Here is a 55,512-nt window from a genome sequence, read left to right as displayed (position 1 = left end):
AGCGCCCTGCAGCTGGTCGCGCGCCAGGCCAAGGTGCCGCTGAACGGCTCGACCGTCACGGCGGAGGTCAGCGTGCTCAAGCAGGAGGTCGGCTTCGGCCTCGGCGTCGCGCTGAACGTCTCCCTGCCGGGCCTCGAGCAGGCTCAGGCCGACCATCTGGTCGAGCAGGCCCACCAGGTGTGCCCGTACTCCAACGCGACCCGCGGCAACATCGAGGTCGCGCTGTCGGCCACCGTCTGACCCCCGCTTCCGCTTCCGAACGAGTCCGAGGAAAGGATCACCAGAGATGAGCAAGTCTCCGATCAAGAGCCCGCTTTCCGAGGCCGACAAGGAGATCACCGGTAACGCCCTGCAGGCGACGCTGGTCGACCTGGTCGACCTGTCCCTCATCGCGAAGCAGGCCCACTGGAACGTCGTCGGCGCCAACTTCCGCAGCGCGCACCTGCAGCTCGACGAGCTGGTCAACACCGCGCGCCAGTACGTCGACGAGGTCGCCGAGCGCGCCAACGCGATCGGTGTCTCGCCGAACGGCAAGGCCAAGACCGTCGTGGAGAGCTCGGGCGCGCCCGAGTACCCCGACAACTGGCAGTCCGTGGAGGCCACGGTCGCGGCGATCGTCGACATCCTCGCGAAGCTGATCGAGCGGCTGCGCGCCCGCATCGACGAGACCGACAAGAGCGACCTCGTCACGCAGGACCTGCTGATCGAGATCACCCGCGCGCTGGAAGAGGCGCACTGGATGTGGCAGGCCCAGCAGGCTTGATTTTCCGCGCGAAAGGGGTCGTTCCGGACGGGACGGCCCCTTTCGCGTTGCGGGGCTCAGTACGTTCGGTGGCATGGTCTTGCATCAGGGGAAAACCGACCGCGACCGCACGGCCGGGACCAACCCGCTCTACGCCGGGGCGAACCCGGCCCTGGCGGCCGGCTTCGTCATGCCGCACGACAGGCTGCGCGACGACTCGCTGCCGCCGGACACCGCGCTGCAGCTGGTGCGCGACGAGCTGATGCTCGACGGCAACGCGCGGCTCAACCTCGCCACGTTCGTCACGACGTGGATGGAGCCGCAGGCGCGCGAGCTGATGGCCGAGTGCGTCGACAAGAACATGATCGACAAGGACGAGTACCCGCAGACGGCCGAGCTGGAGCGCCGCTGCGTCAACATCCTCGCCAACCTGTGGCACGCACCCGATCCCACGGACATCATGGGCTGCTCGACGACCGGCTCGTCGGAGGCCTGCATGCTCGCCGGGATGGCGCTGAAGCGGCGTTGGTCGAAGCTCGGGCGCACCGGGAAGCCGAACCTGGTGATGGGCGTGAACGTCCAGGTGTGCTGGGAGAAGTTCTGCGAGTACTGGGAAGTCGAGCCGCGGCTGGTGCCGATGGAGGGCGACCGGTACCACCTGAGCGCCGAGGAAGCCGTCGCCCGCTGCGACGAGAACACGATCGGCGTGGTGGCGATCCTCGGCTCGACGTTCGACGGCAGCTACGAGCCGGTCGCCGAGATCACCGCGGCCTTGGACGCCTTGGCGTCGCGGACTGGCTGGGATATCCCCGTGCACGTCGACGGCGCTTCGGGCGCGATGATCGCGCCGTTCCTCGACCCGGACCTGGAGTGGGACTTCCGGCTGCCGCGGGTGGCGTCGATCAACACCTCGGGCCACAAGTACGGGCTCGTGTACCCGGGCGTCGGCTGGGTGGTGTGGCGCGACCAGGCCGCGTTGCCGTCGGAGCTGGTGTTCAACGTGAACTACCTCGGCGGCGACATGCCGACGTTCGCGCTGAACTTCTCCCGCCCGGGCGCCGAGGTCGCGGCGCAGTACTACACGTTCGTGCGGCTCGGCCGGGACGGCTTCCGGGCGGTGCAGCAGGCTTCGCGCGACGTCGCTCTCCACTTGTCCGCCGGAATCGCCGAGCTCGGGCCCTTCGAGCTGCTGACCCGCGGGGACCAGCTGCCGGTGTTCGCGTTCACGACCCGCGCGGACGCGGGGTTCGACGTCTTCGACGTGTCACGCCGGCTGCGCGAGCGCGGCTGGCTGGTGCCGGCGTACACGTTCCCGGAGAACCGGACGGACCTGGCGGTGCTGCGGATCGTCGTCCGCAACGGCTTCACGCACGACCTGGCGGACCTGCTGCTCGCGGACCTGGCCCGGGCGCTGCCCGAGCTGGAGAAGGAGGGCGGCCGCCCGAAGGATCCCGCGAAGGCGACCGCCTTCCACCACTAGTGCCAGGACTTGGCGCGCGCGTACTGGTCGGGCCAGGGCACGTCGGCGTGAAGGACGTTCGCCGCCCGGAGCGGCCAGTGCGGGTCGCGCAGGAGGGCACGGGCCAGGAACACGGCGTCGGCCTGGTCGTTGCCGATGATCTCCTCGGCCTGGTGCGGGTCGGTGATCATGCCGACCGCACCGGTCGGCAGGCCGGCTTCGGCGCGGATCCGCTCGGCGAAGGGCACCTGGTAGCCGGGGCCGACGGGGATGTCCGGGTTCGGGGTGTTGCCGCCGGTCGAGGTGTCGATCAGGTCGATCCCGCGCTCGGCCAGGAGCTTCGCGAGCCGGACGGAGTCGTCGAGGGTCCAGCCGCCATCGGTCCAGTCGGTGGCGCTGAGGCGGGCGAAGAGGGGGACGTTCGTCGCCGCCCGCACGGCGTCGGCGATTTCCAGCGCGAGCCGGGTGCGGCCCTCGAAGTCGCCGCCGTACCGGTCGACGCGGGTGTTCGACAGCGGCGACAGGAACTGGTGGACGAGGTAGCCGTGCGCGAAGTGCAGTTCGAGCACGTCGAAGCCGGCGGTCACGGCTTTCCGGGCCGCTTCCGCGAACGCTTCCGGCAGGGCTGCCACCTCGTCCGTGGTGAGCTCGCGCGGAGTGGCGTACTGGCCGAACGCGGTCGCGGACGGGCCGACGCTCTCCCACCCGCCTTCCGCGGGCGGGACGCTGCCGGCGCCTTCCCACGGCCGGCGCGCCGAGCCCTTGCGGCCGGCGTGACCGAGCTGCATGCCGATCGCCGTGCCCTGGCCGTGCACGAAGTCCACGATCCGCCGCCAGGCGTCGGCCTGGGTCCCGGTCCAGATGCCGGTGTCCTGGGGACTGATCCGGCCCTCGGGGGTGACGGCGGTGGCTTCGGTCATGACGAGCCCGGCGCCACCGGTGGCGAACTGACCGAGGTGCACGAGGTGCCAGTCACCGGGGACGCCGTCGGTGGCGGAGTACTGGCACATCGGCGACACCCAGGCGCGGTTCGGCAGGGTCAGGCCGCGGACGGTGATCGGGCTGAAGAGTCGGCTCACGTGATGGATCAACGACACGTGCCGGTGGTCTCTTCCCGTCGCCGTTCCCGGGTACCGGCGGGTAACGTCGACCACATGGGTGTCGCTGCTGACGAACGCCAGGCCTTGAGCTCCCTCCTCACCGAACTCGGGCCCGACGCGCCCACCTTGTGCGAAGGGTGGACCACGCGGGACCTCGCCGCGCACCTCGTCGTGCGCGAGCACCGGCCCGACGCCGCTCCCGGGATCGTCGTGCCCGCGCTCGCCGGGTACACGCAGAAGGTCCAGGACCGCTACGCCGCCAAACCCTGGGACACCCTCGTCGCGCAGGTCCGGCGGGGTCCGGCGAAGTTCTGGCCCACCGCCATCGGCCCGCTCGACGAGCTGACCAACACCGCCGAGTTCCTCGTCCACCACGAGGATGTCCGGCGCGCCCAGCCCGGCTGGGAGCCCCGGCCCGCCGACGCCACCCGGGACGCCGCCGCCTGGAAGTCCGCGAAGCAGGCCGCCAAGCTCAACCTCCGCAAGGCCCCCGTCGGCGTCACGCTGCGCACGAGGGACGGCCGCGAGGCCGCGGTCAAGACCGGGCCGGACCCGGTCACCGTCGTCGGCGAGCCCGTCGACCTGCTGCTGTTCGTGTTCGGCCGCGACGCCGTCGCGCTCGACTTCGAAGGCGACGCGGCCGCCGTCACGAAGCTTCAGTCGGTGAACCGGGGGCTCTAGGCTGCGCGTCATGCCGATGATCAGCGTTGCCATGTTCCCCGGTCGCACCCCCGCCCAGAAGAGCGCCTTGGTCCGGGAGCTGACCGACGCCTTCATCCGCACCTGCGGCGGCAAGCCCGAGGGGGTCCAGGTGACCCTCGTCGAGATCGGCGCCGACCACTGGGCCACCGGCGGGGTCCTGCACTCCGACCGCTGACCCCGCCGGGAGACCGTGCGGCCTCCCGGCGGGTGCGTCAGCGCAGGCCGAGCGCCCGCAGTGCGAAGTGGACCTCGATCGACGTCTGCTTGATCGTCTCCGCGATCACCAGCGAGCCGTGGCCGGCGTCGTAGCGGTAGAACTCGTGGTGCAGGTCGCGGCCGGCGAGCCGGTCGAGGTAGTTCTCGATCTGGCGGATCGGGCAGCGCGGGTCGTTGTCGCCGGCCAGCACGAGCACCGGCGCCTTGACGGCGTCGACGTACGTGATCGGCGAGCACTCCCGGTACACCGCCGGCACGTCCTCCGGCGATCCGCCGAACAGCGCGCGGTCGAACGAGCGCAGCTGCTCCATCTCGTCCTCGTACGCGGCGACGTAATCCGCCACCGGCACCCCGGCGACGCCCGCAGCCCACCGCGTCGGCTGTGTGCCGAGCGCCAGCAGCGACAGGTAGCCGCCCCACGAAGCGCCGTTCACCACGCACTTGGCCGGGTCGCTGAGTCCAGTTTGGACGGCCCAGTCGTGCACCGAGGCGACGTCCTCCAGCTCGGTCAGCCCGGGCCGGCCCTCGATCGCGTCGCGCCAGGCCGAGCCGTAGCCGGTCGAACCGCGGTAGTTGACCTCGACGACGGCGAACCCGGCGTCGAGCCAAGTCGCGCGATAAGCCGAGAAGCGGTCTTCGTCGGCCGCGTGCGGGCCGCCGTGCAGCGAGAACACCGTCGGCAGCGGCCCCTCCGGCGCGTCCGGCGGCCGCGACACCAGCGCGTGGATCCGCCCGCCGACGCCTTCGACGAACGCGTCGGTCACCGGCTCCGACCCCGGCGCGCGCTCGCCCGGCGGCTCGAGCAGCACCGAGTCGGCGCCGTCGGCGGTGCGCGCCCGGACCGCGGCCGGCTCGGCGGCGCTGGACCACGAGTACTCGACCGTCCCGTCCGGACGGACGCCCGCGCCGCCGATGCGCCCGGCCGGCGTGTCCACAGAGGACAGTTCGGCCGAGTCGAGGTCGTAGCGGTACAACGAGCTCCGGCCTTCGTGGAAGTGGACGACGAGCAGAGCGCGCGCGTCCGGGTACCAGCCGGCGACGACTTCGCCGGGCAGGTCGAGCTCGATCTCGGTCTCGGTGTCCGCGCGGACGTCCCAGACGAGCAGCTCCTCGCGGCCCCGGCGTTCGTGCAGCACCAGCAGGCGCTGGTCGCCGGGCAGCGGCGAGAACTCGAGGGCGGTCAGGCCCTTGCCCTCGCCGTCCCACTTCTCCGCGACGGTCCCGAACCCGTCGGTGGCGAGCACCCGCAGGGCCGGGTGGCGCGAGTCGCCGTGCTCGGAGTGGGAGATCGCGATCAGGCTCTCGTCGCGGGAGAGCGACGCGATGCCGGCGTCGTCCGCGTGGCTGTAGAAGCGGTGCGTCTCGCCGCCGATCCGGGCGAACAGCTCGCTGCCGTCGTCGGTCGAGACGCCGACCGCGACGAGCTTCGCGCCGATCTCGAGGCCGGCGGGGTAGCCGTCGTGGACGTCCGGCACGGCCTTCTCGGGTTCGCTGCCCTCGGTCGCGGCGAAGGGCTCGCGCACCCACGAGCCGAACTCGTCGCCGTCGGTGTCGTCGAACCACCAGATCCATTCGCCGTCCGGGGACGGCGTCGCGTGCAGGGTGCCGTTCGGCCGGTCGGTGACGCGGCGGTGCTCGCCGGTCGCGCGGTTCCAGGCGTAGACCTCCCAGACGCCGCTGGCGTTCGAGACGTAGACGTTGGCGTCCGGGGCGTCGCGGGCCCAGTCGGGAGTGGAGATCCGCGGGGCGTGGAAGCGGGCGCGCCAGCGGTTCTCGGCTTCGGCGTCGTCGAACAGCCGGTCCGGGACCACCGCGGGCGGATATTGGTTCGCTGACTGCGTGCTCACCCCTCGATCCTGCCACCTTCTGGCCGTACTGTGTGCGGGGTGCTGGAGGGTTACGCGCCGGGCTACGGGCGAGACGCGGTTTCGATGATGTCCGCGCGCACGGCGGCGGAGCGCGCGACGTTCGCCCAGCCGCTGTTCGGACCCGGGATGTGGGTGGTCGACCTCGGCTGCGGCCCGGGTTCGATCACGCTCGGCCTCGCCGCGGAGTCCCGGGTGGCGGGCGTAGACCTCGACGCGGGGCAGATCGCGATGGCCCGCGACCTCGCGCGCCGGTCCGGTCGGTCCACAGTGGACTTCCTGGTGGCGTCGGCCTACGACCTGCCGTTCGCGTCCGGCAGCGTGGACGTGGCGTTTTCCCACGCATTGTTCGAGCACCTGTCCCGGCCGCTGGACGCGTTGGCGGAGCTGCGCCGGGTGCTGAAGCCGGGCGGCCGGCTCGCTTTGTCCACATCGGACTGGAGTAAGGCTCGCTTGCGCCCGAAGACGGCGAACGTCGACGCGGCGCTGAGAGGGCACTACTTGCTGCGCCGCCAGGCGGGCGGCAACCCGTTCGCCGGCCGGGTGATCGCCGACCAGTGCGTCACGGCGGGGTTCACCGAGGTGGTGTCGAGAGCGCGCTACCGCTCGGACATGAGCTACCGCGACTTGGCGAAGTACGTGGAGTCGCGGCTGGAAGAGGCGCTCAAGGAGGAGGGCCGCGACCGCGACCAGCTGGCGAGCGCGGCCCGTTCGGCCTGGACGTGGGCCCGCGGCGGTGACGGCGATTTCAGCCAGTGCTGGGTCGAGGTGACGGCGACCCGCTGAAACCAGAAGAGCCGGTGTCCGAAGACACCGGCTCTTACTCGTCGGGGTGGCGGGATTTGAACCCACGACCTCCTCGACCCGAACGAGGCACGCTACCAAGCTGCGCCACACCCCGAGGTACTGCTTAACGGGTCGTGGAGAAGTCTAGCGGACGCTGTCGCGGGCTTTTCGGGGGGCCAGCTTTCGCGACTTCGGCGACCCGGACCCGCGCGGGACCAGCGTCAACAGGCTCGCCTCCGGCGGGCACGCGAACCTGGCCGGCGCCCACGGAGACGTCCCCAAGCCGGCCGAAACGTGCAGCCACATGTGCGCTCCCCACCGCGAGGCGCCCCGCGCGCGGCTGCGATCCAGCTCACAGTTCGTGACCAGGGCGCCGTACCCCGGGAGCCGGAGCTGGCCGCCGTGCGTGTGGCCGGCCAGGACCAGGTCGTAACCGTCCGTGGCGAACGTGTCGAGGACCCGCGGCTCCGGCGAGTGCGTCACGCCGATGCGGACCGCCGCGCCGCTGTCGGCCGGGCCCGCGATGTCGGTGTAGCGGTCGCGCCGCAGGTGGGGGTCGTCGACGCCGGCCGCGAACACCGCCTGGCCGCCGACGTCGATCGTGCGGCGGACGTGCGTCAGGTCGGTCCAGCCGTGCTCGACGAACGCCGCGCGCAGGTCGCGCCACGGCAGCTGGACGCCGTGGATGCGCTTCTTCTTGCCCTGCGGCATCAGGTACCGGGCCGGGTTCTTGGGCTTCGGCGCGTAGTAGTCGTTGCTGCCGAAGACGAACAGCCCTGGCCGGTCGAGCAGCGGCCCCAGCGCGCGCAGCACGGACGGGACCGCCGTCCGGTGCGAGAGGTTGTCGCCGGTGTTGACGACGAGGTCCGGGTCGAGTTCGTCGAGCGCGGCGACCCAGCGCTGCTTGCTGCGGTGGCCCGGCAGCATGTGCAGGTCCGAGACGTGCAGGATCGTGAACGGCCGTGACCCGGGCGCCAGCACCGGCAGCTCGGCGGTGCGCAGGGTCCAGTGGCGCCGTTCGATGCCGACGGCGTAACCGAGGGTCGCGACGCCGAGCGCCACCGTCCCCGCGGCGAGGCGCTTCGCGGTGGCCCCCGACGTGCTTGTGTTACTGAGCGTGCTCACGAAGTCCAGGATACGTGCTCAACAGTTGGATGACTTCGCCGCCGTTACGGGGAACCTGCCACTTAGCATTTGCGTCGGCCCGGAGACGGGAATCAGGCCGGGGGGCTTGGGGAGAACGATGGAGCAGTTCGGGCCGTACCGGATCGAAGGCCTGCTGGGCCGCGGCGGCATGGGCGAAGTACACCGCGCCTACGACACGGCGCACGACCGCGTCGTCGCGCTGAAGCTGTTGTCCGATCCCTTCGTCGCCGACGAAGCCTTCCGCGCGCGCTTCCGCCGCGAGTCGCAGATCGTCGCGCGGCTGCGGGAACCGCACGTGATCCCGATCCACGCCTACGGCGAGATCGACGGCCGCCTGTACCTCGACATGCGGCTCGTCGAAGGCCGTGACCTGAAGGAAGTGCTCCAGGACGGGCCGCTGGACCCGGCTCGCGCCGCGGGGATCGTCGAGCAGGTCGCGGGCGCGCTCGACGCCGCCCACGAGGACGGCCTGGTGCACCGGGACGTCAAGCCGTCGAACGTTCTCGTGACGAGCGCGGACTTCGTGTACCTCGTGGACTTCGGCATCGCGCGGTCGATGACCGCCGAGGGGACGTCGATCACCGGTACCGGCAACGTGATCGGCACGCTCGACTACATGGCGCCCGAACGCTTCGGCGACGCGCCGATCACCGGGCTCGTCGACGTCTACGCGCTCGCGTGCGTGTTCTTCGAGTGCCTCACCGGGCGGCGCCCCTTCCCGGCTGAGGGCGCGGCCGCGCAGATGGGCGCGCACCTGAACGCGCCGCCGCCGGCGCCGTCGCGGGAGCGGCCGGGCTTGCCGCCGGCGCTGGACGCGGTGGTGGCGCGCGGGATGGCGAAGAACCCGGCCGACCGGTACCCGACGGCGAAGGCGTTCGCCGAGGCCGTCCGGACGGCCCTCGCCGCGCCGGCGCCGCCGATGCCGACGTGGCAGCACACGACCCCGGCCCCGGCCAACCCGCTCACCCCGCCGCGGCCGATGCCGATGCCGACGGCGCCCTACGGGGGTCCGCCGACCGGGACGTACGCGGGCCCGCCGACCGGGCCGCGAAGCGTCCCGATCCCCGTTCAGCCGCAGCCGGCCCGGCCGGCGAAGTCCCAGCGGAACCGGTGGATCGCGCTGTGCGCCGCGCTGGCGGGAGTCGTCGTGGTGGCACTGGTGATCACGTACGTGGTGACCAAGGGCCAGACGGCGCAGACCGGCGGTCCGGGCCCGACACCGCCGGTGACCGTCACGAGCTCCGCGCCGCCGACGCCACGCGACACGACGCCGGAGACGCCACCGTCCACTTCGGACTCGAAACCGGCGCCAGACGGCAAGCTGTTCGCCGCGCTTCCCGCGGTCTACAAGCAATACACGTGCGTGCCCGCGCCGCCGCCGCCCGGCGCGGCCGCGGCGGCCGAGTGCACGGACTCGAACGTCGGCGACGTCAAGATCGGCAACGTGGTGTTCCGGCAGCCGACCGGGGCGCGGTTCCTGCGCTTCGCGGACGCGGCGGCGATGGACGCGTTCTTCCAGGACATCGTGAAGACCCAGGGGCTCACCCGAAACGACGCACAGGGCGCGTGCCGGCCGGACAAGTACCCGAAGATCTGGGGGACGTACTACCGCGCGGAGGTCCGCAACCCGATCCCGGGCGAGTACCTGACGTGCTTCCTCGGCGACCCGGCCCAGCTGGTCTGGACGGAGAAGAAGGACCTGGTGGCGGGCATCCTGCTGTCCACCAAGGTGACGACGAACGACGAGCTGGACCAGCTCTACCAGTGGTGGAACACCGAGGTCCTGTCGGACATGCCGCAGAACTGAAGAAGGGCCCGCGGTTCCCCACGGGCCCTTCCTGCCGGGCTAGCGGGCGCCGCCGCCCATGTACTGCGGATCCGGTTGCGGCAACGGCAACACCGGCTGGCTCGCGTCCATGATGTTCTTCATCGCGCCGAACCACGTCCGGGCCGGGGCCTTGCCACCGAAGATGTTGCCGGTGGGGCAGACCCGGACCGTGCCGGGTGCGTTGCCGTCGCAGATACCGCCCTGGCCGCCGCCGAACTTGAACGTCATCGCCGCGCCCGCGAGCTGCGGGGTGCCGCCGACGAACGTCGCCGAGACGTTGCCCTGCGTCGTGCCCGTCTTGCCGATCATCGGCCGGTTCCAGCCGACCGCCGCCGCGGCGCCTGCCGACGTGCCGCCCGGCTGGTCGTCCTTGCTCATGCCGACCGCGAGGGTGTTCGCCAGGCCTTCGGGCACCGCCTGCTCGCACGGCGCTTCCTTGATCGGCACCGGCTGGCCGTTGCGGTCGGTCACCGCGGCGATCGGCGTCGGCGGGCACCAGACGCCACCGGACAGGATGGTCGCGGCGACGTTGCCCAGCTCCAGGCCGCTCAGCGGGCTGAAGCCGAGGGTGAACGCGCCGAAGCCCGGCCAGCTCCCCTTCGGGCCGTAGTACTCGGCCTGGGTCAGGCGCTTCTCGTCCTTGTCCGACTTCGGGTCGACCGTGCCGCCGCCGACGTTGCTCGCCATCGTGTCGCGCATGCCGAGCCGCTTGGCCATGTCGATGCCGGGCGCGGTGCTGCCGAGCCGGTCTTCGAGCTCGACGAACGCGGTGTTCGGCGACGTCGCGAGCGCCGTCTGCAGGGTCGCGCCCTGGGCGATGCGGCTGTAGTCACCGGCGTTGCCCACGCAGTACCAGCGCGACCGCAGCGGCGGTCCCGTCGGCGGGCAGTTGTTGCCACCACCGCTGAACACGTGGGACACGTAGGTGTCGGGCACCTGGACCGGCGAGAAGATCCCCGCCACGCCCTTTTCCATGGCCGCGGCCGACGTGAAGATCTTGTACGTCGACCCCGCGCCGCCGGTGTTGTAGACGCCGGTGGGCAGCGCGTACGTCGTCTGCCCGGCGTCCTGGTCCTGGCCGTAGTCGCGGTTCGCGGCCAGCGCGACCACCTCGTGCCGGTCCTTGCCCGGTCTGACCAGCGACAGCGTGTTCGCCACGTACTTCTGGGTCTTGTTGACCTGCGTCTCCGCCGAGACCTTCGCCTCGTGGTTGGCGCGCTCGTCCAGCGTGCTCTTGATCGTGTAGCCGCCGGTGTAGAGCTGGTCCTTCGTCATCCCGCCGGCCTTGAGGAGGTAGTCCTCGACGTACTGGCAGAAGAACCCGGACTCCGGGCCGGCGCCGATGCAGTTGGCCGGGGGCTTCGCCGGGCTGTCCGGCACGACGCCCAGCGGCTCGCCCTTGAAGCGGTCGGCGTCGGCCTTGGCCAGCTTCTTGTTCTCCACCATCCGGTCGAGCACCAGGTTGCGGCGCGCGGTCGCCTTGTCCGCGTGCTTCCACGGGTCGTTGTTGATCGGGTTGTTCACCAGCCCGGCCAGCAGCGCGGCCTGCGGCACGGTGAGCTTCTCCGGCGTGGTGTTGAAGTACGCGTGCGCGGCGGCGCCGATCCCGTAGATCTGGCGCGAGAACTCGACGATGTTCAGGTACCCGGCGAGGATCTGCTGCTTGGTCAGCTTCGTCTCGAGCTGGATCGCGATCCGCGCTTCCTTCAGCTTGCGGGCGATCGACTGCTCCTGTGCCTTCTTCTGGCCGACCTGGTCGTTCCGGTAGACGACGTTGATCAGGTAGTTCTTCACGTACTGCTGGGTCAGCGTCGAGGCGCCCTGGGTGTCGGCGCCGGTGCTGTTGCTGACGGCCGCGCGCAGCGTGCCCTGCCAGTCGACGCCGTGGTGCTCGTAGAACCGCTTGTCCTCGACCGAGACCAGCGCCCACTTCATGGCTTCGTTGATCTGGTTCTCGTTGATCGGCAGCCGGTACTGGTCGTACAGGGTCGCGATCGGCTTCCCGGTGCTGTCGGTGACCGTCGTCACCAGGGGCGGCGGGATGTCCGCGAGGTCGGAGGAGGTCTTCTCCACCGTCTCGCTGGCCTGGTTGGACATGACACCGGCGGCCCCCACGACCGGGAAGAGCATGCCGGCGACGAGCACCCCCGCGAGCAGACAGAGGCCGATGAGCTTGAACAAACCATCCGCTTTTCGCACGAGGGCCAGGCTACCCGGGGCGCGTGGGGCGCCGGTGACGCCGTGTCTCCGAGGGTGTGAATTCAGTGACAAAACCGACCCCCTTCGGTGACATCTGGTAACGGAAGGCATCCTGGGTCTCGACGGGGGGAACCGAGGGCCCCTACAGTCCGTCAACGTCTCACGAAGAAAAGCCGACGGATGGATCAACGCGGGTGGGAGCTCGCCTGGTCCGATCGGCGGCACCGGCACCGGGGAGGTGCCCGGGAACCGACGTGAGCAGAGGGAGACACGCTCGCGGGGGCAAGGGAGCGCAGTGCCTTTCCCCGCTGGTGCGTCGATCACCAGGGTAGGGAGCTGGGGGTATGGAAACCAACCAGTCGAGCTGGCGAATCAACGCGTCCTGCCGGGACGCCGACCCGGACGGCCTGTTCGTCCGGGGCGCGGAGCAGAACCGGGCCAAGGCGGTCTGCATGGGCTGCCCGGTCCGGACGGAATGCCTCGCCGAAGCACTCGACGGCCGGATCAACTTCGGCGTGTGGGGAGGCATGACCGAACGGGAGCGGCGGGCGTTGCTGCGCCGCCGCCCCGACGTGGTGAGCTGGGCGGACCTGCTCGAAGCGGCCAAGCGGGACGCGGAGGAGCGGGTGGAGGTCGGCTGAGCGGTCGCGGGCGGCGCGGCCCTGCCGGCGCGCCGCCCGTGTCACTCAGCCGGCGAGCTTCACGCCGATGTCGCGCAGGCCGTCGAGGTCGTGGACGTCACCGGCGAGCGCGGGCACCCGGGCCAGCGCCACCTCGGGGTGCGCCCGGGTGAACCGCGCCAGCAGCCGCTCCTCGCGGGCCGCCAGGCCGACGCGGTCCGCGTGCAGCCGCAGCACCGCCTCGGCCAACGGCGCGTTCTGCAGCGTCTCGGCCGCGGCCAGCGCCTCCGCGCCCGACAGCGAAGCCAGCACCGGGTGCGTCCGGTTCGCGATCAGCCCCGCCAGCGGCATCGACTCCGACGACAGCCGCTCCACGAAGTAGGACGCCTCGCGCAGCGCGTCCGGCTCCGGCGCGGCCACCACCAGGAACGACGTCCCGGACGAGCGCAGCAGCTCCGCCGTCTTGCGGGCGCGCTCGCGGAAGCCGCCGAACATGCTGTCGAACGCCTGCATGAACGCCGACGCGTCGGTCAGCAGCTGGCCGCCGATGATCGTCGACACGGCCTTGGCGAACATCGAGAACCCGGCGTTGACGACCTTGCGCAGGCCCCAGCCGCCGGCCTTCGCCGGGCCGGTCAGCAGCCGGATCATCCGGCCGTCCAAAGCGGACGACAGCCGCGTCGGCGCGTCCAGGAAGTCCAATGCGGACCGGCTCGGCGGGGTGTCGACGATGATCAGGTCCCAGTCGCCCGTCGCCGCCAGCTGGCCCAGCTTCTCCATCGCCATGTACTCCTGCGTGCCGGAGAACGACGTGGAAATGGTCTGGTAGAAGGGGTTCTTCAGCAGCTGCTCGGCGCGTTCCGGGCCGGCGTGCACGCGCACCATGTCGTCGAACGTGCGGCGCATGTCGAGCATCATCGCCCACAGCTCGCCCTTGGGCTCGAACCCCTCGACCTGCACCTGCTTCGGGTGGTTGCCGAGTTCGCGCAGCCCGAGGGCCTGGGCGAGCCGCCGCGCGGGGTCGATGGTCAGCACCACGGTCTGCCGCCCGCGCTCGGCCGCACGCAGGGCCAGCGCCGCCGCGGTCGTCGTCTTGCCGACGCCGCCGGAGCCGCAGCAGACGATCACGCGGCTCTCTGGGTCGTCGAGCAGCGCGTCGATGTCGATGGTGGTCACAACCGCACCCCCTGGTCGGTCAGGGCCTCGGCCAGGTCGTAGAGGGCCGCGACGTCGACGCCGTCGGTCAGGTCCGGCAGTTCCAGGGTCGGCAGGTCGGCCTCGGCGAGCTGCTCGCGCGCCCGCTGTTCGGCGGCGACCCGCACGGCGTGCTCGACCGTCTCGTCGACCAGCGCGTCCAGGGTCTCCTGCGGCAGCTTCAGCCCGGCCGACGCGAGCCCGTCGCGGACGCGGGAGGCGTCGACGCGGCCGTCCGCGGCGGCGGTCACCGACCGGGCGGGCAGCCGCGGCGGCCGGACCCGGTTGACCAGCACGGCGCCCGGGCGCAGGTCGGCGCCGTCCAGCTCGGCGACGGCCTCGACGGTCTCGCGGACCGGCATCTCCTCCAGCAACGTGGCCAGGTGGACCACCGTCTCGCCGGAGTGCAGCAGCCGCACGACGCCCTCGGCCTGGCCGCGGATCGGGCCGGTCTTCGCCAGATCCGTGAGGGCCTTGGTGACGTCGAGGAACTTGACGACCCGGCCGGTCGGCGGCGAGTCGACGACGACGGCGTCGTAGGTGTGCCGCCCGTCGGACTCGGTGCGGCCGACGCACTCCTTGATCTTCCCGGTGAGCAGGACATCGCGGAGCCCGGGAGCGAGCGTGGTCGCGAACTCGATCGCGCCCATCCGCCGCAGCGTCCGGCCGGCGAAGCCCAGGTTGTAGAACATTTCGAAGTACTCGAGCAGCGCGGCTTCGACGTCGATGTGCAGCGCGCGCAGCTCGCCCCCGCCGGGGACGGCGGCGATGCGCTGCTCGGCGTACGGCAGCGGCTCGGTGTCGAAGAGCTGGGCAATGCCCTGGCGGCCTTCGACCTCGATGAGCAGCACGCGCCGGCCTTCGCGGGCGAGCGCGAGGCCGAGCGCGGCGGCCAGCGTCGTCTTGCCGGTCCCGCCCTTGCCGGTGACGAAGTGCAGCCGGGCGCGGGCAAGCTCGTCGGTCCAGCCGGCATGGGGAGTGGTCACTTCTTCACCCTAAATCAGCTCTCAGCTGGCCAGCAGCATGACGCTGACCGCAGCGGCGACCGCCGCGACCAGCACCCAGGCGACGAGCCCGGGCAGCACGGTGAGGGTGAGCACACCCACGACGAGCAGCAGCGTGAAGGTGATCACGCCGCCGAGCGCGACCTGGCCGGAGCTCTGCGTCCGGTCGCGCACCTTGGCCATCACGACGAGCACCAGGGGCAGCCCGGCCGCCGCGAGCAGCGCCGTCGCGATCACGCGCCACGTTTCCACGTGCCCACGCTAGCGACGTGAGATGGGCCACACCCCGGCGCGTCGCGCGCCGTTTTCCGGCGGCGGCACCCGGCGGTCTTGCCCGCTTGGCTACGCTCCCGGTTCATGAGCGCCACCAAGTGGGAGTACGCGACCGTCCCCCTCCTGATCCACGCGACGAAGCAGATCCTCGACCAGTGGGGCGAGGACGGCTGGGAGCTGGTCACCGTGCTGCCGAACCCGAGCGGCGAGCAGCACGTCGCGTACCTCAAGCGTCCGAAGGGCTGACCCGCGTGAGCTGGAGCGAACGGCTGAAGGAGCTCGGCATCGAGCTGCCCGGCGTGGCCGCCCCGCTGGCCGCCTACGTGCCCGCCGTCCAGAGCGGCAACCACGTCTACACCTCCGGCCAGCTGCCCTTCGTCGACGGCGTCCTCGCCGCGACCGGCAAGGTCGGCGCGGAGATCAGCCCCGAAGAGGCGAAGGGCCACGCCCGCACATCGGCGCTCAACGCGCTCGCGGCCGTGCACGCGCTGGTGGGCATTGACAACGTCACCCGGATCGTCAAGGTTGTCGGCTTCGTGGCTTCCGCGGAGGGCTTCACCGGCCAGCCGGCGGTCGTCAACGGCGCGTCCGAGCTGCTCGGCGAGGTCTTCGGCGACGCGGGCATCCACGCCCGCTCGGCCGTCGGCGTCGCGGAGCTGCCCATCGGGTCGCCGGTGGAGGTCGAACTGATCGTGGAGGTGCAGTGATGGACCCGGACATCGAGCAGTCCACCCACGAGCTGCTGCTCCGGCTGGCCGGGCGGCTGCCCGACCAGCTGCTGTGGCGGTTCCGCGACTGGCTCGGCGAGGGTGCCATGGGCACCCTCGCCCGGACCCTGCCGAGGTCTTTGCTTAAGCACAGGATTGACCTCGACCAAACGGAGTACCGCCTGCTCGTGGCGGGTCTGATCCCGCACGGCGCCGACTGGCACCAGGTCAGTTCGACGCTGGGGGTAGACGACGTTGCCGAGAACCGGTACACATTCACGGCGAGTGCGCCCGAATGGGTTAACTCGGTCGACTCCGTGTCCGTGTTGATCCACGCAACGTTGCGAGGTCGCCCGGACGTGGGGGAAGTGCGGCAGAGCTGGCGACACGTCGGTGTGGTCGGGCAGGGCACGGCCAAGCGCGTCCTGCTGATCACCGCGCTCACCGGTCTGCCGAGGTTGACCGGCGAACTGCAGCGGGTGCTGCGCGTGCTGGGCGACGAAGAGCCCAGCGTCGAGGTCATCCCGCCGCGCTTCGACCTGCCGGAGTACCACCGGGCCGCGCTGGCCGATTCGGAGCTGGTCTGCGTGGGCGCCGCTGCGGGGAACCGGCTAGTAGCCGCATAACGCTCGCCCGCCAGCGAGCTGGGAGGGAGCAAGGCAATGGTGGAGGTCCACGACGGCCCGCCCATGGACGGGTTTTCGGTGCCCCTGCGCCTGCACAACCTGTTGCTGGCCCTGGCGGGCCGGATCGACGACAGCGCGCTCACCGAGGCGCGTGAGCTGATCGCCCGGGCCCACATCGACGAGGCGGTCGAGCTGACCACCGGCACGCTCATCGCGGGCCGGATCCCGGTCAGCTCCGCCGAGCAGCGCGAGCTCGCGCTCGTCCTCGAGATGAGCCGGTCGGACGCGACGCTGGCGAACGACCTGCTGGTCGACGAGGCCGAGCCGGTCAACACGCACCGGTTCAGCGGCGAGAACTCCCCGGAGTTCGGCATCGCCGAGGCGCTCGACCGGACGCTGCAGGTCCTGCCGGACGTCCGGTCGGTGCACGCGGTGTGGCGCAACACCCCGGCCGGCAGCGTGCCGGGCGCGCTGCCGCAGCGGGTGGTGCTCGTCGAGCTGGGGCCGGAGGGCAACCCGCCCGCGGTCGCGTTCCGCGTCGACACGGCGCTCCGCCGCGCCGGGATCCACTCCGTCGTCGAGGTCAGCGGTCCGGGTGTCGCGCACTCCGAGTACCACCAGGCCGCTTCGGCGGCCGCGTCGCCGGCGTGGGTGACCGGGAACACGACGTCGTCGGCATCGGCGTACCGGCCGTCCGAGCCGGTCAAGCCGGCGGCCACGGTGAAGGCCGAGCCGGTCGCGGAATCGTCGGGCAGCAGGCACAGCATCCGGTCGAGCACGGCCACGACGACCCCGCCGGAGCCGGTGGCACCGGTGGTGCCGATCGTGTCGCCGCCGCCCGCCCCGGAGCCGCCCCGCCAGTCGCGGGCCGAGCGGTCTTCCGACCGGTCCGAGACGCGGGCGGAGCGCACCGCCGACCTGACGCCGGCCGAGGTCGCGCAGCTGCGGCAGGCGCTGGCCGAGGACCCGGAGAAGGGCCGCGAGATCGCGGCGGGCAAGCCGTCGATGCACGAGGTCGTCGAGCTGCCCGCGCTGGACCTGGACGACCCGAGCCTGAGCGAGCGCGACCGGGCGCTGCTGCGTGAGCTGCACGCCGAGCTGGCCGAGCGCGAGCGGGCCGAGGCGGCGAAGATGCGGCTCAACGGCGCTTCCCGCTCCGGCGGCGACCAGCGCGGCTGGACCGCCCCGTAGTTTGCGGTGCAAAGCCGCACTTTCCCTAGGAAAGTGCGGCTTTCGCTGTGTCTGGGATGCCACAACTGCGCGACGGAACGCGGGGGTCCGGAGGTATGTTCCGGTGGTGGAGCAGCCAACGGAGTTTGTCTTCGACCTCCCCGTCGGTACCGGGGTAGCCACCCGCGCCAACGCCGACGGGCCGCCCGTCGTCCCCAAGGACGCGGCCACCGTGATCCTGGTCCGGGACGGCGCCGACGGCGTCGAGATCTTCCTGCAGCACCGGGTCAAGGGCATGCCGTTCGCGGGCGGGATGACCGTCTTCCCCGGCGGCGGGGTCGACAAGCGCGACGCCGACGCGTCGGTGGCGTGGGCCGGCCCGGAGCCGTCGTGGTGGGCCTCGCGGTTCGGCTGCGACGACGCGCTCGCGCGGGCGCTGACCTGCGCGGCGGTGCGCGAGACGTTCGAGGAGTCCGGGGTGCTGCTCGCGGGCAGCGCGGACGCCGTCCTCACCGACGTCGCGCCGTACGCGGCCGCCCGCCAGGCCCTGGAGACGCGTGAGGTGTCGCTGGCCGGATTCCTCGCCGACGCGAGCCTGACGTTGCGAGCCGATCTGCTGCGCCCGTGGGCGCACTGGATCACGCCGGAGCAGGAGCCGCGCCGCTACGACACCCGGTTCTACGTCGCGAAGCTGCCCGAAGGCCAGGAGGCCGACGGGGCGACGTCGGAGGCGTCGAGCTCCGGCTGGCAGCGTCCCGAAGAGGCCATCGCCGACGCGCGCGAAGGCCGCCGGATGCTGATGCCGCCGACCTGGCTGACGCTGAGCGAGCTGGCGAAGTTCGCGACCGCCGACGACATCCTGAACGAGCGGCGCGAGATCGTCCGGATCGCGCCGACGCTCGTCCGCGAGAACGACCACGTCCGCGTCGTACTGGAGAAGCGATGAGTGCCCCCGCGTACGGCGTGCTGCGCCAGGTGTCCGAGACGGCGTCGGTGCTGCTGGAGAACAACCCGTCGTCGATGACGCTCGAAGGCACCAACAGCTGGGTGCTGCGGGCGACGCCGGACTCGCCGGCCGTGGTCGTCGACCCGGGCTACCGCGACCTCGAGCACCTCGAACTGCTGGCCGCCGTCGGCGACGTCGAGTTGGTGCTGCTCACGCACTTCCACCCCGACCACGCCGAGGGCGCGCCGTGGTTCGCCGAGCGCGTCGGCGCGCCGGTCCGGGCGTTCGACCCTTCACTGTGCATCGGCGCTTCGTCCTTTGTGGACGGTGAGGTGATCTCGGCCGGCGGTCTCTCCCTCCGGGTCCTGCACACGCCGGGGCACACCGACGACTCGGTGTCGCTGGTGCTCGACGGCCAGGTGCTGACCGGCGACACCATCCTCGGCCGCGGCACGACGGTGCTGCACGACCTCGGTGACTACCTGCGCTCGCTGCGGAAGCTGATCGAGCTGCCGGCGGGCACGCTCGGGCTGCCCGGGCACGGTCCAGAGCTGCCCGATCTCCCCGCGACCGCGCGCGAGTACCTTGCCCATCGGGAACAGCGGCTGGACCAGGTGCGTTCGGCTCTGAAGACGCTGGGTGCGGACGCCACCCCGCGCCAGGTCGTCGAGGTCGTGTACGCCGACGTCGACCGGGCGCTGTGGGCGCCGGCCGAACTGAGCGTGCAGGCGCAGCTGGACTACTTGCGGTCGGAGGAGCAGGGATGAGCAACGTCGAGGTCGAGTTCTACTGGCGGCCGGGGTGCGGGTTCTGCGCCGCGCTGGACCGGCCGATGTCGCGCAGCGGCTTCAACATCCGCAAGATCAACATCTGGGAGGACCCGGCCGGCGCCGCGCGCGTGCGCGAGGTCGCGAACGGCAACGAGACGGTGCCGACCGTGATCGTCGGGTCGACCGCGATGGTCAACCCGTCCTTCGCCGAGGTGGAGGCCGCGGTCAAGGCAGCTTCGGCGGGCTGAGCGTGCCGGGCCGCGCTCCGTGGAGGAAGGCGGCCCACACCTCGCGCAGCCCGGTTGCGTTCTCCAGGCCCTTCGGGGCGCCTTCGAGCATCGGCGCGTCCCAGACGTCGTGGGTGCCGAAGAGGAACGGGATGTCGATGCAGTGGCAGGCTCCGAACCGGTTGCCCGGGGCCTGCCAGTCGAAGCGGTAGGTGAAGGCGCCGAGCTTCTTCGCCAGCCGGTCGCTGGTGAAGAAGCGGTTCCCTTCGTCGATCACTTCTTGTGGCGCATCGGGGACGAAGGCGCGGAGTTCTTCGCGGGTCCAGCTGATCAGCGCCGGGCCTTCGGGTGCCGCTTCGATGAGGTCGTCCGCGACGAGGTCGCCGTCGGCGACGAGCTGGAACGGCGGCTCTAACGAGCCGGGCTTGCCGGGGACGGAGAGCTGGGCGGCGATCAGCCGCTCGACCGGGGCCGTGCGGATGTCGTCTTTCAGGGCTTCGGCGAACCTTCCGGCGGACACCGCGGCTTCGTCCGGTGTGGACGGTCGCATCCCGAGTGGCGCGCTCTGCAGCGCGATCCGCTTGACTTCGGTGCGCGCCGACGACCACAAGGCGAGCGTCGACTGCGCGCCCGCCGACTGTCCGGCGAGCGTGACCTCGGCCGGATTCCCGCCGAACGCGGCGATGTTGTCCCGAACCCAGCCGAGCGCGGCGAGCTGGTCGGCGATGCCGAGGTTCGGCGGAACGCCTTCGGCGCTCAGGAAGCCCAGCACGCCGAGGCGGTAGTTGAGCGTCACGACGACGACGTCGGCCTCGCGGGCCAGGCGCGTGCCGGTGTACCAGACCTGGCCGCCCGAGCCGCTGGAGAACCCGCCACCGTGGATCCACACGAGCACCGGACGGCTCCCGGTGGTCGACGGCGTGAAGACGTTGAGGCTCAGGCAGTCCTCGCTCTGCGGCAGCGGCATCGGCCCGAGGGCGTGCTCCAGTCGTGACGGCGGTTGCGGTGCCGCGGGTCCGGCTTCGAGCGCGTCGCGGACGCCGGTCCACGGTTGCGGCTTTGTCGGTGCTTCGAAGCGTTTGGCTGTGGCGTACGGGATGCCCTTGAACTCGTGCGCGGTGCCACGGATCCGGCCGGTGCTGGTTTCGACGATCATCGTGTCTCCTGTTCGAAGTAGACGGCGGCTCCCAAAGCGTCCTCGGCGCGGACGAAGAATCCATGGCGGTGCGTGGTGGTCGGGACGTGCTGCTCGATCAGTGTCCGCGCTTTCGCCAGATCCGCGACCACGACCCCGTGGGCGGCGAAGTACGGCAGCTCCTTCGGGGTCTCGCCCGGCAGGAGGTCGTTCACCCCGACGATGTCGACGAGGTCCTGGCCGTCGGTTATTACGGCGTAACGGCTCTTGTAGGCGGCGATCTCGTCGTCGGGGACGACGAGGACGATCCCGGCGACGGCCGTGGCGCCGTTGGGGTGGTCGAGGTAGCGCGGCTGGTGGACGTACTCCGGGGTGAGGTGTTCGGCGGTGTGAAGGATGCCCTCGGGAGTTCGGTCACGTCTGATGTGGACACTGCGGAAGCGCGCGGTGCGAGTGCCGTCGGGCAGTTCGACGTCCCGTTGCAGCTTCAGCACTCCCGAGGTCGAAAGGCCGGCTTCTTCGAGCCTCTTCGAGGCCGCAGCGGAGTCGTCGACGCCGAAGGAGCAGCCGTGGAGGCCGTCGCCGCGGGCGTCGAGGATCGGCAGGACGTGCCAGGGGTCGCCGGCGGCTTCGTCGACGATGCCGATGAGTTCGAGGAACGAGCCGCCGAAGCAGGCGCAGCGGTTGGCGGTGCAGCTCGGGACGGGTTCGCTCGTGCCGGTCCTCGCCGCGAAGTGCCGCGACGGCGGGCTGAGCGTGAAGCCGAGCTGCTCGTAGCGCTGCCAGGTGCGTTCGTAGTCCCTGGTCAGGAAGACCGTGTGGTCGATGTTCACGGCTCCAGGATTCGCCGTTCCGGCACTTTCTTCCCTCGATGCTCGCATTGTGCGCGGAATTCGACACCACTTAGGCTCGGTTGGTGGAATCCGGCCTGCTCGACGACCTGGACCGCCGCTTGGCGCACGCGTTGCAGCTGGACGGGCGGGCGTCGTTCAGCACGATCGCATCGGTGCTGGGGGTGTCGGACCAGACGGTGGCGCGCCGCTACCGGAAGCTGCGGTCGTCCGGGGTGCTGCGGGTGGTGGGCGTCCCGGAGGCGGCGCCGCTGGGGCAGGTGCACTGGCTGGTCCGGCTGCGCTGCGTACCGGACGCGGCGGGGGCGATCGCGGCGGCCCTGGCCCGGCGGCCGGACACCCAGTGGGTGAGCTTGATGTCGGGCGGGACGGAGATAGTGTGCTTCATCCGGGCACCGCTGCGCGAGGAGACGGACGGGTTGCTGCTGGGCCGGCTGCCCCGGACCCCGCGGGTGGTGTCGATGACGGCGTACCGGCTGCTGCGCCGTTTCGCGGGCGGCCCGGCGGGGTGGCCGGGCCGGTCGAGTGCGTTGTCCGCCGCTGAGGTCGCTGCTTTGCGCCCGGCGTTTGCGGCTGTTCCGTACCACCCGGAGCCGGGCGACGCAGCCCTGCTGGCAGCGCTGGCCCACGACGGACGTGCCGACATGTCGACATTATCGGCGGCATCGGGCCGCTCGGAGTCGACGGTCCGCCGCCGGCTGTCGGCGTTGCGGGCATCGGGCGCGTTGTACTTCGACGTGGAGGTGGACGCGGCCCTGCTGGGCTACCCGCTGACGGCGACGTTGTGGTTGACGGTGGCACCATCGGCATTGGAGTCAACGGGGCGCGCGTTGGCGAAGCACCCACAGGTGGCCTTCGCGGCGGCAACCACAGGGCCGGCGAACATGGTGGCGAACGTGGGCTGCCGCGACGACGCGGCGTTATACGCGTATTTGGCGGACGACCTGGGTGGGCTGGCGGGGGTTCAGCAGGTGGAGACGGCCCCGATGATCCGCACGTTGAAGCGCTTCGGCACGCTGCAGCCGGCGTAGCAGGACGAGCCGTGCGGGCGACTCACGCCGCCGGCGGGCAGCTGGTTCACCCAGGGGGCCGGACCTACCGGGCCAGCATCGGCATGAGGTAGTACGTCAGCTCCACCTCCCCGGGCTCCGCCGCCCTCAGGACGCACGCCCGCATCCCCGGCTGGATCGACAACTCCACCCGCTCGCCCGCGAACGCCTGCAACGCGTCCAGCAGATACCGGGCCTGGAACGACGGCGACGTCCGCCCGCCGCTGACCTCGGCCTTCAGCGTCTCCTCCGCCTCGCCCGTGTCCTGGCGGGCGCTCGCCAAACGGACCTGCGCGTCGCCGACCTCCAACGTCAACACCCGGCGGTCCTCCGCGTACACCCCTACCCGGCGGACCGCCGCCGCCAGCGCGTCCGATGAAAGCGTCACCCTCGTGTCGACCGCGGCCGAGGGGATCGAGTCCTCCGACAGGAACCCCGCGTCGAGGACCGCCGTGCCCACCAAACCGCCGGGCCAGCTCAACCCGAACCGGCCCGGGCCCGCGTGCAGGCCGACCACGCCCTTCGCCTGGCGGGCCGCCTCCGTCAGCAGTGTGGCCGGGACCAGGACGTCCAACGAGCCCGGGGAAAGCAGCGGCAGGCGGGCCACCGCCATCCGGTAGCGGTCCGACGCCGTCAGCGTCAGCCGGTCGCCTGCCTGCAGGCGGACGCCGGTGAACAGCGGGAGCGGGTCGTCCTTCGAGGCCGTTCCCGCGACGATCCGCAGCGCCGACGCGAACGCCGCTCCGTCCACTTCGGACACCTGAGGCAGCTCGGCGACCGGTGGGCCGACCTCGGTGGACAGCAGCGGGAGCGCGAACCGGGCGTTGTCGACCCGCAGGGCCAAGCGGCTGCCTTCGACGACCAGGCGAACGAGGCCGTCGAGCATCTTCAAAGTCTCGGCCAGCGGGGCCGCCGGCACGGTGACCGAGCCGTCCGTGTGGGCCGTCGCCGGGCAGTCGAACCGGACGGCGAGGTCCGGGTCGCTGCCGGCGACCGTCAGCCCGGCCGCGTCCGCCCGCAACCGCAGTCCGGCGCGGGCGGGCAGCAGGCGCGAAGCGGCGGAAACGGCCGCCGACAGGCGGTGGGCAGGCGCGGTGACGTCCATTCCGCAAAGCTAGCGGCGACCACCGACAAAAACGCCACGAGCAGCGGCTGACCTGCGAAAATGCCTAACGAACGCCGACCAGCTGCCGAGCCTCGGCGGCCGCCGCGGGCGCCCGGACCGTCCCCCGCAGCAGCCAAACCAGCAGCGCGAGCACCAGCCCGGCCACGCTCGCCGTAAGGAAGGCCGCCGACGGGCCGGCGTGCTCGACGACGTACCCGCTGACCGACTGCCCGGCGGCCAGCCCCAGCGTCACCGCCGTCAGCACCCAGCCGAACGCCTCCGCCGCGGTCCCGGACGGCGCGACCAGCTCGATCGCCGACGAGTGCGCCGTCGACTGGGGCGTGATCAACGCGCCCGCCAGCAGCATCACCAGCGCCAGTCCCCACAGCGACGACGGCCACGCCAGCAACGCCACCAGCGCCCCGAAGCCACCGAGCAACGCCGGCAGCCGCAGGCCCATCCGGCGCGGCCACGGCCGCAGGCTGTACGCCACGCCGAACGCCACCGAGCTCAGCGACCACGCCGAGAGCAGCAACCCGCCGAACGACGGCGCGCCCGCCTCGGTCGCCGACGCCGGGACGGCCACCTCGACGAACCCGATCACCATGCCGAACCCGAGCGCGGCCAACGCCAGCGTCCGCATGCCCGGACTGGCCAGCGCGCCCAGCAGCGAGCCGGCCGAAGCCGGGGACGGACCCCACGCCCGAACCGCCGGGCTCAGCGCGAACAGCACGGCGCCGGTGAACTGCAGCGCGACGCCCAGCACCAGGCCGGTGCCCGCCCACGGGGCCAGCACCAGCAGCCCGGCCACACCCGGGCCGAGGATGAAGAACACCTCCATGCTGATCGCCTCGTACGAGAACGCCGCGTTGCGCGCGCCGCCCGGGGGCAGCAGCCGTGTCCACAGCGCCCGCGACGCCGAGCCGACCATCGGTTCCGACAGGCCGGTCGCCGCGGCGAACGCCACCAGCACCGTCGTCGAAGCGTGCGACTCGATGGCCGTGACCAGGGCGGTCATCGACAGCGCGAGCAGCGCCGAGACGACGAGCAGCGGCCGCGTCGGGCCGAACCGGTCGATCAGCCTGCCCTGGATCACCGCGCCCACCGAGACGCCGACGAGCGAGCCGGCCGAGACCAGCCCGGCGGCGGCGAAGGACCCGGTCTCGCGCTGGACGTAGAGCAGAGCCGAGATGCCGATCATCGCGATCGGCAGGCGCGCGAGCACGGACGCGACGGCGGGCCACCGGGCGGCGCGGGTCGTCAGCGCGCCGCGGTAGTCGGCCAGAGACGTACGACCTTCGGAGTGGGACACGCGTACCAGTATGCCGCAGAGTGGTACGTGGGTACCAGTTATTTACGGGTCAGCTGCGTCACCAGGTCTCGATCGGGTAACACTCACGATATTCTCCGTGAACTCGTGCAACGAAACGGCCGGGGCGGCGTCCTTGAGAGTGAATGGCCTTGAATTCGTGGGTATGGGCCGTGATGGTTGAACAACAGCACAGAACCCAGCTCCCTCCGGCACTTGGGTCGGGGCCTGATCCCGGAGGGCGGGGAGCGCGGATCGTCGGGGGATGGTCCGCGCGACAAACGAAGAGCCGGTGCGCCACGTCGGGGGTGGCGCCCGGCTCTTTGTTCGTGTTCGAGACCAAGAAGAAGGCCCCCTCGCCCGCAAGGGTGAGGGGGCCTTCGACGTGAGAACTCAGCGAGCCCGGCGAGCCAAGCGCTCCGGGTCCAGGATCAGCACGCTCTTGCCCTCGAGCCGCAGCCAGCCGCGGTGGGCGAAGTCGGCCAAAGCCTTGTTGACGGTCTCGCGAGACGCGCCCACGTACTGGGCGATCTCTTCCTGCGTCAGGTCGTGCGTGACCCGCAGCAGGCCCGCCTCCTGGCTGCCGAACCGCTGCGCGAGCTGCAGCAGCGCCCGCGCCACGCGGCCCGGGACGTCGGTGAAGATCAGTTCCGCGACCATGTTGTTCGTCCGGCGCAGGCGGCGCGCGACCACGCGCAGCAGCTGCTCGGCGATCTCCGGCCGGGTCGAGATCCACTGGCGCAGGGCCGGGCGGTCCATGGTGACCGCGCGGACCTCGGTGACCGTGGTCGCGCTCGACGTCCGGGGGCCGGGGTCGAAGATGGACAGCTCGCCGAACATGTCGGACGGGCCGAAGATGCCCAGCAGGTTCTCGCGGCCGTCCGGGGACTTGCGGCCGATCTTCACCTTGCCGGACTGGATGATGTACAGCTTGTCGCCGGGCTCGCCCTCGTTGAAGATGACATGGCCGCGGGGGAACTCCACGGATTCCAAGGTCTGGGCCAGCGCCTCCGCCGCTGCCGGCTCCACACCCTGGAAAATGCCCGCACGGGCCAGGGTTTCGTCCACCTCGGGTGCCTCCTCGTCGAGAAACGTTCACGCTCCCCTCGCTAGTGGAGGAGCGTGACGCCGATCACTTGCGCGTCAGTCTAGGGCGTACTCACGAGATCGCCCGTCGGACGCGCGCGCCCGCCGGATGATCTCGTTCGAACGTGGAGCCTAACTCCGCACGCGGCGCGCGCGTAGCCTGGCTGCCCGTCCGCCCAGCCTACGCAGCCGGAACAGCTCCAGCGCGCGGCCGATGCCGTGCCCGTAGAGCGCCCTGACCTCGTTGGGCTGCGCCTGCTCGAGGAACTCTTCGACCTCGTTCTCCTGCACCGCGACGTGCTTGAGCCGGCTTTCCACGCGCTCCATGAACAGCGCGAAGAACATGATCACCAGGGGGACCAGGATGACGAACCAGACAGTCATGACCGGACCCCGAAACACTCAGTGAAAAGCATCTACTCCAGATCCTCGCTCATGGCGGCCGGAAAACTGCGCCGAGGTGGTGCTCTGGCGTGTCGGTCGTCCACCGGTGCACTGACCGGCTCGTCCGACGGCGCCCGTAGGCTATCGGGGTGCCACCTGCCACCACGAACGCCCCCCGTGAGGGCGCTGGTGAAAGCCGGTTAGCTCTGGTGAGACGCGCCAGGCGGATGAAGCGTTGCCTGGACGACGTGTATCCCGACGCCCACTGCGAGCTCGACTTCACCACTCCGCTGGAACTGCTGGTCGCGGTCGTGCTGTCCGCGCAGACCACCGACGTCCGGGTGAACCTCGTCACGCCCGCCCTCTTCAAGCGCTACCGGACCGCCGCCGACTACGCCGGCGCCGACCGCGCGGAGCTGGAGGAGTACCTCCGCAGCACCGGCTTCTACCGGGCCAAGGCGAACTCCGTCATGGGCCTCGGCGCGGCGCTCGTCGAGCGCTTCGACGGCGAAGTCCCCGGCAAGCTCGAGGACCTGGTCACCCTGCCCGGCGTCGGCCGCAAGACCGCCAACGTCGTGCTCGGGAACGCCTTCGACGTCCCGGGCATCACCGTCGACACCCACTTCGGCAGGCTGGTCCGCCGCTGGGGCTGGACGGCCGAGGACGACCCGGTCAAGGTCGAGCACGCGGTCGGCGAGCTGATCCCCCGCAAGGAGTGGACGATGCTCTCGCACCGGGTGATCTTCCACGGCCGGCGCGTCTGCCACGCCAAGAAGCCCGCCTGCGGCGCCTGCCCCCTGGCGCGGGACTGCCCGTCGTACGGCACCGGCCCGACCGGCTTCGAGGAAGCCGCGAAGCTGGTCAAAGGGGTCGAAAAGGACCACATCCTGGCCATGGCGGCGCCCCGGTGACGACCGTCACCAAATGGGCGCTCGCCGTCGCCGTGCTGGCGGTGGCGCTCATCGTCGCGCTGCTGCCCCGCAGCGGCGACACCGCGGCGAAGCCGTCGGAAGACCTGGCTCCGGCCAGGTCGGCGGCGGCGCTCCAGCCGTGCCCGGCGCCGAGCGCCAAGCAGCCGGTGAAGCAGCTCGAAGGGGTCAAGGCGGACTGCCTCGGCGACGGCGCGAGCGTCGACGTCGGCAAGGCCCTCGCCGGGGCTCCGGTGCTGGTCAACGTGTGGGCGTCGTGGTGCGAGCCGTGCCGGACCGAGCTGCCCGTGCTCCAGGAGTACGCGAACCAGCCGGGTGCCGTGCGCGTGCTCGGCGTCCAGGTGCAGAGCCCCGCGAAGGACGGCCTGGACCTGCTGGCCAAGCTGGGCGTGCACCTGCCGTCGGTGTACGACGGCGACGGGCAGAGCGGGCCGGTCCGGACGGCGCTCAAGGTGCCCTCGGCGCTCCCGGCGTCCTACCTCGTGACCGCGTCCGGTGAAGTCAGGTTCATCGCGAACCCACGGTTGTTCAGGAACACTGACCAGGTGCGCGCGGCAGTGGGAGGGACTTCATGATCGGACCGCTGGTCGAGCCGGAGTCCGTCCCCGAGTGGCTCCGGCCGCTGGTCAAGGTCAGCGGCGAGGTCGATTCGAAGACGTTCACCCGCTTCAGCCCGCCCGAGGACACCTACACGCGCGCCGCCGCGGTGCTCATCCTCTTCGGCGAACGCGAGGCCGACGGCGAGCCCGACGTCCTGCTGCAGCGCCGCGCCGACACCCTGGGCTCGCACGCGGGCCAGGTCGCCTTCCCGGGCGGCGGCGCCGAGGACGGCGACGACGGGCCGGTCGGCACCGCGCTGCGCGAGGCCGAGGAGGAGACCGGAGTCGTGCCGTCCGGCGTCCGGCCGGTCGCCGTGCTGCCGGAGCTGTTCGTCCCGGTCTCGAAGTTCGCGGTGACACCGGTGCTGGCGCACTGGGAGACCCCGTCGCCGGTGCACGCGGTGGACCCGGCCGAGACGGCGTCCGTCGCCCGCGTCGCGCTCGCCGACCTGGCCGACCCGGCCAACCGGTTCATGGTCAAGAAGGCCGGCGCGCCGTGGAAGGGCCCGGCGTTCGAGGTCTCCGGCCTGTTCGTCTGGGGTTTCACCGCCGGGTTGCTGTCCGTCCTGCTCGGCCTGGGAGGCTGGGAGCGCGAATGGGACTCGGGCGACGTCCGGGACCTCGACGAAGCGCTCGCCGCCTACCAGGCGCGGCTGGCAGAGGGGTGACGCGGTGAACTGGGTCGATGTGCTGGTCCTGCTGCTGGCGGTGCTGGCGGCGGTGTCCGGCGCATACCAGGGCGTGATCGTCGCGCTGCCGTCGCTCGTCGGCGTCGTGCTCGGCGCGCTCGCCGGGATCAAGCTCGCGCCGGTGGTCGTCGCCTTCTTCGACGACCCGGTCTGGAAGGTCGCCTTCGCGGTCGCGACCGTCGTGTTCCTGGTGGCCTTCGGCGAGGCGATCGGCGTCTACGTCGGCCGCAGGCTCCGCCAGAAGATCAACCCGGACCGGTTCTCCGGCATCGACAAGACGCTCGGCGCGGTCGTGCAGGCCCTCGTCGTCTTCGTCGTGGCGTGGCTGATCGCGACGCCGCTGACGACCGTCTCCGGTGTGCCGGGTCTGGCCAAGGCGATCAACGGCTCGGTGGTGCTCGGCAAGGTCAACGACGCCATGCCGGAGGCCGCCCAGGGCTTCCCGAGCCAGCTGCGCAAGCTGCTCGACGCGTCCGGCTTCCCGTCCATCGTCGACCCGTTCCAGAAGGCCCCGACGGCCGACACCTCGCCGCCGGACCCGGCGCTGCAGAGCAGCGGGATCGTCCAGCAGCTGCACGGCAGCGTCGTCAAGATCCGCGGCAGCGCCAGCTCGTGCTCGCGGTCGCTGGAGGGCAGCGGGTTCGTGATCTCGCCGCAGCGGGTGATGACGAACGCGCACGTCGTCGCCGGCACCGACACCGTCGGCATCGAGACCACCCAGGGCGACTACCCGGCCCGCGTCGTCTACTTCGACCCGGAGGTCGACATCGCGGTGCTCGCCGTGCCGCGGCTGCGCGCCCCGGCCCTGCAGTTCGCGTCCGAGACGGCCCGCGCCGGCGACAGCGCGGTCGTGCTCGGCTACCCGCTCGACGGCCCCTACCGCGCGACGCCGGCCCGCGTGCGCGGCCGGATCAACCTGCGCGGCCCGGACATCTACGACGCCAACACCGTGCAGCGGGACGTCTTCACGGTCCGCGCCGAGATCCGCAGCGGCAACTCGGGCGGCCCGATGGTGACGCCGGACGGCCGCGTCATCGGCGTCGTGTTCGGCGCGGCGGTCGAGGACCCGGAAACCGGCTTCACGCTGACCGCCGAGCAGGTGCGGGCCGAGGTCGACGCGGCGCCGTCGCAGACGACGAACGTCTCCACCGGGTCCTGCGCCGCCTAACGCCCGAACCGCAGCGCGAGGCCGTCCAGCAGCGCCCGCATGCCCGACTCGAAGAGGTCATCGAGCACGAGGTCGTAGCCGTCGCCGCCGAGGTCGCGCAGCATCTTGGCGAATACCGGCCGTCCGGCGGTCATCGCCGCCATGGCCGGGGCCTGCAGGTCGAGCCACTGCTCTTCGGACAGCCCGGACGAGGCCAGCGCGCTCTGCTCGCGTTCGAGGTGGATCGCGATGCCCTGGACGTAGCTGAAGAACAGGACGTGCAGGTCGCACAGCGTCGCCGCGTCGACGTCCAGTTCGGACAGCGCCGAGAGGGCCCATTCGCCGTGCATGCCGAGGTTGCGCAGGGCCAGCGGCCGGGTGAGGGGCGCGAGCTGGGCGAGCCACGGGTGCCGCTTGTAGAGCGACCAGAGCGTGCGGCCGCCGAGCGTCAGGCGGTCCCGCCAGTCGCCGCGCGGGGTGGCCGGGTAGCCGCGCTCGCCGAACGCGGCGTCGGCCATGAGCATGACCAGCTCGTCCTTGCCCCGCACGTACTTGTACGGCGCCATCGCCGCGACCCCGAGGCGCGCCGCGACCCCGCGCATGGACAGCGCGTTGAGGCCCTCGGTGTCGGCGATCGCGATGGCGGTCCGCACGAGCTGCTCGCGGGTCAGCCCCCGTGGCCCGCCGCGGCGCTCCCGGCCCGCGACGACCGTGCCGGACCGCGGCTCGGCCTGCACGACGCCTTCCTGGCTAAGCAGAGCGAGCGCCTTCGCGGCGGTCGCCATGGCGACGCCGTGGTCGGTCGCGAGCCGCCGGGTCGAGGGCACGCGCGCCCCCGGCGGGAGCTCGCCGCGCGCGATCCGGTCGCGCAGCTCGTCGGCGATGGCCACGTACTTCACGGCGTCCCCCTGACCTAGCACAGCTGACCATCTGTACTAGTACAGAATTGGCCTTCGAACTGCGTGAACTCCAGTGTTGTCGTCATCAGCGTACGACTCTGGAGGGAACATGCGAAACGTCCTGATCTCCGGCGCGGGGGTCGCCGGCGGCACCCTGGCCTGGTACCTGGCGCGCGAAGGCTTCGACGTGACAGTCGTGGACCGGGCGCCCGGCATCCGCAGCGGCGGGCAGGCGATCGACGTGCGCGGGGTCGCGCTCGACGTGGTCGACCGGATGGGCCTCGGCGAGCGGCTGCGCGCGGTGCGCACCCGGATGCGCGGCATGTCCATGGTGGACGGTGCCGGGCGCGAGCTGTTCCGGTCCGAGGAGTTCGCCTTGAGCAGCGGGCGGCTCGACAGCGCCGACATCGAGGTGCTCCGCGACGACGTCGTCGCGATCCTGCACGAGGCCACCGACGCCGAGTACGTCTTCGGCGACTCGATCACGGCGCTCACCGAAGAGCCGCACGGAGTCCGCGTCGAGTTCGCCCACGGCGGCTTCCGCACCTTCGACCTGGTCATCGGCGCGGACGGGCTGCACTCGGCGGTCCGGCGGCTGGCGTTCGGACCGGAGGCGGACTTCATCCACCACCTCGGGCAGTACCTCGCGATCTTCCCCGCGGCCAACTTCCTCGGCCTCGAAGACTGGCAGGTCTGGTTCCGGCACGAGGAAACCGGCGGCGTGGCCTACCCGGTGCGCGGCAACAGCGAGCTGCGCGTGACGCTCGGCTTCGGCTCGGACCCGTTGCCGCGGCTGGCCGTTCCGGAGCAGAAGAAGCTGGTCGCCGAACGCCTCGCCGGGGTCGGTTGGGAGGTGCCGAAGCTGCTCGAAGCGATGGCCGAGGCGGAGGTCTTCTACTTCGACGCCATGGCGCAGGTCCGGCTGGACCGCTGGACGTCGGGCCGGATCGCGCTGGTCGGCGACGCCGGTTACTGCGCTTCGCCGTTGTCCGGCCAGGGGACGAGCTTGGCGTTGGTCGGCGCGTACGTCTTGGCTCAGGAGCTGGGCCGGGCGAGCCACGAAGAAGCCTTCGCGGCTTACGAACGGCGGATGCGGCCCTTCGTCGCGCTCAACCAGGCCCTGGCCACCGAAAACCCCGGTGGCCCGGCGTCCGAGGAGTCCTTGGAGCGGGCCAAGTTCGCCATCAGCCTCGGCTGAGGAAGTCCACGAGGGCCGCCGACGTGCGGTCCGGGACCTCCAGGTGGGGGAAGTGCCCGACGCCCGGCCAGAGCTCGGGCTCGGCGTGCGGGCCCGCCCAGCGCACCGACGCCGTCGCCGTCTCGGGGAGGATGCAGGTGTCGTCGGCGCCGTGCAGCTGCAGGGTCGGCGCCGCGATCCGCCCGCCGACGGCGTCGGTGAACCGCCGGCCCTCGCCGCGGAACTGGGCGCGGAACGCCCACCGGTAGTACTCGAGCGCGCTGTGCGCGACGCCGGGGACGAGCATGGCGTGCCGGAACTCCTCGACGGTGTCGGAGAAGTCCGAAGTGGACCGCCAGCGGCTCCCCGCCCAGCCGGTGAACAGGTCCGCGACGGCCTGGGCGTCGTCCTTCACCAGCCACTTCTCCGGCGCCATCGGCAGCTGGAAGCGGAAGAGGTGCCCGGCCGCGCGGCCCTGGCCGCGCCAGGGGCGGACCGACGAGCGCAATGCGAGCGGGTGGGCGGCGCCGATCGCCGTCACCGACGAGACGAGCCGGGGGTGCAGCGACGCGACCGTCCAGGCGAGCAGGCCGCCCCAGGCGTGCCCGACGAGGTGCGCGCGGCGCGCCCCGAGCGACTTGATCAGGCCGCCGACGTCGCCGGCGAGCGTCCAGGCGTCGTAACCGCGGGGCGGCTTGTCCGAGTCGCCGTAGCCGCGCAGGTCGACCGCGACCGCGCGGAACCCGGCGTCGGCGAGCGCCCGCAGCTGGTGGTGCCAGGTCCACCAGAACTCGGCGAACCCGTGCAGCAGCACCACGACGGGCCCATCGCCGAGCTCGGCGACATGCAGCCGGATGCCGTTCGCGGACACGTCGCGGTGCGCCCACGGGCCGTCGAGCCGGACGCTCGACGGGTCGGGGGACGGGTGCAACGACTCAGTCGCGGGTGGTGGTCAAGTCGGCGTCGGGCGCCTTGTGCGGCTTCAGCGCGGCCGCCGTCTCCTTGACGCTGGCGATCGTCCGCTCGGGTGCCTTGAACTTCTTCACCTTGCGGTAGCCCAGGAACGCGGCCGCGGCCACGACGAGCAGCATCAGGACGAACACGATGCCGAACGCGCCCCAGCGGTGCAGCGGCCGGAACCAGTCCGCGAGGCCTTCCGACAGGAAGAAAAAGAAGAAGAACGAGCTGTACAGCAGGACCGTCAGCGCGATCAGGAAGTAGATGGCGCCCTTGAGACCCTTCTTCACCTCGCCGACCAGCTCGGACTTCGCGAGCTCCATCTCGGCCCGGACCAGGGTCGAGATGTGCTGGGTCGCGTCGCCGACGAGCCTGCCGATCGACTGGTCGCCGGGGACGTCGGTGTCGGAGGACAGCGGGAGGTAAGGCACGGCCCCCACGCCGTCGGGGCCGGTGCGTTCGTGTTTGGGGCTGCTCACCGGGTCATCGTGCCATGTGTCCGGAAACCGGGCGCGGCGGACTCACAGTGTGTCGGAGATTCGGGCGTGCACTTTGCTACGGCGGAGTAGCAGCGCCGCCGCCAGCAGGGACGCGATCGCCGACGCGATCAACACCGCCGCCTTGGCCGGCTCGCTCGCGTCACCCGGCAACGCCAGCTCCGCGATCAGCAGGCTGACCGTGAAGCCGACGCCGCCGAGCACGGACAACGCGGCCATGTCCCGCCAGCCCGTCCCGCGCGGCTTCTCCGCCACGCCGAGCCGCACCGCGAGCGCGCTGGCGCCGAGGATGCCGATCACCTTGCCGCCGAGCAGCCCGGCGAGCACCGCGAGCGGCACGGCCGTCGTGAAGACCGCGCCGAGCGCGTCGCCGCCGACCGAGATCCCGGCCGCGAACAGCGCGAACACCGGCACGGCGACGGCCGCCGACCAGGGCTGGAGCCGGTGTTCGAGCCGCAGCGCGGGCGCTTCGGCTTCGCCTTCGTCGGCGCGGACGCGGGTGAGCAGGCCCAGCGCGACGCCGGCGATCGTCGCGTGGATGCCCGCCGAGTGCACGGCGACCCAGACGACCAGCGCGAGCGGCACGTACAGCCACGGCGTGCGGACCCGGCGGTGCTGCAGGAAGGCGTACAGCGCGAGCGCGGCCACCGCCACGGCCACCGCGACCAGGTCGAAGCCGGTCGTGAAGACGACGGCGATGACGACGATCGCGCCGAGGTCGTCCACCACGGCCAGCGACAGCAGAAACACCCGCGCGCTGGAGGGCAGGTTCGACGCGGTCAGCGCGAGCACGCCGAGCGCGAACGCGATGTCCGTGGCCACCGGGATCGCCCAGGCCCGCTCGATGCCGGGCGCCCCCCAGCCGACCGACAGCGCGACGAGCGCGGGCACGACCATGCCGCCGGCCGCGGCCACGACGGGCAGGATCGCCTGCTTGAACCGGGACAGCTCGCCGACGACGAGCTCGCGCTTGAGCTCGAGCCCGGCGACGAAGAAGAACAGCGCGAGGAGGCCGTCCTTCACCCAGTCGTCGAGCGTCAGGTTCAGGTGCAGGAACTCCGGGCCCAGCCGGACCTCGCGCAGCGCGTGGTAGCTGTCGCGCAGCGGCGAGTTGGCCCAGAGCAGGGCGATCGCGGTGGCGCCGAGCAGGATGAGCCCGCCGGTCGTCTCGGTGCGCAGGTAGCGGGCGAATTCGCTCAACGGGCGGGACACGGGCGGCTCCAGGGGTCGGCGATCAGCGTTGCCGACCAGACTTCCCGGCGCACCTTTGACGGTATTTTAATGCGCCTTTGTCACCGACCGTTATGGCCGCCGCCACACGGGGTGCCGGTGGTGAGTTCACCGGATGTGCTCATAGCATGCCAAGCGACAACGAAGTCCCTAGACGAAGGATGACGACAGTTGTGAGCACCTCTACCGAGGTCCAGCAGGACACGAGGTTCTTCGGGCACCCACGAGGACTGGCGAACCTCTTCGGCGTGGAGATGTGGGAACGCTTCTCCTACTACGGGATGCTGGGCATCCTGCCGATCTACCTCTACTACAAGGTCGAACAGGGCGGCCTGGGCCTGGCGCAGGAGTCGGCGCTCGGCATCGTCGGCGCGTACGGCGGCCTCGTGTACCTCTCCGCCGTCGTCGGCGCGTGGGTGGCCGACCGGCTGCTCGGCTCGGAACGGACGCTGTTCTACAGCGCCGTGCTGATCATGATCGGCCACATCAGCCTGGCGCTGCTGCCGGGCCTGGCCGGCATCGGCGTCGGCCTCGTGTGCGTCGCGGTCGGCAGCGGCGGGCTGAAGTCCAACGCGACGGCGATCGTCGGCACGCTCTACGCCGAGGGTGACGAGCGGCGCGACGCCGGCTTCACGATCTTCTACATGGGCGTCAACCTCGGTGGTTTCGTCGGCCCGCTGCTGACCGGGCTCGCGCAGACGGAGGTCGGCTTCCACCTCGGCTTCGGCCTCGCCGCGATCGGCATGGCGCTCGGCCTGGTCCAGTACACGTTCGGCCGCAAGAACCTCGGCGACAAGGCCAAGGAGGTCCCGAACCCGCTGCCGTCGTCGCAGCGCGCGCTCGCGGTCGGTGCCGCCGTCGTGCTGGTCGCCGCGATCGTCGCGCTGGTGGTCACCGGGGTCGTCAACCCCGGCAACCTCGCCGACGTCGTCGTCGTGGTGGTCGGCGTGATCTCGGTGGTCTACTTCCTCGTCATCCTGACCAGCCGCAAGATCACCGGTGTCGAGCGCAGCCGGGTGTTCTCGTTCATCCCGATGTTCATCGCCAGCGCGGTGTTCTTCTCCCTCTACCAGCAGCAGTTCACGGTCGTCGCGGCCTACACCGACCAGCGGCTGAACCGGAGCCTGTTCGGCTGGGAGCTGCCGGTGTCCTGGGTCAACTCGATCAACCCGGTGTTCATCATCGTGTTCGCCCCGGTGCTGGCGGCGCTGTGGACGAAGCTCGGCGAGCGCCAGCCGTCGACGCCGATGAAGTTCGTCCTCGGCACCGTGCTGATGGGCGCGGCGTTCCTGCTGTTCCTGCCGATGGTCGGCAGCGGCAAGAACGCGAGCCCGATGCTCGCGATGGTCGGCATCCTGTTCGTCTTCACGATCGCCGAGCTGTGCCTGTCGCCGGTCGGGCTGTCGCTGTCGACGAAGCTGGCGCCGGAGGCGTTCCGGACGCAGATGGTCGCGCTGAACTTCCTGTCGATCTCCTTCGGCACCGCAATGTCCGGCAAGCTCGCCGAGTACTACTCGGTCGACGACGAAGCGCCGTACTTCAGCACGGTCGGCGGGATCGCCATCGGCGTCGGCGTGCTGCTGTTCCTCGGCATCCCGTTCATCCGGAAGCTGATGAAGGGCGTGCACTAGCTAACCGACGGTGACCCCGAAGATCACCCCGACGAAGTAGGTCACGACCATGGTGAGCGCGCCGACGCCGACGTTGCGGACGATCGCGCGCACCACGTTCGCGTCGCCGAGCCTGGCGCTGACGTACCCGGTCAGCGTCAGGCCGACGACGACCGCGGCGGCGCACGCCCACACGCGCAGGGAGACGCCGGCCCAGGCGATGGACAGGATCGGCAGCAGCGCGCCGACGGAGAACGCGAGCAGCGACGCCCACGCCGCCTGCCACGGGCTGGTCAGGTTGTCCGGGTCGATGCCGAGCTCGGCCTCCGCGTGCGCCTGCAGGGCGTCCTTTTCGGTCAGCTCGCGCGCGACCCGGCTCGCGAGCTCCGGCGAGAGCCCCTTTTCCTCGTAGATCTCGGCGAGCTCGCGCTCCTCGGCCTCCGGCATCGTCTTGAGCTCCTGCTTTTCCAGCCGGAGCAAGGCCTGTTCGGTGTCGCGCTGGGTGCTCACGGAGACGTATTCCCCGCCGGCCATGGAAAAGGCGCCGGCGACGAGCCCGGCGATTCCGGCGGTGAGGATCGTGGTGCTTTCGGTGGTCGCGCCGGCGACCCCGACGACGATGCCCGCGACGGACACGATCCCGTCGTTCGCCCCGAGAACCCCGGCCCGCAGCCAGTTCAGCTTCCCGCCGACACCCTGGTGTGGTTCGTGGGCGTGCTCGACGGCGTCACCGTCAATCGTTTCGGTCACCCGACAAGTGAAACACGAACGGGGAATCGTGGCGAGACTTGTTCTTTTTGTCAGGTACGCCTAATTAACGCGTGCCTTACCTAAGCCGTCCTGTGTGGACTCTCAGCCGCGATGGGCCATGATGGCGGGCATGGAGGAGCAGGTGTGGCAGCCGCTGCGGACGGTGGAGGGCCTCCCGCTGCACGGCGGCGAGGGCCGCTTCCGGCTGCTGGAGACGGCGTCGAGCGGGTTGGCGTATTTGATCCACTACCCGGCGGGGGTGGCCTCGCCGACGCACGCGCACGACCACGACTCGATCGTCTACGTCCTGTCCGGCCGCCTGCGCGGCGCGGTGGACGGCGTGGAGGGCGAATTCGAGCCGGGGGACTCGCTGCTGCACCCACGCGGGGTGGCCCACCACGTGGAGGCGCTGACGGACTCGATGTGGGTGGAGTTCAAGTCACCCCTGCCGGGCAACCCGCCGATCGCCTGAAGTGGAAACGCCCGGCCCCGCTCGAAGCGGAACCGGGCGTTTCCCGGAGTGAAGTCTCAGGCGTCCAGCTCGGCCAGGGCCTGCTTGGCCTTCTCGAGCTCGGCCTCGAGCGCCGCGACCTTCGCCGCCTGCGCCTCGCGGGCCTGGTTGATCACCTCGTCGATCGGGCCCGACAGGTCCGCGTGCAGCTCCTTGGCCGCGCGCGACACCGCCGCCGCGGGGATCTCCAGACCCTTCGCGACCCACTTCGAGCCGTTCTTCAGCTCGGCCTGCCACTCGCCGTCGGCGGTGCCCGTGACCGTGAGGATCAGCTCGACCGTGCGGGTCTTCTTCGCCGTCGCCGCCGTCGCACCCTTCGGGCGGCCGCGCTTCGGCTTGGGGGCCTCCTCGGCAGCCTGCTCGGGCGAACCGGCCGGCTCGGGCGAGCCTTCCGAAGAGGGGGACGCGGACTCGGTGACGGCGGCCTCAGCGGCGGGAACCTCCGGAGCGGAAGCCGGAGCCGAAGCCGTTTCCTCGTCGTGCGTCAGGACATCCACGGTCATCGTCGTGTCGTCTCCTTGCCCGGGGAAGGGGGTGTGGTTCGCGGCACAGCGTAGAACATGCGTTCGAGCCGTGCCACTCGGGGGTCATGACAGAGCCCTCCCGGCGCGAAGCCGGAAGGGCTCTGACGGGGAGAACGCTAGCTCACTCCTCGGACTTGCCCGACTTCAGGCCCGACGAGATCAGGTCCATCACCGACGAGTCGGCGAGCGTGGTGACGTCGCCGACCTGGCGGTTCTCCGCGACGTCGCGCAGCAGCCGGCGCATGATCTTGCCCGAGCGCGTCTTCGGCAGCTCCGGCACGACCATGATCTGCCGCGGCTTCGCGATCGGCCCGATCTCCTTGGCGACGTGGTTGCGCAGCGCCTGGATGGCTTCCTCGCCGCCGTCGACCGCGTTGCCGCGCAGGATGACGAACGCGACGATGCCCTGGCCCGTCGTCGGGTCGGTCGCGCCGACGACCGCGGCCTCGGCCACCGTCGGGTGCGAGACCAGCGCCGACTCGACCTCGGTCGTCGAGATGCGGTGGCCGGACACGTTCATCACGTCGTCGACGCGGCCCAGCAGCCAGACGTCGCCGTCGTTGTCGTACTTCGCGCCGTCGCCGGCGAAGTAGAAGCCCTGCTCCTTGAAGCGCGACCAGTAGGTGTCCTTGAAGCGCTCCTCGTCGCCCCAGACGCCCCGCAGCATCGACGGCCACGGCTTGTCGAGCACCAGGTACCCGCCGCCGCCCGGGCCGACCTCGTTGCCCTGGTCGTCGACGACCTTCGCGGAGATGCCCGGCAGCGCCTTCTGCGCCGACCCCGGCTTGGTCGAGGTGACGCCCGGCAGCGGCGAGATCATGATCGCGCCGGTCTCGGTCTGCCACCACGTGTCGACGATCGGGGTGCGGCCCGCGCCGATGTTCTCGCGGTACCAGATCCACGCCTCGGGGTTGATCGGCTCGCCGACCGAACCCAGCACGCGCAGCGACGACAGGTCGTACTTCTCCGGGATTTCCGCGCCCCACTTCATGAACGTGCGGATCAGCGTCGGCGCGGTGTAGTAGAGGGAGACCTTGTACTTCTGGATGATCTCCCAGTGCCGCCCCTCGTGCGGGGTGTTCGGCGTGCCTTCGTAGACGACCTGCGTGACGCGGTTGGCGAGGGGGCCGTAGACGATGTAGCTGTGACCGGTGATCCAGCCGATGTCCGCGGTGCACCAGTAGACGTCTTCGCCGGCCTTGTGGTCGAAGACGTTGTGGTGCGTGTACGCCGTCTGCGTCAGGTAGCCGCCGGAGGTGTGCAGGATGCCCTTCGGCTTCCCGGTCGTGCCGGACGTGTACAGGATGAACAGCGGGTGCTCGCTGTCGAAGGCTTCCGGCGTGTGCTCTTCGGACTGTCCGTCGACGAGCTCGTGCCACCAGAGGTCGCGGCCGTCGGTCCACGGGACGTCGCCCTCGAGCTGGTCGCCCGTGCGCTTGACGACGATGACCTTTTCGACGGTCTCGGCGCCTTCGAGCGCTTCGTCGACATTGGCCTTCATCGGCGCGGCCTTGCCGCGGCGGAACTGGCCGTCGGAGGTGATCACGATCTTCGCGGCGGCGTCGTCGACGCGGGCCCGCAGCGCCGTCGGCGAGAAGCCGCCGAAGACGACGTTGTGCAGCGCGCCGATCCGCGCGCACGCGAGCATCGCGAAGATGGCCTCGGGAACCATCTGCAGCTGGATCGCCACGACGTCGCCGGCGGTGACGCCGAGGGACGCGAGTGCGTTGGCGGCCTTGGAAACCTCGGTCTTCAGCTCGGCGTAGGTGATGTCCCGCGTGTCACCCGGCTCGCCGACCCAGTGGATCGCGACCTGCTCGCCGTGCCCGGACTCGACGTGCCGGTCGACGCAGTTGTACGCGACGTTCAGCTTGCCGCCGACGAACCACTTCGCGAACGGCGCATTGGTCCAGTCCAGTACCGTGGTCCACTTCGTGTCCCACGTCAGCCGCTCCGCCTGCTTGGCCCAGAACGCTTCGCGATCGGCATCGGCCTCGGCGTAGAGGTCGGCCTTCGCATTGGCCTGGCCAGCGAATTCGTCGCTGGGCGGGAACGTGCGGCTCTCGGTGAGCAGGTTGTCCAGGGCTGGGGACTGCTCGGTCATGGTTGCAAGGCCTCCTGTAGTGCGCCGACATGACGGCTAGCGGCACGCTAGCGACGTTAGTCCGCCTTGTAAAAGGTTGCACCCACGTTGCCCGGTCGTTTCACCGAGCCAGGCGAGCAGCGGTGACTAAGCGTTCGTTCAGCCGGGCCTTCGCCGCCGGCCACTCCGGCGCGAGCATGGAGTAGAGGACGGTGTCGCGCGACGACCCGTCCGGCCGGATCCGGTGTGCCCGCTGGATGCCTTCGCGAAGCGCGCCAAGCCGTTCGATGGCGCGTTGCGAACGGAGGTTGCGGATGTCGGTCTCCCACGCGACCCGTTGCGCGCCAAGGGTTTCGAACGCGTGCGTGAGCAGGAGCAGCTTCGCCTCGGTGTTGAGCCCGGTGCGCTGCCAGTCCGCGCCGATCCACGTGTGGCCGATCGAGAGGATCCGGTGCGCTTCGACGACCTGGTAGTACGACGTCGTCCCGGCGACCCGGCCGGAGGTGACGTCGATCTGCGCGAACGCCCGGCGTGCGGGGTCGGCGAGGGCCTGCTCGACCATCCGTTCCGCGGCCGGAAGATCCCCCGGCTGCCGGATGCTCAGCCACGCCCAGACGCCCGGGTCGGCCCCGGCTTCGAGCAGGCCCTTGGCGTGCTCGAGGGTCAGCGGCTCCAGGCGGACGTGCTCGCCGGACAGGGTCGGTCGGGTGTTCCAGTCGCTCACGTGACCACGGTAAACACGCATTTGGCTTTCCCGGATAGCCAATTTCCGAGCATTGTCAAAGGCCACTTGGGCGTTGCCTATGCTCGGCTGACCACGACGAAGGGCGAGATCGATGGCCGAAGAGCGCGAAGAGCTGAGCTGGGAGCTGTTCGGCACCGCGAGCCGTGAACTGGCTCACACCATCGCCGACGACGGCTTCGCGCCGGACCTCATCCTGTCCATCGCCCGCGGCGGCCTCTTCGTCGCCGGCGCGCTCGGCTACGCGCTCGACGTGAAGAACCTGCACGTGATGAACGTCGAGTTCTACACCGGCGTCGACCAGCGCCTCGACCTGCCGGTGATGCTGCCGCCGGTGCCGAACGTCGTCGACCTCACGAGCAAGAAGGTGCTGATCGCCGACGACGTCGCCGACACCGGCGCCACCCTCAAGCTCGTCCGTGACTTCTGCCTCGAGCACGTCGCCGAGGTGCGCTCGGCCGTCGTCTACGAAAAGCCGCACTCGACGGTCAAGTGCGAGTACGTCTGGCGGCACACGGACCGGTGGATCAACTTCCCGTGGTCGGTCCTGCCGCCCGTGGTGCAGCGCTCGGGGCAGGTGCTCGATGCCTGATCCGCTGAAGCCCCTCCTCGACCTCGAAGGCGTCGCGGCGGCGGCGAAGTCCGCGCAGGACGCGGTGTTCGCGGTCCACCGCCTCCCGGCCAACCTCCGCGGCGGCGCGGCGACGGCGGCGGAAGCGTCGGTGCGCGCGGCGCGGGCGTCCGCCGGCATCGAGGGCGCGAACCCCGAGCTGCCCGCCGACGGCGCGGTCGCGGACCCGGTCCTCGCGGGCGCGCTGCGCGTCGCGGAGACGCTCGAATCCTTGCTGCCGACGTGGCGCCGGGCGCCGCTGCAGGCGTTGGCGCGCTTGCACGTGCTCGCCGCGGCCGACCTCGTCGACGACCTGGATGCCTTGGGGCGCCCGCGGTCCGGCGGCGGCCGGCTCGAGCTGCTGGCCCAGCTGGTGACGGGTGCGACATCGGTGCCGGGCCCGGTCCTGACGGCGGTGGTGCACGGAGAACTGTTGGCGCTCAAGCCGTTCGGCAGCGCGGACGGCGTCGTCGCGCGGGCGGCCGCGCGGCTGACGATGGTCGCGACCGGTCTGGACCCGAAGTCCTTGAGCGTTCCGGAAGTCGCGTTCTTCCGCCGGGTACCTCGTTATCTCGAAGCCGCCGAAGGCTTCGCGAGCGGGGAGCCCGAAGGGGTGCGCGCGTGGCTGCTCTTCTGCTGCGAAGCGTTCGAAGCCGGGGCGCGCGAAGCGAAGTCCATTTCGGACGCGGCTTCCTGAGCCAGAACAGCGTTCAGCAGTCCCGGAAACCGCCGCTGCAGATCGTCGCGGCGCAACACGATCCACCGCCGGCGGCCTTCGACGGTCGTGGTGGTCAACCCCGCTTCGCGCAGCACGCGCCAGTGGTGCGACAGCGTCGCCCCGGTCGCGAGCGGCGCCGTGCTGTCGTGGCTCTCGCGGTGCGGTCCCTGCCCGGCGCGCTGCTGTTCGCGGTGTTCGCGAGCGTCTTCGGCGGGATGCTGATGGTGCCGCAGCAGCACCGGCTCTTCACGATCGCGCCGGACGTCCCGACCGTCGCGCTGGGCGTCAACCGGACAGCTTCGCCGACCACTTCTCTTCGATCCGCCCGAACCGCCACACCGCGAGTGCGATGACCCACGTCACCACGAACAGCCCGACGATCCCGAACCCGACGTAGTCCAGGTCCACCGAGGCGATCGCGGCCAGCGGCCCGGACGTGATGGCCAGCTTTTCGGCGAGGATCGAGACCAGCTCGATGGTCCCGATGACGAACGCGACGGCGACCGACAACGCCGTCACCGTGATGTTGTAGAAGATCTTGCGCACCGGCTTCGCGAACGCCCAGCCGTAGGCGAAGTTCATGAAGCAGCCGTCCACGGTGTCGAACAGGCTCATCCCGGCCGCGAACAGGATCGGCAGCACGAGGATCGCGTACCAGGGCAGGGCGAACGTCGCGGCGCCCGCGGCCAGCACCAGCAGCCCGATCTCGGTCGCGGTGTCGAAACCCAAGCCGAACAGCACCCCGACCGGGTAGATGTGCCACGGCTTGCGCACGGCCTTCGTCGCCCCGCGCAGCAGCCGGTTCATGACGCCGCGGTTGTCCAGCTGGTGCTCCAGCGCGGCTTCGTCGAAGTCGCCGTGGCGCATTCTCTTGAAGACCCGAAGGATGCCGATCAGCACGACGAGGTTGAGGATCGCGATCACGTACAGGAACACGCCGGACACCGACGTGCCGATGAGGCCGGTGGCGTTGTGCAACGCCGACGAGTCGTCCTCGACCTGCCCGGCCAGCGCGCGGACGCCCAGCGACAACAGCAGGCACAGCGCGAACACGATCGTCGAATGCCCGAGGGAGAACCAGAACCCGACCGACAGCGGCCGCTGGCCGTCGGCCATCAGCTTGCGGGTCGTGTTGTCGATCGCCGCGATGTGGTCGGCGTCGAACGCGTGCCGCATGCCGAGCGTGAACGCCGTGACGCCCAGCCCGATCCCGAACACGCCGGTCGTGCCCAGCGCGTAGTGGTGGGGTGCGACGAAGACCGCCAGCACCACCCAGCCCACGACGTTGAGGAGCAGGACGAACCCCGCCATCCCGCCGATGGACACCCACTCGCGGCGCGAAAGCCCGCGCCGCGAGTCGTCCGTCCCCGCCATCGCCCACCCGCCTTCCCTCATCTGAGAGGTTAGACAGGTGAGCAGATGAAGAGCAATCAGCTGGCGCGCACGCGCACCAGGTCCAAAGCCTTGCGGACATGTCCGCCCGACGTGTGCAACGCCTTCGCCGCGCTCGTGACGTCGACACCCGACAGCAGGTGCACCAGCGCCACCTTGAGGTCGCCCCCGGCCTCGGTGAGCGCGTCCGAGCAGTCCGCCATCGTCATGCCGGTGGCTTCCTGCAGGATCCGGATGGTCCGGCCGCGCAGCTTCGCGTTCGTCGCCCGCATGCTGACCATCAGGTTGGAGTAGGTCCGGCCCAGCTTGATCATCGTCGCCGTGGAGAACGACGTCAGGATCATCTTCTGCGCCGTGCCCGCCTTCATCCGGGTCGAGCCGGCGATCGCCTCCGGACCGGTGTCGACGGCGATGAGCACGTCGACGCCCGCGGGCTTGGCGGCCTTCGGGTTGCCCGAGACCAGGCCCGTCCGGGCACCCTGGCGCGACGCCGCGGCCAGCGCACCCAGCACGTACGGCGTCCTGCCCGACGCCGTGAGTCCCAGCACGAAGTCGCCCGGCTGGACCATCGCGGCCATCTCGGCCGCGCCGGCCCCGTCGTCGTCCTCCGCGTTTTCGACGGCGCTGCGCAGGGCCTTCTCGCCGCCGGCGTGATGCGCGATGAACCAGTCCGCCGGCACGTTGAACGTCGGCACCAGCTCGGCCGCGTCCAGCGTGGCCAGGCGCCCCGACGTGCCCGCGCCGACGTAGTGCACGCGCCCGCCCGCCCGCAGGGCCTCGACCGCGTAGTCCACCGCGCGCGCCACCTGGGGCAGCACCGCGGCGACCGCACCGGGGACCGTGCGGTCCTCGGCGTTGATCGCGCCCAGGATCCCCGCGGTGGACATCAGGTCGATGTCCGTGGTGCGGGGATTGCGGGTTTCGGTCGGCGAATCGACGTGCACCGCCTGCGTGGGGACGGTCATCATGCGCCTCACATTTTCTCCGGTCATTACTTGCCGGTTTCCCGCGGACGGCGACGACCGTCCGGCCTGACCCCCAAGCGGTGCGAGCCGACCGCGTCCCTGGTCGCGTCCAGGGCGCTGACCGACGCGTCCATGTGCCGCTGTGCGACGCCGATGAACAGGCAGTCGATGACGGTGAGCTGGGCGATGCGGCTCGCCGTCGCTCCCGAACGGAAGGTGGTTTCCCGCGCCGCGGTCGTCAAAACGTAGTCGGCGACCTCGGTGATCGGGGAGCGCGGGAAGTTCGTCACGGCGATGGTGATCGCGCCGTGCTCGCGCGCCACCCGCAGCGCCTCGACGGTGTCGGTGGTCGCGCCGGTGTGCGAGACGCCGATCGCGACGTCACCGGGGCTCAGCACCGCGGCCGAGGTGAGCATGATGTGCGTGTCGGACCACGCGAAGCACACGCGGCCGATCCGGTGCAGCTTCTGCTGCAGGTCCGCGGCGACGAACGCGCTCGCGCCCACGCCGTAGACGTCCACGCGGCCGGCGTTCGCGACGAGCTCGATCACGCGCTCCAGCGTGGCGACGTCGAGCTGGTCGGCGGTCTCTTCCACGGCGCGCGCGTCGGCGAAGCTGACCTTGCCGATGACGGCGGCCAGGTCGTCCTCCGGGCCGATCTCGCCGCCGAGGTTGCGGGTGGTCCGCGCCTCGGTGCGGGCGGTGTCCGCGGCCAGCGCGATGCGCAGCTGCGGGTACCCGCCGACGCCGACGGCCTTGCAGAACCGCGTGACGGTCGTCTCGCTCGTGTTGGCGGCCAGCGCCACCTCGGTGATGCTCCGTCTGGCCACCGCGGCCGGATCCTCGAGCACCACCTTCGCCACGCGCTGCTCGGCGCGGGCCAGACCGGGGAGCAGGGACCGGATCCGGACCAGCGGGCTGGCGTCCGCGTCCCGCACGGCCGGCTGGACCGATACGGGCTCGGACGGTGCCGTGCCGACTACGGATTCGGTATCACTCACCGTCGGAAAGTTACTAACCGTTGGCATCTGCGACAAGGCTACCCACACCCTTCGGTCGGATCGCAACCCGTCCGTGTCTGCGGATCTGGATTTGCGATTAATCACTGACCAGAAAGTCGCCAACCAGGTCGGTCTTGTTAACGAGGTCAAGCTAACGACTTGGCAACTTAGTGTCGCGGTGCAAACGGCAAGGAGACGGTAAATTCGGCCATAAGTTAGACGGTCGGCGACGGCGCCGTCACCTTGAGCTCAAGTGCCAACCCTCCGCGACGAACGCGGCGGGGTTTCGTTCACCGTCGAGGAGCGATCGGCCGCTCTCGGTGACTTTCACACCGTCGACCGAAACACCGCGGCCCGTGTAGTTCGGATCGGTGCTGTAACGCCAGCGCAGGCTCACCGAGGTGCCGCGCGGAAGCGTGCCCGCCGCCCGCCACCAGGCACGGTGCCCGTGCCCGGAGAGCGACGTCACATCTCCGGAGGGTGCACCCGGGCCGGATACCGATAGCGCGATCGGTTGCCAGTTCACCCCGTCGGTGGACGCCTGCAGCTGAAGTGGATCAGTGCTTCCCTCGGTGTCCACGAAGGCGTAAAAGGTCACGCGCGCTTGATCACTTTGCGTAGTAAAGGGACCGGTACTCAGTGTAGCGACACTCGCGTTACCCAGCGTGCTCGTCCAGGCGTCCTTCCCCGCCTTGGGCTCGACGGCCATCGCCCTGGCCAGCGACGTCGCCCACACCTGACGCGCGGTGTTGATCGAGCCCCAGTTCCGGGTCGGGTGCACGCGGTTGGTCAGCAGGATCGCGAAGGAGCGCGACTCGGGGTCGATGACCAGCGTCGTCCCGGTGAAGCCGGTGTGCCCGGCCGTGACCGGGGAGGCCAGCGCGCCCATGTACCAGGGCTGGTCGAGCTCGAAGCCGAGGCCGTGCGCGTCGTCCGGGAACTGCTGGTTGTAGTTGGTCAGCATCATCTGCCGCACGGTGTCCTCGCGGAGGATCCGGTGCCCGCGGTAGCTGCCGCCGTTGAGCATCGTCTGAGCGAGGACGGCCATGTCGTTCGCGGTGCTGAACACGCCCGCGTGCCCGGCGACGCCGCCGAGTGACCACGCGTTCTCGTCGTGCACGCTGCCGCGGACCATCCCGCGCGGCGGGTTGGCCTCGTACTCCGTCGCGGCGATCCGGTTCAGCTTCGACGCGGGCGGGTTGTACCCGGTGTCGACCATGCCGAGCGGCGCGGTGATCCGGTCGTGGACGACCTTGTCGAGGGTCTGCCCGGTCAGCTTCTCGACGATGAAACCGAGGGTGAGCAGGTTGATGTCGGAGTACAGGTAGGTCGTGCCCGGCTTGTTCTTCAGCGGGCTGTCGAGCACGGCCTGCCGCCGCGAGGGGATGTCCGGGTAGCCGGCCCACAGCGACGGGATCGGGTCGGCGTCGAACCCGGAGACGTGCGTGAGCAGCATCTTGACCGTGATGGCGGCCTTGTCGCCCGTGGCGAACTCCGGGAAGAACCGGCTCACCGGGGTGTCGATGGTGAGCTGCCCGCGTTCGACCAGCTGCAGCACGGCGATCGAGGTGAACAGCTTCGAGATCGACGCCATGTCGAAGATGGTGTCGTTCTGCATGGGGACCTGCTGGGCGGGAGGCAGCTCTGTGCCCGCGGCGTCGGCGTACCGCAGCGCGCCGCCGACGGCGTAGCGGTCGACGACCACGCCGTCGTGGGCCAGCAGGCCGACCGCGCCGGAGAAGTGCGGGTGCCCGGTCGCGTCCGGTTTCGTCCAGCTCGCCAGGAAGTCCTCGGCGGCCTTCAGCGGCGCCGGGTCGAGGTTGACCTCCTGCGGCCGTCCGTCGCGCAGGGTCGTCCACGGCGCGGCGAAGCCCTGCTGCGGCCGGTCGAAGCGGCCGGCGTCGTCGTGGCGTCCGATGGCGCTGGCTCCCGAATCCGACACAGTCAACGTGGTCAGCGCGACCAGCACTCCGGTGGCCGCGGCGATGACCTTCCTAGCACGCACGGAGTTCCCCCTCAGCGGTAGAGCAGGTAGTGACGACGTCTGCGGTCGAACTCGGCGAGCTCGGCCCGCCAGGCCCCGGTGACCTCGTCGACGCCCGCACCGGCGTCGACCATGGTCCGCAGCCGGTCGGACCCGGAGAGCTTGTCGATGTAGTTGTCCGGGCGCCAGGCGAAGACGTCCGGGTGCAGCGCCTTCGCCGTCACGAGCATGGCGACCGCGGTGCGGATGGCGTCGAAGACGCGCGGGTCGTCGACGCCGACCTGCACGCCTCCACAGGTCTGGTTGACGAACTTGCTGAACGTCGGCACGAAGTAGATCTCGCGGAACTTCGCCCCGGGCAGCCGCAGGTCTTCGAGCTTCTCGCGCCAGCGCCAGTCGAGCCCGGGCGCGCCGATGATCTCGAACGGCCGGGTCGTGCCGCGGCCTTCGGAGAAGACCGTGCCTTCGAACATGCCGGTGCCGGGGTAGACGAGCGCCGTGTCCGGCGTCGGCATGTTCGGGCTCGGCAGCACCCAGTTCAGGCCGGTCTGCGCGAAGAGCGTGTCGCGCTGCCAGCCGCGGACCTGCACGACGTCGAGGTGCGCGAGCTGGACGCCTTCGCCGGGTAGGAACTCCTCGGCGAAGAAGCGGGCCAGCTCGCCGACGGTCATGCCGTGCTGCTGGACGATCGGTTTCCGGCCGATCCCCGAAGCGAACTTCGGGTCGAGCAGCGGGCCGGCCGCCCGGCCGCCGATCGGGTTCGGCCGGTCGAGCACGACGAAGGCGGCGTTCGTCTTCGCGGCGGCCACCATCGCGGTGTAGAGCGACCAGATGTAGGTGTAGAAGCGCGCGCCGACGTCGGCGATGTCGAAGACGACCGTGTCGACGCCAGCTTTGGTGAACAGCGTCGCGAGCTTCGTCGCGTCGACGCCGTACGCGTCGTACACGGGCACGCCCGTGCGCGGGTCCGTGTAATCGCCTTCGGAGCCGCCGGCCTGCGCGCTGCCGCGGAAGCCGTGCTCGGGCCCGAAGGCCGCGACCGGCTTGACGCCGGCCGCGACCATCGAGTCGACGATGTGGTCGCCGTTCAGCAACACGCCGGTCGGGTTCGACAGGACGCCCAGCTTGCGGCCCCCGAAGGACCGCCAGCCCTGGGCGGCCAGCTGCTCCGCGCCGGTGAGGACCCTCGTCGGACGGGCTTGCTGTTGGGGCTCGGCTCCGGCCACCGCGGAGCCGCCCGCCAGGGCCGGGACGGCGAGCGCGCCCGCGCCGAGGAAGTGGCGCCGGTTCAGGCTCACCAGGTCAGCCCGTGGCCGAAGGGGTACTTGACGGTGTGCACGTCGGCGCCCGCCGGGATGTCGACCGGCAGCTTCCCGACCGGCTTCGTCTCGCCGAGGATCACCTTGGCCAGGGCTTCGAGCGTCGGCCCGATGTAGCCGTAGGTCGCCAGCCAGGTCTGCACGGCGCTCGGGTAGCCGGCGTCGTACGGGATCTGCGCGGCGACCGCGACGACCGGCTTTCCGGTGGCCTGCAGCGCGTTCAGCAGCTTGGTCTGCAGGGGGAAGCCGCCGATGTTGTTGGTCAGCACGACGACCAGGTCGACGTTCTTGGCGTTGGCCACCGACTGCGCGATCTGGGCGTCCGTCGGGGCCTGACCGGTCTGGTACGCCGTCGCGGCCGTGCCGTGTGCGGTCAGCTTCTGTGCGAGCGTCGCCGTCGTGGAGACGCCCCAGCCGGTGACGAGCGCCGTGGCGGGCTTCTGCTTCAGCGGCAGGAAGCCGGCGTCGTTCGCGATCGCCGTGATGCCGCGGTCGGCGATGTCCTGCGCGGTGGCGACGTGCGCCGGCGTGCCGACGGTCTTCATGACCCGGTTCGGGTCGACGAAGGGCGCGAAGAGCATGCCGCTCTTGAACTTGAGCTTCAGCACGCGCAGCACGCTCTGGTCGATCCGCTGCATCGGGATGTCGCCGGTCTTGACGGCGTTGAGCACCGAGTTGATGGCGACGTCGAGGTGCACCGGCATGAGCAGCTGGTCGACGCCCGCCTTGAGCGCGAGGACGGGGATCTCGGCGTCGCTGTGCATCTCGCGCACGCCCTGCATCTCGAGGGAGTCGGTGATGACGACGCCGTTGTAGCCGAGTTCGTTCCGCAGCTTGCCGGTGACGATCGGCTTCGACAGCGTGGCGGGTTCGAGCGACGGGTCGAGGCTGGGGAACTGGATGTGCGCCGTCATGATCGAGTCGATGCCGGCCTTGATGGCGGCCTTGAACGGCGGCACGTCGGTCGCCCGCCACTGGTCCTCGGTGCTGTCGATCCGCGGCAGCCCGGTGTGGCTGTCGGTCGGCGCGGCGCCGTGGCCGGGGAAGTGCTTCGCGGTCGCGGCCACGGACTTCTGGAAGCCCCCGACCTCGGCGGTGACGAAGTCGCTGGCCAGGCCGGGCTGCCCGGCGAAGGACCGGACGCCGATGACCGGGTTCACGGGGTTGGAGTTGACGTCGGAGTCGGGCGCGAAGTCCTGGTTGATGCCGACGGCCCGCAGCTCCTGGCCGAGGATGGTCGCGGCGTTCGTCGCGCGGCTCGTGTCCCGGCCGGCGGAGATGGCCATGGCGTTCGGGAACTCGGTGGCCGGCGCGCCCATCCGGGTGACGGTGCCACCCTCCTGGTCGGCGGCGACCTGCAGCGGGATGTGCGCCCCGCTGGTGATGGCGGCCTTCTGGAGGCCGTTGGACAGCTTCGCCACCTGGACGGGGTCGTCGAAGTTGTCGCGGGTGTCGTTGTTGAAGTAGATGACGCCGCCGAGGTGGTACTTCCGGACGACCTGAGCGGGGGTGTCGACCCCGAAGTCGGTCTGGTTCTTCGGGTTCACCTCGTCGGCCGACTTGCCGTTCACCCACGTCACGAACAGCTGCCCGACTTTTTCTTCGAGCGTCAGCCCCCGCAGCACCTGCGACGCCGCGGCTTCCGCCTGCGCGTCGGCGCTCACCCGCGGTGCGCTCGCCGCGGTCGCGACACCCACACCGGTGAGGGCGAGCACCCCCGCGACGGGCAGGGCGAGCGCATGGAACCTCCGATTTCGGGTCGTCACGACCAGCCTCCCAGAAAGTTGCGGGCGCCCGGCGGACGTCAGAAGTCCACTCGGAGGCGCCAGTATCGGGAAGCTACTCACCGAATCCGTCGATGTCCATCGACCGACCGCACGAACGGTCCAGTCGTACCCGGATCGGTAGGAAAGTCGCCGTTCGCAACATGTGCATCGGCCGAACGGCCTGCGGACCACCTCGGCGACTGGGCTGTACCCGGCTTTCTCACCGCCGGGCTTTCCGCATAGACGAGGCGGCGCCCGTGACCCCGAAGGGTCAACGGGCGCCGCCTGCAAGCGCGAACTTCTCGGGCGACCAAGCGTGCAACTCTGGTCGTACCTACATGGACTCGGCGTGTGGCGTCCCACTACGCAGTCCCTAGACGACGAGCCTCCCGCGGCGCGCTGCGCGTGGGTACCCGGAGTCCGCGCACGGAGGTTTGCCGGGGTGGAACAGGCTTCTCTTCTACCTGCTCCCTGGCCGACCGAACGTCCGCACCTACTTTCTACGCCGTGAGCCCGGTCACTTCAAGTGCGCGGATGGGTGCACCGGTACAGAGGCTGGATCGGGTGACACCGGCACCCTGCGCGACGGACAATTCGGGGCTGGGCCAAGCAAAGCGGAGGCCCTGCGGCCGTGTGGGTGGCGGCTGATCGGCTATCGGGACCGACGGCGACGGTTGAGGCCGTACCAGGTCGCCCCGGCCGCCACCGCGCCGACGCCGAGCGCGACCATTCCCGCCGACCGGGCCGGGAGCCGGCTGCGCAGCGACATCGGCCGCTCGAAGGCCAGGATCGGCCACCCGCGCTCGAGGGCCTCGCGCCGCAGGAGCTTGTCCGGGTTGACCGCGTGCGGGTGCCCGACGACCTCGAGCAGCGGGATGTCGGTGCTCGAATCGGTGTAGGCGAAGCACTCGGCGAGGTCGTAGCCGTGGGTCGCGGCGAGCTGCTTCGCGGCGACGGCCTTGTTGGCGCCGTAGCAGTAGAAGTCGACTTCGCCGGAGTAGCGGCCGTCGACGATCTGCATCCGCGTCGCGACGCTGCGGGTCGCGCCGAGCATTTCCGCCACCGGCGCGACGACCTCCTCGCCGGTCGCCGACAGCACGATGACGTCGTGCCCGTCCTCGCGGTGGCGCGCGATCAGCTCCGCCGCCTCCGCGTACACGAGCGGGTCGACGACGTCGTGCAGGGTTTCGCGGACGATCGCCGAAACCTGGGCGACGTCCCAGCCCGCGCACAGCGCGGAAACCTCGGCCCGCAGCCGCTCGGTCTTGTTTTCGTCGGCGCCGGCGAGCGAAAACACCAGCTGCGCGTAGGCGCTGCGCAACGCGGCGCGACGGTTGATCAATCCTTCTTTCAGCAAGGGCTTGCTGAACGCCAGCGCGCTCGACGAGGCGATGATCGTCTTGTCCAGGTCGAAGAACGCGGCCACCGCGTGCTCCGGGCCCGGCTTCCGGATGCGCGACGGCGCACTGCTCGGTTCGGCCACGTGCCCAGGATAGGAGCTTGATCGCGGCGCGTCCCGTTGATCCACCACCCGCGCGGCGCGGCGGGCGGAAAATCCATGACAGGAAGGCACTTCCGGCGCGCTGTGCCGTTATCGAACTGTGTGCCTCGCCCGGCGCGCGAACCGGCCACCGGCGGAGTTACAGTGATGGAGCCCGGTGTCCAACCGGGCCGGTTCAGTCCGACCCCCCGGGGCTGAACCCACGGCGGCCCCCGTCCCTCCCCCCTGGCGGGGGCCGCCCTCTTAACTTTCCTCTTACCTTTCGGTTCGGCCCTTCGGCGCGCGCCGATTTGCCTTCCTCTTACCTTTCTCGGTTCCGTTTCCCCAGGCGGTCTCGCGCATTCTTCGATTTGGTCGAAACCTTCGAATGCGGGTATTCGTCCGGCTTTCCCGCCGCACGTGCGTCGCGGGCGGGCGCGATCTTGCCACACCCCACCGGCAGAACCGGCTCCCGAGCCGCCCGCCGGGCCCCAGTTGTCCACAACACCCCGGTTGTCCACAGCCGCCCGTCCGACCCGTTGCGCCCCCGAGCCGCCGCCCGCGACGGTGGAACCCGGGCCACCCACGGCCCGCACCGACGACGGGGGAGGAACACATGACGGGGGAACGACCGCTCGTGGTCGCCGCGGACGAAACCGTGCTCGACGAAATCCTGCGCGTGGCCGCGGTCGCGGGCTGCGAGCTCGACCGGGCACCGGACCTGACGGCGGCCCGCGGCCACTGGGCCAGAGCGCCGCTGGTGGTGCTCGACGAAGAAGCCGCGCGGCTGCCACCCGTGCTGCCCAGGCGGGCCGGGATCCTCCTGGTCTGCAAGGGCAGTCCGGGGCCGCGGACGTGGGAGAGCGCGTTCCGCGGCGGCGTCGAGCGCGTGATCTCGTTGCCGGACGAGGAGACCGAGCTCGCGGGCGCCTTCGCCGACGTCGTCGAGACCCCGGCGGAGGAAGCCGGCCTGGTGCTCGGCGTGGTCGGCGGTCGGGGCGGCGCGGGCGCGTCCGTCTTCGCCGCGGCGCTGGCGCTGGCGGCCGACCGGGAGCCGGGCGGCGCGCTGCTGGCCGACTGCGATCCCCTCGGCGGCGGGCTGGACCTGTTGCTGGGACTGGAAAAGACCCCGGGGCCACGCTGGTCGGAGGTCCGGCTGAGCGGCCGCGTCTCGGTGTCGTCGCTCGCGGCGGCGCTCCCGCAGCGAAGGCATCGCGGAGGCAGCTTGCCGGTGCTGGCCTGCGGCCGGCAGGGCGAAGGCCCCGCGGTCGAGTCCCTGTCGGCGGTCCTCGCGGCCGGCCGCCGGTCGGGCCGCACGGTGGTCTGCGACCTCCCGCGCGCACTGGGCGACGCGGCGGCGGAAGCGGTCGCGGTGGCCGACCTCGTCGTGCTGCTGGTGCCGGTGGAGTTCCGCGCCTGCATGGCGGCGAAACAGGTGCTGCGGCAACTCTCGGCGTTGACGGCCCGCCTCGGCGTGGTCGCGTGTGGACGGTCCAGCACCGGCGTCGCGGCAGACCGGACGGCCGGCCTCCTCGGCCCGCCGCTGCTGGCATCGATGGAGCCCGAGCGCGGCCTGGCAACAGCAATCGAGCGCGGCGAGTTCCCGGCCAAACCGGCGGGCCCCCTGGCAACAGCGGCAGCAGAGATCCTGACGGTGGCACGCCGCGAAGCCCGGGCGGCAGCCCGATGAGCGCCGGCCTCCACCCGCCGGCCCCACCGATCAGGGTGGCCCAGCTCCTGCTGCCCACGGTCCTGGCGCTAGCCGGCCGCGGCCCCCAGAGCGCGGCGAACTTCCTGACGGTGCTGGCAGGCACCCGCGTGACGGCCCACGCGGGTAACACCCCGGCGACGGGAGTGCGACGGTGACCACCGACTTCGTCGACCGCCGCCATGCGCGAGAACTCGTGCTGCCCACGACCATCGCCGGCCGCGGCCCGCTGAGCGCGGTGAATTTCTTGACCGTGTTGGCGGGCACTCGTGTGACGGCCCACTTCGGTGACCGCCGCTCAGTAGCGGAGCTTCCGCTGTCCACGGCCATCGCCGGCCGCGGCCCGGTGAGCGCGGCGAACCTCCTGACGGTGCCGACAGGCACTCGTGTGACGGCCCGCTCCGGTGACCGCCGCTCAGTAGCGGAGCTTCCGCTGTCCACGGCCATCGCCGGCCGCGGCGCGGTAAGCGCGGCGAACCTCCTGACGGTGCCGACAGGCACCGGCGTGACGGCCCGCTCCGGTGACCGCCGCCCGTTAGCGGAGCTTCCGCTGCCCACAGCCATCGCCGGCCGCGGCCCGGTAAGCGCGGCGAACCTCCTGACCGTGCTGGCCGGCACCCGCGTGACGGCCGACTCCGGCGATACCCCGGCCACGGGGGTGAGACCGTGACCACCGACTTCGTCGACCGCGTCCGCAACCGTCTCGCCGGCGACCGTCGCCAAGCCGATCCGGTCGCCGTCGCGACGGCCGTCCGGGCCGAAGCCGGCGGCGCACTCGGCCACGACGCGGTGCTGGATGCGGCCCGCCGGGCCCGCGACGAGTTCGTCGGCGCCGGCCCGTTGGCCCCGCTCCTGGAGAACCCGGCGACGACCGACGTGCTCGTCACCGGGCCGGCCGAGGTCTGGACGGACGGCCCGGAAGGCCTGACCCGCACCGGCATCCGGTTCCAGGACGAAGAAGCCGTCCGCCGGCTGGCCCAGCGCCTCGCGCTGGCGGCCGGGCGCCGCCTCGACGACGCACAGCCCTATGTGGACGGCTGGCTCCCCGGGGCCGGCCCCCACGGCCGCATCCGCGTGCACGCCGTGCTCCCACCGGTCGCGGCGAACGGCACGTGCCTGTCGCTGCGCGTCCTCCGCCCGGCGTCGCATGACCTGGCTTCGCTGCAGGAACTCGGCGCGTTCGACGAGAACGGCGCGAAGGTGCTGCGGTCGGTCGTCTCCCGCCGAATGGCGTTCCTCGTCACGGGCGGCACGGGCGCGGGCAAGACGACCCTCCTGGCCGCGCTGCTCGGCGCGGTCGACCCGGCCGAGCGGATCGTGTGCGTCGAGGACGCCGGCGAGCTGCACCCGGCGCACCCGCAGTTCGTCAGCCTCGTCGCCCGGCCGGCCAATGTGGAGGGTGCGGGCGCGGTGGGCCTGCCGGAGCTCGTCCGCCAGGCCCTGCGCATGCGACCCGACCGCCTGGTGGTCGGCGAGGTCCGCGGCGCCGAGGTGGGCGCGCTACTGGCGGCGATGAACACGGGCCACGACGGCGGCGCGTGCACGGTCCACGCCAACTCCCCGGCCGAGGTGCCGGCCCGCATGGAGGCACTGGCCGCACTGGGCGGCTTGGGCCGTGACGCGGTCCACAGCCAGCTCGTCGCGGCGATCCGCGTGGTCCTCCACATGCGTCGCGACCCTGGCGGCAGGCGACGCCTTGCCGAAGTGGGGGTGCTGCGGCCCGAAC

General features: G+C 71.1%; 56 protein-coding genes, 1 tRNA gene and 1 pseudogene (2 of these 58 only partly in view). 28 read left to right on the top strand and 30 right to left on the bottom strand.

Translation table 11 applies throughout. The features are described from left to right. The 3 genes from AB0J40_RS43005 to AB0J40_RS42995 all read left to right on the top strand — a co-directional run. Positions 1 to 240, top strand: the 3' portion of a protein-coding gene (locus AB0J40_RS43005; RefSeq protein WP_364465598.1) for an organic hydroperoxide resistance protein. Its footprint begins 183 nt before the window's first position; the window shows 240 of its 423 coding nt (coding positions 184-423); the start codon falls outside the window, past its left edge; the stop codon is at positions 238 to 240. Between the two features lie 46 nt (positions 241 to 286). Further along, on the top strand, positions 287 to 763 hold the full coding sequence (locus AB0J40_RS43000; protein ID WP_364465596.1) for a DNA starvation/stationary phase protection protein: 477 nt from the start codon (positions 287 to 289) through the stop codon (positions 761 to 763). Positions 764 to 836: 73 nt separating this feature from the next. Next, on the top strand, positions 837 to 2,222 hold the full coding sequence (locus AB0J40_RS42995) for a glutamate decarboxylase (protein ID WP_364465594.1): 1,386 nt from the start codon (positions 837 to 839) through the stop codon (positions 2,220 to 2,222). On the opposite strand, the gene AB0J40_RS42990 is transcribed toward AB0J40_RS42995, so the two are convergent. Continuing rightward, a complete protein-coding gene (locus AB0J40_RS42990) occupies positions 2,219 to 3,280 on the bottom strand; it encodes an NADH:flavin oxidoreductase/NADH oxidase (RefSeq protein WP_364465592.1) in 1,062 nt (353 codons plus the stop codon). The two genes, AB0J40_RS42995 and AB0J40_RS42990, sit on opposite strands and share 4 nt — an antisense overlap. 75 nt (positions 3,281 to 3,355) lie before the next feature. On the opposite strand from AB0J40_RS42990, the gene AB0J40_RS42985 reads away from it, so the two are divergent. Further along, positions 3,356 to 3,982, top strand: a complete 627-nt coding sequence (locus AB0J40_RS42985) for a TIGR03085 family metal-binding protein (protein WP_364465591.1) — start codon at positions 3,356 to 3,358, stop codon at positions 3,980 to 3,982. 10 nt (positions 3,983 to 3,992) lie between these two features. Further along, on the top strand, positions 3,993 to 4,178 hold the full coding sequence (locus tag AB0J40_RS42980; RefSeq protein WP_086679218.1) for a tautomerase family protein: 186 nt from the start codon (positions 3,993 to 3,995) through the stop codon (positions 4,176 to 4,178). 37 nt (positions 4,179 to 4,215) lie between these two features. Here AB0J40_RS42980 and AB0J40_RS42975 read toward each other — a convergent pair whose 3' ends face one another. Beyond that, positions 4,216 to 6,066 carry a prolyl oligopeptidase family serine peptidase gene (locus tag AB0J40_RS42975; protein WP_364465588.1) on the bottom strand — a complete coding sequence of 617 codons (1,851 nt, stop codon included), beginning with the start codon at positions 6,064 to 6,066 and terminating at the stop codon, positions 4,216 to 4,218. Positions 6,067 to 6,105: 39 nt separating this feature from the next. Here AB0J40_RS42975 and AB0J40_RS42970 point away from each other — a divergent pair, with 39 nt between their 5' ends. Further along, positions 6,106 to 6,870 (top strand): class I SAM-dependent methyltransferase, encoded by a 765-nt coding sequence (locus AB0J40_RS42970; RefSeq protein ID WP_364465586.1) that lies wholly within the window; start codon positions 6,106 to 6,108, stop codon positions 6,868 to 6,870. 41 nt (positions 6,871 to 6,911) lie between these two features. On the opposite strand, the gene AB0J40_RS42965 is transcribed toward AB0J40_RS42970, so the two are convergent. After that, positions 6,912 to 6,985 (bottom strand) — tRNA-Pro (locus tag AB0J40_RS42965). 29 nt (positions 6,986 to 7,014) lie between these two features. Next, the gene (locus AB0J40_RS42960; RefSeq protein ID WP_364465584.1) at positions 7,015 to 7,995 is read right to left on the bottom strand and encodes a metallophosphoesterase; all 981 of its coding nucleotides are present in this window, start codon (positions 7,993 to 7,995) and stop codon (positions 7,015 to 7,017) included. 118 nt (positions 7,996 to 8,113) lie between these two features. Here AB0J40_RS42960 and AB0J40_RS42955 point away from each other — a divergent pair, with 118 nt between their 5' ends. Continuing rightward, positions 8,114 to 9,823, top strand: a complete 1,710-nt coding sequence (locus tag AB0J40_RS42955) for a protein kinase (RefSeq protein ID WP_364465582.1) — start codon at positions 8,114 to 8,116, stop codon at positions 9,821 to 9,823. Positions 9,824 to 9,862: 39 nt separating this feature from the next. Here the strand turns inward: AB0J40_RS42955 and AB0J40_RS42950 are convergent, their stop codons facing one another. Further along, complete coding sequence (locus tag AB0J40_RS42950) at positions 9,863 to 12,043, bottom strand: transglycosylase domain-containing protein (protein ID WP_364465580.1); 2,181 nt, start codon at positions 12,041 to 12,043, stop codon at positions 9,863 to 9,865. A gap of 344 nt (positions 12,044 to 12,387) precedes the next feature. On the opposite strand from AB0J40_RS42950, the gene AB0J40_RS42945 reads away from it, so the two are divergent. Then, entirely contained in the window at positions 12,388 to 12,684 is a 297-nt protein-coding gene (locus AB0J40_RS42945) for a WhiB family transcriptional regulator (protein WP_329054225.1), read from the top strand. A gap of 45 nt (positions 12,685 to 12,729) precedes the next feature. Here AB0J40_RS42945 and AB0J40_RS42940 read toward each other — a convergent pair whose 3' ends face one another. From AB0J40_RS42940 to AB0J40_RS42930, 3 genes are read right to left on the bottom strand one after another with little or no spacing between them, the layout of a single operon-like run. Continuing rightward, entirely contained in the window at positions 12,730 to 13,839 is a 1,110-nt protein-coding gene (locus AB0J40_RS42940; RefSeq protein WP_364465577.1) for an ArsA family ATPase, read from the bottom strand. Then, a complete protein-coding gene (locus tag AB0J40_RS42935; RefSeq protein WP_364465575.1) occupies positions 13,836 to 14,843 on the bottom strand; it encodes an ArsA-related P-loop ATPase in 1,008 nt (335 codons plus the stop codon). The genes AB0J40_RS42940 and AB0J40_RS42935 overlap by 4 nt, the downstream gene beginning before the upstream one ends. 21 nt (positions 14,844 to 14,864) lie before the next feature. After that, positions 14,865 to 15,113: a hypothetical protein gene (locus tag AB0J40_RS42930; RefSeq protein WP_364465573.1), complete on the bottom strand. Its 249-nt coding sequence runs from the start codon at positions 15,111 to 15,113 to the stop codon at positions 14,865 to 14,867. 105 nt (positions 15,114 to 15,218) lie between these two features. Between AB0J40_RS42930 and AB0J40_RS42925 the strand changes: the two genes are divergently transcribed. From AB0J40_RS42925 to AB0J40_RS42895, 7 genes are all read left to right on the top strand, one after another. Beyond that, positions 15,219 to 15,380, top strand: a complete 162-nt coding sequence (locus tag AB0J40_RS42925; protein WP_003068074.1) for a DUF4177 domain-containing protein — start codon at positions 15,219 to 15,221, stop codon at positions 15,378 to 15,380. Positions 15,381 to 15,385: 5 nt separating this feature from the next. Next, positions 15,386 to 15,841: a RidA family protein gene (locus AB0J40_RS42920; RefSeq protein ID WP_364465571.1), complete on the top strand. Its 456-nt coding sequence runs from the start codon at positions 15,386 to 15,388 to the stop codon at positions 15,839 to 15,841. Next, a complete protein-coding gene (locus AB0J40_RS42915) occupies positions 15,841 to 16,467 on the top strand; it encodes a hypothetical protein (protein WP_364465569.1) in 627 nt (208 codons plus the stop codon). The genes AB0J40_RS42920 and AB0J40_RS42915 overlap by 1 nt, the downstream gene beginning before the upstream one ends. A 36-nt stretch (positions 16,468 to 16,503) precedes the next feature. Beyond that, positions 16,504 to 17,658 (top strand): hypothetical protein, encoded by a 1,155-nt coding sequence (locus tag AB0J40_RS42910; protein ID WP_364465567.1) that lies wholly within the window; start codon positions 16,504 to 16,506, stop codon positions 17,656 to 17,658. Between the two features lie 106 nt (positions 17,659 to 17,764). Continuing rightward, positions 17,765 to 18,583 (top strand): NUDIX hydrolase, encoded by an 819-nt coding sequence (locus tag AB0J40_RS42905; protein ID WP_364465565.1) that lies wholly within the window; start codon positions 17,765 to 17,767, stop codon positions 18,581 to 18,583. Then, complete coding sequence (locus tag AB0J40_RS42900; RefSeq protein ID WP_364465564.1) at positions 18,580 to 19,350, top strand: MBL fold metallo-hydrolase; 771 nt, start codon at positions 18,580 to 18,582, stop codon at positions 19,348 to 19,350. The genes AB0J40_RS42905 and AB0J40_RS42900 overlap by 4 nt, the downstream gene beginning before the upstream one ends. Next, the gene (locus AB0J40_RS42895) at positions 19,347 to 19,601 is read left to right on the top strand and encodes a glutaredoxin domain-containing protein (protein WP_364465563.1); all 255 of its coding nucleotides are present in this window, start codon (positions 19,347 to 19,349) and stop codon (positions 19,599 to 19,601) included. Before AB0J40_RS42900 ends, AB0J40_RS42895 begins: the two co-directional genes overlap by 4 nt. Here AB0J40_RS42895 and AB0J40_RS42890 read toward each other — a convergent pair. Together AB0J40_RS42890 and AB0J40_RS42885 are read right to left on the bottom strand one after the other, a co-directional pair. Further along, positions 19,579 to 20,736: a carboxylesterase family protein gene (locus tag AB0J40_RS42890; protein ID WP_364465561.1), complete on the bottom strand. Its 1,158-nt coding sequence runs from the start codon at positions 20,734 to 20,736 to the stop codon at positions 19,579 to 19,581. The two genes, AB0J40_RS42895 and AB0J40_RS42890, sit on opposite strands and share 23 nt — an antisense overlap. Further along, complete coding sequence (locus AB0J40_RS42885; RefSeq protein ID WP_364465559.1) at positions 20,733 to 21,548, bottom strand: VOC family protein; 816 nt, start codon at positions 21,546 to 21,548, stop codon at positions 20,733 to 20,735. The genes AB0J40_RS42890 and AB0J40_RS42885 overlap by 4 nt, the downstream gene beginning before the upstream one ends. Positions 21,549 to 21,631: 83 nt before the next feature. Here AB0J40_RS42885 and AB0J40_RS42880 point away from each other — a divergent pair, with 83 nt between their 5' ends. After that, positions 21,632 to 22,597, top strand: a complete 966-nt coding sequence (locus AB0J40_RS42880) for an Lrp/AsnC family transcriptional regulator (RefSeq protein WP_364465557.1) — start codon at positions 21,632 to 21,634, stop codon at positions 22,595 to 22,597. A 64-nt stretch (positions 22,598 to 22,661) separates the two neighbouring features. Here AB0J40_RS42880 and AB0J40_RS42875 read toward each other — a convergent pair whose 3' ends face one another. The 4 genes from AB0J40_RS42875 to AB0J40_RS42860 all read right to left on the bottom strand — a co-directional run bounded on the left by AB0J40_RS42875 (position 22,662) and on the right by AB0J40_RS42860 (position 26,499). After that, positions 22,662 to 23,720 (bottom strand): DNA polymerase III subunit beta, encoded by a 1,059-nt coding sequence (locus AB0J40_RS42875; protein WP_364465555.1) that lies wholly within the window; start codon positions 23,718 to 23,720, stop codon positions 22,662 to 22,664. Between the two features lie 64 nt (positions 23,721 to 23,784). Beyond that, on the bottom strand, positions 23,785 to 25,044 hold the full coding sequence (locus AB0J40_RS42870; RefSeq protein WP_364465632.1) for an MFS transporter: 1,260 nt from the start codon (positions 25,042 to 25,044) through the stop codon (positions 23,785 to 23,787). Positions 25,045 to 25,422: 378 nt separating this feature from the next. Continuing rightward, positions 25,423 to 26,097 carry a Crp/Fnr family transcriptional regulator gene (locus tag AB0J40_RS42865; RefSeq protein WP_003081747.1) on the bottom strand — a complete coding sequence of 225 codons (675 nt, stop codon included), beginning with the start codon at positions 26,095 to 26,097 and terminating at the stop codon, positions 25,423 to 25,425. A gap of 150 nt (positions 26,098 to 26,247) precedes the next feature. Beyond that, positions 26,248 to 26,499, bottom strand: coding sequence for a hypothetical protein (locus AB0J40_RS42860; RefSeq protein ID WP_013230551.1), 252 nt, complete (start codon positions 26,497 to 26,499; stop codon positions 26,248 to 26,250). 227 nt (positions 26,500 to 26,726) lie between these two features. Here AB0J40_RS42860 and nth point away from each other — a divergent pair, with 227 nt between their 5' ends. Genes nth through AB0J40_RS42840 form a run of 4 tightly spaced genes read left to right on the top strand, consistent with a single transcriptional unit; the run spans position 26,727 to position 29,884 of the window. Beyond that, on the top strand, positions 26,727 to 27,410 hold the full coding sequence (gene nth / locus AB0J40_RS42855; RefSeq protein WP_364465553.1) for an endonuclease III: 684 nt from the start codon (positions 26,727 to 26,729) through the stop codon (positions 27,408 to 27,410). Beyond that, positions 27,407 to 28,003, top strand: coding sequence for a TlpA disulfide reductase family protein (locus AB0J40_RS42850; protein WP_364465551.1), 597 nt, complete (start codon positions 27,407 to 27,409; stop codon positions 28,001 to 28,003). The genes nth and AB0J40_RS42850 overlap by 4 nt, the downstream gene beginning before the upstream one ends. Beyond that, positions 28,000 to 28,695: a CoA pyrophosphatase gene (locus AB0J40_RS42845; protein ID WP_364465549.1), complete on the top strand. Its 696-nt coding sequence runs from the start codon at positions 28,000 to 28,002 to the stop codon at positions 28,693 to 28,695. Before AB0J40_RS42850 ends, AB0J40_RS42845 begins: the two co-directional genes overlap by 4 nt. A 4-nt stretch (positions 28,696 to 28,699) precedes the next feature. Next, a complete protein-coding gene (locus tag AB0J40_RS42840) occupies positions 28,700 to 29,884 on the top strand; it encodes a MarP family serine protease (protein WP_364465547.1) in 1,185 nt (394 codons plus the stop codon). Here the strand turns inward: AB0J40_RS42840 and AB0J40_RS42835 are convergent. Continuing rightward, on the bottom strand, positions 29,881 to 30,762 hold the full coding sequence (locus tag AB0J40_RS42835; protein WP_364465545.1) for a GntR family transcriptional regulator: 882 nt from the start codon (positions 30,760 to 30,762) through the stop codon (positions 29,881 to 29,883). The two genes, AB0J40_RS42840 and AB0J40_RS42835, sit on opposite strands and share 4 nt — an antisense overlap. Positions 30,763 to 30,871: 109 nt before the next feature. On the opposite strand from AB0J40_RS42835, the gene AB0J40_RS42830 reads away from it, so the two are divergent. Continuing rightward, entirely contained in the window at positions 30,872 to 31,960 is a 1,089-nt protein-coding gene (locus AB0J40_RS42830) for an FAD-dependent monooxygenase (protein ID WP_364465543.1), read from the top strand. On the opposite strand, the gene AB0J40_RS42825 is transcribed toward AB0J40_RS42830, so the two are convergent. From AB0J40_RS42825 to nhaA, 3 genes are read right to left on the bottom strand one after another with little or no spacing between them, the layout of a single operon-like run. Beyond that, complete coding sequence (locus AB0J40_RS42825; protein ID WP_364465541.1) at positions 31,947 to 32,870, bottom strand: alpha/beta hydrolase; 924 nt, start codon at positions 32,868 to 32,870, stop codon at positions 31,947 to 31,949. The two genes, AB0J40_RS42830 and AB0J40_RS42825, sit on opposite strands and share 14 nt — an antisense overlap. A 4-nt stretch (positions 32,871 to 32,874) precedes the next feature. Then, positions 32,875 to 33,375: a phage holin family protein gene (locus AB0J40_RS42820; RefSeq protein WP_364465539.1), complete on the bottom strand. Its 501-nt coding sequence runs from the start codon at positions 33,373 to 33,375 to the stop codon at positions 32,875 to 32,877. A 42-nt stretch (positions 33,376 to 33,417) separates the two neighbouring features. Next, the gene (gene nhaA / locus AB0J40_RS42815; protein ID WP_364465538.1) at positions 33,418 to 34,605 is read right to left on the bottom strand and encodes a Na+/H+ antiporter NhaA; all 1,188 of its coding nucleotides are present in this window, start codon (positions 34,603 to 34,605) and stop codon (positions 33,418 to 33,420) included. A 191-nt stretch (positions 34,606 to 34,796) separates the two neighbouring features. Between nhaA and AB0J40_RS42810 the strand changes: the two genes are divergently transcribed. Further along, entirely contained in the window at positions 34,797 to 36,254 is a 1,458-nt protein-coding gene (locus tag AB0J40_RS42810) for a peptide MFS transporter (protein WP_364465536.1), read from the top strand. Here the strand turns inward: AB0J40_RS42810 and AB0J40_RS42805 are convergent, their stop codons facing one another. Beyond that, positions 36,255 to 36,983: a VIT family protein gene (locus AB0J40_RS42805; RefSeq protein ID WP_364465534.1), complete on the bottom strand. Its 729-nt coding sequence runs from the start codon at positions 36,981 to 36,983 to the stop codon at positions 36,255 to 36,257. A gap of 118 nt (positions 36,984 to 37,101) precedes the next feature. Between AB0J40_RS42805 and AB0J40_RS42800 the strand changes: the two genes are divergently transcribed. Then, positions 37,102 to 37,455, top strand: a complete 354-nt coding sequence (locus AB0J40_RS42800; protein WP_364465630.1) for a cupin domain-containing protein — start codon at positions 37,102 to 37,104, stop codon at positions 37,453 to 37,455. A 56-nt stretch (positions 37,456 to 37,511) separates the two neighbouring features. Here the strand turns inward: AB0J40_RS42800 and AB0J40_RS42795 are convergent, their stop codons facing one another. From AB0J40_RS42795 to AB0J40_RS42785, 3 genes are all read right to left on the bottom strand, one after another. Further along, positions 37,512 to 37,997, bottom strand: coding sequence for a DUF6319 family protein (locus AB0J40_RS42795; RefSeq protein WP_364465532.1), 486 nt, complete (start codon positions 37,995 to 37,997; stop codon positions 37,512 to 37,514). A gap of 142 nt (positions 37,998 to 38,139) precedes the next feature. Further along, a complete protein-coding gene (acs, locus tag AB0J40_RS42790; protein WP_364465530.1) occupies positions 38,140 to 40,122 on the bottom strand; it encodes an acetate--CoA ligase in 1,983 nt (660 codons plus the stop codon). A gap of 100 nt (positions 40,123 to 40,222) precedes the next feature. Beyond that, complete coding sequence (locus AB0J40_RS42785) at positions 40,223 to 40,825, bottom strand: GNAT family protein (RefSeq protein WP_364465528.1); 603 nt, start codon at positions 40,823 to 40,825, stop codon at positions 40,223 to 40,225. Positions 40,826 to 40,937: 112 nt separating this feature from the next. On the opposite strand from AB0J40_RS42785, the gene AB0J40_RS42780 reads away from it, so the two are divergent. Both AB0J40_RS42780 and AB0J40_RS42775 read left to right on the top strand, forming a co-directional pair. Next, the gene (locus AB0J40_RS42780) at positions 40,938 to 41,435 is read left to right on the top strand and encodes a phosphoribosyltransferase (protein ID WP_364465526.1); all 498 of its coding nucleotides are present in this window, start codon (positions 40,938 to 40,940) and stop codon (positions 41,433 to 41,435) included. Next, complete coding sequence (locus AB0J40_RS42775) at positions 41,428 to 42,150, top strand: oxidoreductase (protein WP_364465525.1); 723 nt, start codon at positions 41,428 to 41,430, stop codon at positions 42,148 to 42,150. Before AB0J40_RS42780 ends, AB0J40_RS42775 begins: the two co-directional genes overlap by 8 nt. On the opposite strand, the pseudogene AB0J40_RS42770 reads toward AB0J40_RS42775, so the two are convergent. The 8 genes and pseudogenes from AB0J40_RS42770 to AB0J40_RS42735 all read right to left on the bottom strand — a co-directional run. Then, positions 42,150 to 42,287 (bottom strand): annotated as a pseudogene (locus tag AB0J40_RS42770) (helix-turn-helix domain-containing protein); the annotation flags it as partial. The gene AB0J40_RS42775 and the pseudogene AB0J40_RS42770 overlap by 1 nt on opposite strands. Before the next feature lie 169 nt (positions 42,288 to 42,456). Further along, positions 42,457 to 43,545 carry a HoxN/HupN/NixA family nickel/cobalt transporter gene (locus AB0J40_RS42765; protein WP_364465628.1) on the bottom strand — a complete coding sequence of 363 codons (1,089 nt, stop codon included), beginning with the start codon at positions 43,543 to 43,545 and terminating at the stop codon, positions 42,457 to 42,459. A gap of 56 nt (positions 43,546 to 43,601) precedes the next feature. Further along, positions 43,602 to 44,531: an N-acetylmuramic acid 6-phosphate etherase gene (locus AB0J40_RS42760; RefSeq protein ID WP_364465523.1), complete on the bottom strand. Its 930-nt coding sequence runs from the start codon at positions 44,529 to 44,531 to the stop codon at positions 43,602 to 43,604. Positions 44,532 to 44,554: 23 nt separating this feature from the next. Beyond that, positions 44,555 to 45,556, bottom strand: coding sequence for a MurR/RpiR family transcriptional regulator (locus tag AB0J40_RS42755; RefSeq protein WP_364465521.1), 1,002 nt, complete (start codon positions 45,554 to 45,556; stop codon positions 44,555 to 44,557). Positions 45,557 to 45,767: 211 nt separating this feature from the next. Beyond that, positions 45,768 to 47,498 carry a serine hydrolase gene (locus AB0J40_RS42750; RefSeq protein ID WP_364465626.1) on the bottom strand — a complete coding sequence of 577 codons (1,731 nt, stop codon included), beginning with the start codon at positions 47,496 to 47,498 and terminating at the stop codon, positions 45,768 to 45,770. A gap of 47 nt (positions 47,499 to 47,545) precedes the next feature. Further along, on the bottom strand, positions 47,546 to 48,811 hold the full coding sequence (locus AB0J40_RS42745; RefSeq protein ID WP_364465519.1) for a DUF1343 domain-containing protein: 1,266 nt from the start codon (positions 48,809 to 48,811) through the stop codon (positions 47,546 to 47,548). After that, a complete protein-coding gene (locus AB0J40_RS42740; RefSeq protein ID WP_364465624.1) occupies positions 48,808 to 50,547 on the bottom strand; it encodes a glycoside hydrolase family 3 N-terminal domain-containing protein in 1,740 nt (579 codons plus the stop codon). Before AB0J40_RS42740 ends, AB0J40_RS42745 begins: the two co-directional genes overlap by 4 nt. 703 nt (positions 50,548 to 51,250) lie before the next feature. Beyond that, complete coding sequence (locus tag AB0J40_RS42735; protein WP_364465517.1) at positions 51,251 to 52,081, bottom strand: HAD family hydrolase; 831 nt, start codon at positions 52,079 to 52,081, stop codon at positions 51,251 to 51,253. A 613-nt stretch (positions 52,082 to 52,694) separates the two neighbouring features. On the opposite strand from AB0J40_RS42735, the gene ssd reads away from it, so the two are divergent. From ssd to AB0J40_RS42720, 3 genes are all read left to right on the top strand, one after another. Then, positions 52,695 to 53,768, top strand: coding sequence for a septum site-determining protein Ssd (ssd, locus tag AB0J40_RS42730; RefSeq protein WP_364465515.1), 1,074 nt, complete (start codon positions 52,695 to 52,697; stop codon positions 53,766 to 53,768). 172 nt (positions 53,769 to 53,940) lie between these two features. After that, positions 53,941 to 54,456 (top strand): hypothetical protein, encoded by a 516-nt coding sequence (locus AB0J40_RS42725; protein WP_364465513.1) that lies wholly within the window; start codon positions 53,941 to 53,943, stop codon positions 54,454 to 54,456. Further along, positions 54,453 to 55,512 carry the 5' portion of a TadA family conjugal transfer-associated ATPase gene (locus AB0J40_RS42720; RefSeq protein WP_364465511.1) on the top strand. The gene runs 92 nt beyond the window's last position, so the window shows 1,060 of its 1,152 coding nt (coding positions 1-1,060); its start codon is at positions 54,453 to 54,455; its stop codon lies beyond the right edge, outside the window. Before AB0J40_RS42725 ends, AB0J40_RS42720 begins: the two co-directional genes overlap by 4 nt.

Source organism: Amycolatopsis sp. NPDC049691 (assembly GCF_040675005.1).
Classification (GTDB): domain Bacteria; phylum Actinomycetota; class Actinomycetes; order Mycobacteriales; family Pseudonocardiaceae; genus Amycolatopsis.
Note: the sequence above shows the minus strand (reverse complement) of the source record. Positions and strands in the feature narration are given on the sequence as shown.

Bases quoted from the DNA above. Each gene is read 5' to 3' on its own strand.
- AB0J40_RS43000 (WP_364465596.1), top strand. From the start codon at position 287: ATGAGCAAGTCTCCGATCAAGAGCCCGCTTTCCGAGGCCGACAAGGAG.
- AB0J40_RS42995 (WP_364465594.1), top strand. From the start codon at position 837: ATGGTCTTGCATCAGGGGAAAACCGACCGCGACCGCACGGCCGGGACC.
- AB0J40_RS42985 (WP_364465591.1), top strand. From the start codon at position 3,356: ATGGGTGTCGCTGCTGACGAACGCCAGGCCTTGAGCTCCCTCCTCACC.
- AB0J40_RS42980 (WP_086679218.1), top strand. From the start codon at position 3,993: ATGCCGATGATCAGCGTTGCCATGTTCCCCGGTCGCACCCCCGCCCAG.
- AB0J40_RS42955 (WP_364465582.1), top strand. From the start codon at position 8,114: ATGGAGCAGTTCGGGCCGTACCGGATCGAAGGCCTGCTGGGCCGCGGC.
- AB0J40_RS42945 (WP_329054225.1), top strand. From the start codon at position 12,388: ATGGAAACCAACCAGTCGAGCTGGCGAATCAACGCGTCCTGCCGGGAC.
- AB0J40_RS42925 (WP_003068074.1), top strand. From the start codon at position 15,219: ATGAGCGCCACCAAGTGGGAGTACGCGACCGTCCCCCTCCTGATCCAC.
- AB0J40_RS42915 (WP_364465569.1), top strand. From the start codon at position 15,841: ATGGACCCGGACATCGAGCAGTCCACCCACGAGCTGCTGCTCCGGCTG.
- AB0J40_RS42910 (WP_364465567.1), top strand. From the start codon at position 16,504: ATGGTGGAGGTCCACGACGGCCCGCCCATGGACGGGTTTTCGGTGCCC.
- AB0J40_RS42900 (WP_364465564.1), top strand. From the start codon at position 18,580: ATGAGTGCCCCCGCGTACGGCGTGCTGCGCCAGGTGTCCGAGACGGCG.
- AB0J40_RS42895 (WP_364465563.1), top strand. From the start codon at position 19,347: ATGAGCAACGTCGAGGTCGAGTTCTACTGGCGGCCGGGGTGCGGGTTC.
- AB0J40_RS42890 (WP_364465561.1), bottom strand. From the start codon at position 20,736: ATGATCGTCGAAACCAGCACCGGCCGGATCCGTGGCACCGCGCACGAG.
- AB0J40_RS42875 (WP_364465555.1), bottom strand. From the start codon at position 23,720: ATGGACGTCACCGCGCCTGCCCACCGCCTGTCGGCGGCCGTTTCCGCC.
- AB0J40_RS42860 (WP_013230551.1), bottom strand. From the start codon at position 26,499: ATGACTGTCTGGTTCGTCATCCTGGTCCCCCTGGTGATCATGTTCTTC.
- nth (WP_364465553.1), top strand. From the start codon at position 26,727: ATGAAGCGTTGCCTGGACGACGTGTATCCCGACGCCCACTGCGAGCTC.
- AB0J40_RS42845 (WP_364465549.1), top strand. From the start codon at position 28,000: ATGATCGGACCGCTGGTCGAGCCGGAGTCCGTCCCCGAGTGGCTCCGG.
- AB0J40_RS42830 (WP_364465543.1), top strand. From the start codon at position 30,872: ATGCGAAACGTCCTGATCTCCGGCGCGGGGGTCGCCGGCGGCACCCTG.
- AB0J40_RS42800 (WP_364465630.1), top strand. From the start codon at position 37,102: ATGATGGCGGGCATGGAGGAGCAGGTGTGGCAGCCGCTGCGGACGGTG.
- AB0J40_RS42795 (WP_364465532.1), bottom strand. From the start codon at position 37,997: ATGACCGTGGATGTCCTGACGCACGACGAGGAAACGGCTTCGGCTCCG.
- acs (WP_364465530.1), bottom strand. From the start codon at position 40,122: ATGACCGAGCAGTCCCCAGCCCTGGACAACCTGCTCACCGAGAGCCGC.
- AB0J40_RS42780 (WP_364465526.1), top strand. From the start codon at position 40,938: ATGGCCGAAGAGCGCGAAGAGCTGAGCTGGGAGCTGTTCGGCACCGCG.
- AB0J40_RS42775 (WP_364465525.1), top strand. From the start codon at position 41,428: ATGCCTGATCCGCTGAAGCCCCTCCTCGACCTCGAAGGCGTCGCGGCG.
- AB0J40_RS42765 (WP_364465628.1), bottom strand. From the start codon at position 43,545: ATGGCGGGGACGGACGACTCGCGGCGCGGGCTTTCGCGCCGCGAGTGG.
- AB0J40_RS42760 (WP_364465523.1), bottom strand. From the start codon at position 44,531: ATGATGACCGTCCCCACGCAGGCGGTGCACGTCGATTCGCCGACCGAA.
- AB0J40_RS42755 (WP_364465521.1), bottom strand. From the start codon at position 45,556: ATGCCAACGGTTAGTAACTTTCCGACGGTGAGTGATACCGAATCCGTA.
- ssd (WP_364465515.1), top strand. From the start codon at position 52,695: ATGACGGGGGAACGACCGCTCGTGGTCGCCGCGGACGAAACCGTGCTC.